This window comes from Arthrobacter sp. K4-10C (assembly GCF_059090085.1).
Genome location: NZ_JBNHFI010000006.1, coordinates 280,151 through 325,291, shown reverse-complemented (window position 1 = coordinate 325,291; position 45,141 = coordinate 280,151). Strand labels below are relative to the sequence as shown.

38 protein-coding genes and 2 pseudogenes (1 of these 40 running past the window's edge) are annotated in these 45,141 nt (G+C 66.0%); 17 read left to right on the top strand and 23 right to left on the bottom strand.

What is annotated here, in order from left to right:
- Both AC5RUU_RS10865 and AC5RUU_RS10860 read left to right on the top strand, forming a co-directional pair.
- Positions 1–323: pseudogene (locus AC5RUU_RS10865) on the top strand (lipoyl synthase); the annotation flags it as partial.
- A 61-nt stretch (positions 324–384) separates the two neighbouring features.
- Positions 385–1,695: an MFS transporter gene (locus tag AC5RUU_RS10860; RefSeq protein ID WP_493975206.1), complete on the top strand. Its 1,311-nt coding sequence runs from the start codon at positions 385–387 to the stop codon at positions 1,693–1,695.
- A 131-nt stretch (positions 1,696–1,826) separates the two neighbouring features.
- On the opposite strand, the gene AC5RUU_RS10855 is transcribed toward AC5RUU_RS10860, so the two are convergent.
- The 3 genes from AC5RUU_RS10855 to AC5RUU_RS10845 all read right to left on the bottom strand — a co-directional run bounded on the left by AC5RUU_RS10855 (position 1,827) and on the right by AC5RUU_RS10845 (position 5,954).
- Entirely contained in the window at positions 1,827–4,448 is a 2,622-nt protein-coding gene (locus tag AC5RUU_RS10855) for a GH32 C-terminal domain-containing protein (RefSeq protein ID WP_493975205.1), read from the bottom strand.
- A 162-nt stretch (positions 4,449–4,610) separates the two neighbouring features.
- Positions 4,611–4,904 carry a putative quinol monooxygenase gene (locus AC5RUU_RS10850; RefSeq protein WP_493975224.1) on the bottom strand — a complete coding sequence of 98 codons (294 nt, stop codon included), beginning with the start codon at positions 4,902–4,904 and terminating at the stop codon, positions 4,611–4,613.
- Positions 4,905–4,940: 36 nt separating this feature from the next.
- Positions 4,941–5,954, bottom strand: coding sequence for a LacI family DNA-binding transcriptional regulator (locus AC5RUU_RS10845; protein WP_493975223.1), 1,014 nt, complete (start codon positions 5,952–5,954; stop codon positions 4,941–4,943).
- 166 nt (positions 5,955–6,120) lie between these two features.
- On the opposite strand from AC5RUU_RS10845, the gene AC5RUU_RS10840 reads away from it, so the two are divergent.
- The 4 genes from AC5RUU_RS10840 to AC5RUU_RS10825 all read left to right on the top strand — a co-directional run bounded on the left by AC5RUU_RS10840 (position 6,121) and on the right by AC5RUU_RS10825 (position 10,240).
- Positions 6,121–7,239, top strand: a complete 1,119-nt coding sequence (locus AC5RUU_RS10840; protein ID WP_493975204.1) for a substrate-binding domain-containing protein — start codon at positions 6,121–6,123, stop codon at positions 7,237–7,239.
- Between the two features lie 107 nt (positions 7,240–7,346).
- Entirely contained in the window at positions 7,347–8,393 is a 1,047-nt protein-coding gene (locus AC5RUU_RS10835; RefSeq protein ID WP_493975203.1) for an ABC transporter permease, read from the top strand.
- The gene (locus AC5RUU_RS10830; RefSeq protein WP_493975202.1) at positions 8,390–9,184 is read left to right on the top strand and encodes an ATP-binding cassette domain-containing protein; all 795 of its coding nucleotides are present in this window, start codon (positions 8,390–8,392) and stop codon (positions 9,182–9,184) included. The genes AC5RUU_RS10835 and AC5RUU_RS10830 overlap by 4 nt, the downstream gene beginning before the upstream one ends.
- Positions 9,185–9,280: 96 nt before the next feature.
- Entirely contained in the window at positions 9,281–10,240 is a 960-nt protein-coding gene (locus AC5RUU_RS10825; RefSeq protein ID WP_493975201.1) for a carbohydrate kinase family protein, read from the top strand.
- A gap of 100 nt (positions 10,241–10,340) precedes the next feature.
- On the opposite strand, the gene AC5RUU_RS10820 is transcribed toward AC5RUU_RS10825, so the two are convergent.
- The 3 genes from AC5RUU_RS10820 to AC5RUU_RS10810 all read right to left on the bottom strand — a co-directional run bounded on the left by AC5RUU_RS10820 (position 10,341) and on the right by AC5RUU_RS10810 (position 14,588).
- Positions 10,341–12,686, bottom strand: coding sequence for a glycoside hydrolase family 65 protein (locus tag AC5RUU_RS10820; protein ID WP_493975200.1), 2,346 nt, complete (start codon positions 12,684–12,686; stop codon positions 10,341–10,343).
- Positions 12,687–12,807: 121 nt separating this feature from the next.
- Positions 12,808–13,545, bottom strand: coding sequence for an HAD family hydrolase (locus tag AC5RUU_RS10815; protein WP_493975199.1), 738 nt, complete (start codon positions 13,543–13,545; stop codon positions 12,808–12,810).
- A 425-nt stretch (positions 13,546–13,970) separates the two neighbouring features.
- Positions 13,971–14,588, bottom strand: a complete 618-nt coding sequence (locus tag AC5RUU_RS10810; protein ID WP_493975198.1) for an alpha/beta hydrolase — start codon at positions 14,586–14,588, stop codon at positions 13,971–13,973.
- Between the two features lie 229 nt (positions 14,589–14,817).
- On the opposite strand from AC5RUU_RS10810, the gene AC5RUU_RS10805 reads away from it, so the two are divergent.
- The 5 genes from AC5RUU_RS10805 to AC5RUU_RS10785 all read left to right on the top strand — a co-directional run bounded on the left by AC5RUU_RS10805 (position 14,818) and on the right by AC5RUU_RS10785 (position 19,581).
- Entirely contained in the window at positions 14,818–15,075 is a 258-nt protein-coding gene (locus tag AC5RUU_RS10805; RefSeq protein ID WP_493975197.1) for a DUF6458 family protein, read from the top strand.
- Between the two features lie 312 nt (positions 15,076–15,387).
- Complete coding sequence (locus AC5RUU_RS10800) at positions 15,388–16,194, top strand: DeoR/GlpR family DNA-binding transcription regulator (protein ID WP_493975196.1); 807 nt, start codon at positions 15,388–15,390, stop codon at positions 16,192–16,194.
- Positions 16,191–17,171, top strand: coding sequence for a 1-phosphofructokinase family hexose kinase (locus tag AC5RUU_RS10795; RefSeq protein WP_493975195.1), 981 nt, complete (start codon positions 16,191–16,193; stop codon positions 17,169–17,171). The genes AC5RUU_RS10800 and AC5RUU_RS10795 overlap by 4 nt, the downstream gene beginning before the upstream one ends.
- 2 nt (positions 17,172–17,173) lie before the next feature.
- Positions 17,174–19,249, top strand: a complete 2,076-nt coding sequence (locus tag AC5RUU_RS10790) for a PTS fructose transporter subunit IIABC (RefSeq protein ID WP_493975194.1) — start codon at positions 17,174–17,176, stop codon at positions 19,247–19,249.
- Between the two features lie 53 nt (positions 19,250–19,302).
- Entirely contained in the window at positions 19,303–19,581 is a 279-nt protein-coding gene (locus AC5RUU_RS10785) for an HPr family phosphocarrier protein (protein WP_493975193.1), read from the top strand.
- A 171-nt stretch (positions 19,582–19,752) separates the two neighbouring features.
- Here the strand turns inward: AC5RUU_RS10785 and AC5RUU_RS10780 are convergent, their stop codons facing one another.
- Both AC5RUU_RS10780 and ku read right to left on the bottom strand, forming a co-directional pair.
- Complete coding sequence (locus AC5RUU_RS10780; RefSeq protein WP_493975192.1) at positions 19,753–20,598, bottom strand: class I SAM-dependent methyltransferase; 846 nt, start codon at positions 20,596–20,598, stop codon at positions 19,753–19,755.
- A 118-nt stretch (positions 20,599–20,716) separates the two neighbouring features.
- Positions 20,717–21,868, bottom strand: a complete 1,152-nt coding sequence (gene ku, locus AC5RUU_RS10775; protein WP_493975191.1) for a non-homologous end joining protein Ku — start codon at positions 21,866–21,868, stop codon at positions 20,717–20,719.
- Positions 21,869–21,908: 40 nt separating this feature from the next.
- On the opposite strand from ku, the gene AC5RUU_RS10770 reads away from it, so the two are divergent.
- Positions 21,909–24,446, top strand: a complete 2,538-nt coding sequence (locus tag AC5RUU_RS10770) for an ATP-dependent DNA ligase (RefSeq protein WP_493975190.1) — start codon at positions 21,909–21,911, stop codon at positions 24,444–24,446.
- Positions 24,447–24,566: 120 nt separating this feature from the next.
- Here AC5RUU_RS10770 and AC5RUU_RS10765 read toward each other — a convergent pair whose 3' ends face one another.
- Positions 24,567–24,821 (bottom strand): hypothetical protein, encoded by a 255-nt coding sequence (locus tag AC5RUU_RS10765; RefSeq protein WP_493975189.1) that lies wholly within the window; start codon positions 24,819–24,821, stop codon positions 24,567–24,569.
- A gap of 608 nt (positions 24,822–25,429) precedes the next feature.
- Between AC5RUU_RS10765 and AC5RUU_RS10760 the strand changes: the two genes are divergently transcribed.
- Together AC5RUU_RS10760 and AC5RUU_RS10755 are read left to right on the top strand one after the other, a co-directional pair.
- Positions 25,430–27,049 (top strand): MFS transporter, encoded by a 1,620-nt coding sequence (locus AC5RUU_RS10760; RefSeq protein ID WP_493975188.1) that lies wholly within the window; start codon positions 25,430–25,432, stop codon positions 27,047–27,049.
- 228 nt (positions 27,050–27,277) lie between these two features.
- Positions 27,278–28,399, top strand: a complete 1,122-nt coding sequence (locus AC5RUU_RS10755; RefSeq protein WP_493975187.1) for an FUSC family protein — start codon at positions 27,278–27,280, stop codon at positions 28,397–28,399.
- Here AC5RUU_RS10755 and AC5RUU_RS10750 read toward each other — a convergent pair.
- The 5 genes from AC5RUU_RS10750 to AC5RUU_RS10730 are packed head-to-tail and all read right to left on the bottom strand — an operon-like array spanning position 28,367 to position 34,615.
- Positions 28,367–29,140, bottom strand: coding sequence for an SDR family NAD(P)-dependent oxidoreductase (locus AC5RUU_RS10750; RefSeq protein ID WP_493975186.1), 774 nt, complete (start codon positions 29,138–29,140; stop codon positions 28,367–28,369). The two genes, AC5RUU_RS10755 and AC5RUU_RS10750, sit on opposite strands and share 33 nt — an antisense overlap.
- A 39-nt stretch (positions 29,141–29,179) precedes the next feature.
- Entirely contained in the window at positions 29,180–30,982 is a 1,803-nt protein-coding gene (locus AC5RUU_RS10745; RefSeq protein WP_493975222.1) for an IucA/IucC family protein, read from the bottom strand.
- A 59-nt stretch (positions 30,983–31,041) separates the two neighbouring features.
- Entirely contained in the window at positions 31,042–31,629 is a 588-nt protein-coding gene (locus AC5RUU_RS10740) for a GNAT family N-acetyltransferase (protein WP_493975185.1), read from the bottom strand.
- Positions 31,626–33,017, bottom strand: a complete 1,392-nt coding sequence (locus AC5RUU_RS10735; protein ID WP_493975184.1) for a lysine N(6)-hydroxylase/L-ornithine N(5)-oxygenase family protein — start codon at positions 33,015–33,017, stop codon at positions 31,626–31,628. The genes AC5RUU_RS10740 and AC5RUU_RS10735 overlap by 4 nt, the downstream gene beginning before the upstream one ends.
- Positions 33,014–34,615: a pyridoxal phosphate-dependent decarboxylase family protein gene (locus AC5RUU_RS10730; protein WP_493975221.1), complete on the bottom strand. Its 1,602-nt coding sequence runs from the start codon at positions 34,613–34,615 to the stop codon at positions 33,014–33,016. The genes AC5RUU_RS10735 and AC5RUU_RS10730 overlap by 4 nt, the downstream gene beginning before the upstream one ends.
- Before the next feature lie 317 nt (positions 34,616–34,932).
- Between AC5RUU_RS10730 and AC5RUU_RS10725 the strand changes: the two genes are divergently transcribed.
- Positions 34,933–35,265 carry a hypothetical protein gene (locus tag AC5RUU_RS10725; protein ID WP_493975183.1) on the top strand — a complete coding sequence of 111 codons (333 nt, stop codon included), beginning with the start codon at positions 34,933–34,935 and terminating at the stop codon, positions 35,263–35,265.
- A gap of 172 nt (positions 35,266–35,437) precedes the next feature.
- On the top strand, positions 35,438–35,761 hold the full coding sequence (locus AC5RUU_RS10720) for a hypothetical protein (protein WP_493975182.1): 324 nt from the start codon (positions 35,438–35,440) through the stop codon (positions 35,759–35,761).
- A 24-nt stretch (positions 35,762–35,785) separates the two neighbouring features.
- Here AC5RUU_RS10720 and AC5RUU_RS10715 read toward each other — a convergent pair whose 3' ends face one another.
- From AC5RUU_RS10715 to AC5RUU_RS10680, 8 genes and pseudogenes are all read right to left on the bottom strand, one after another.
- Entirely contained in the window at positions 35,786–36,748 is a 963-nt protein-coding gene (locus tag AC5RUU_RS10715; RefSeq protein WP_493975181.1) for an NAD(P)/FAD-dependent oxidoreductase, read from the bottom strand.
- A 104-nt stretch (positions 36,749–36,852) separates the two neighbouring features.
- A complete protein-coding gene (locus AC5RUU_RS10710; protein ID WP_493975180.1) occupies positions 36,853–37,182 on the bottom strand; it encodes a GNAT family N-acetyltransferase in 330 nt (109 codons plus the stop codon).
- Positions 37,151–38,470: an acyltransferase family protein gene (locus tag AC5RUU_RS10705; RefSeq protein ID WP_493975179.1), complete on the bottom strand. Its 1,320-nt coding sequence runs from the start codon at positions 38,468–38,470 to the stop codon at positions 37,151–37,153. The genes AC5RUU_RS10710 and AC5RUU_RS10705 overlap by 32 nt, the downstream gene beginning before the upstream one ends.
- 107 nt (positions 38,471–38,577) lie before the next feature.
- Positions 38,578–38,853, bottom strand: a pseudogene (locus AC5RUU_RS10700) (DUF1304 family protein); the annotation flags it as partial.
- Between the two features lie 12 nt (positions 38,854–38,865).
- Complete coding sequence (locus tag AC5RUU_RS10695) at positions 38,866–39,717, bottom strand: class II fructose-bisphosphate aldolase (protein WP_493975178.1); 852 nt, start codon at positions 39,715–39,717, stop codon at positions 38,866–38,868.
- Positions 39,717–41,135, bottom strand: a complete 1,419-nt coding sequence (locus AC5RUU_RS10690; RefSeq protein ID WP_493975177.1) for a GntP family transporter — start codon at positions 41,133–41,135, stop codon at positions 39,717–39,719. The genes AC5RUU_RS10695 and AC5RUU_RS10690 overlap by 1 nt, the downstream gene beginning before the upstream one ends.
- Positions 41,136–41,240: 105 nt before the next feature.
- On the bottom strand, positions 41,241–42,140 hold the full coding sequence (locus tag AC5RUU_RS10685) for an NAD(P)-dependent oxidoreductase (RefSeq protein WP_493975176.1): 900 nt from the start codon (positions 42,138–42,140) through the stop codon (positions 41,241–41,243).
- 80 nt (positions 42,141–42,220) lie between these two features.
- On the bottom strand, positions 42,221–43,762 hold the full coding sequence (locus tag AC5RUU_RS10680) for a four-carbon acid sugar kinase family protein (protein WP_493975175.1): 1,542 nt from the start codon (positions 43,760–43,762) through the stop codon (positions 42,221–42,223).
- Positions 43,763–43,933: 171 nt separating this feature from the next.
- On the opposite strand from AC5RUU_RS10680, the gene AC5RUU_RS10675 reads away from it, so the two are divergent.
- The gene (locus AC5RUU_RS10675) at positions 43,934–44,638 is read left to right on the top strand and encodes a FadR/GntR family transcriptional regulator (RefSeq protein ID WP_493975174.1); all 705 of its coding nucleotides are present in this window, start codon (positions 43,934–43,936) and stop codon (positions 44,636–44,638) included.
- 33 nt (positions 44,639–44,671) lie between these two features.
- Here AC5RUU_RS10675 and AC5RUU_RS10670 read toward each other — a convergent pair whose 3' ends face one another.
- Positions 44,672–45,141, bottom strand: the final stretch of a protein-coding gene (locus AC5RUU_RS10670) for a LacI family DNA-binding transcriptional regulator (protein WP_493975173.1). Its footprint extends 547 nt past the window's final position; the window shows 470 of its 1,017 coding nt (coding positions 548–1,017); its start codon lies beyond the right edge, outside the window — the gene reads right to left on this strand; the stop codon is at positions 44,672–44,674.

The following is a 45,141-nucleotide window of genomic DNA, read 5'->3' as shown; positions in this document are numbered from 1 at the left end:
AGGAAATCTCCGAAGCCCTCCGCGACCTCCACGACGCAGGCTGCGACCTGGTCACCATCACCCAGTACCTGCGCCCGTCCGAACGGCACCTGCCCGTAGACCGCTGGGTCAAACCCCAGGAATTCGTGGACCTCCAGCACGAAGCCGAGGAAATCGGCTTCCTCGGCGTCATGTCCGGGCCGCTGGTCCGCTCCTCCTACCGCGCCGGCCGGCTCTGGGCCACCGCCATGCGCAAAAAAGGCTGGGACATCCCCGCCGAACTCGCCCACATCGAATCCTCCGGAACCACCCGCCAGGAAGCCAGCACCCTCCTCGCAGGATAAGCGTCTGCCTGGTACAGATTGGGGGCATCAGGCAGGCAACGGCGGGCATAAACTGGGGCTTATGCCCGCCCCCAAAGCCTTGCGCCCCTTTGCCCACCGCGAGTACCGGGTATTGATCGCGGCGCTGGCCATCTCCATCTTTGGGTCCGGAATGTGGGCCGTTGCCATGGTCTACCAGGTGATCCAGCTGGGCGGAGGCCCGCTCGAACTTTCCCTGGTGGCGACCGCCGGCAGCGTTGGCCTGGTGGCGTTCGTCCTGGCCGGCGGCATCGCGGCCGACCGGATCCCGCAGCGTCAGCTGATCATCGCCGTCGAGGGCGCCAACCTGGCGGTCATCGCTACCATCAGCGGGCTGGCGATGGCAGGGTGGCTGCAGCTCTGGCATGTGGCGGCGGGCGCATTCGTGCTCGGCGTCGGCGCTGCCTTCTTCTTTCCCGCCTACTCAGCCATCCTGCCGCGCATCCTTCCGGCCGAGGACCTCCTGGCGGCCAACGGCATGGAAGGCACCATGCGCCCGGTCCTCCAGCAGGCGGCGGGGCCAGCCGTGGCGGGAATCCTGGTTGCGGCCCTTTCGCCGTCGCACGCCGTGACGGGCGTGGCCGTGTGCCACCTGCTGGCGTTCATCGTCCTGAACTTCCTGGGCCAGCACGCCCTGGCGGCGCCGGATAACGGGGCCGGGCAGGAACGGGCCCCTGGAGAGCATCGGAAATCGTCCTTCTTCCAGGACCTGCGCGAGGGCGTCAGCTACACCTTACGCACGCCATGGCTGCTGTGGACCCTGCTCTGGGCGTGCATTTCCGTGCTCTTCCTGATCGGCCCCATCGAGGTCCTGCTGCCATTCGTGGTGCGCGACCAGCTGGGCGGCGATTCCAGCATGTTCGGTTTCCTGCTGGCCATCATGGGAGTGGGCGCGGCACTGGGCTCCCTGGTCACCGCGTCGCTTCGGCTGCCCCGGCGCTACCTCACCGTGATGATGGTGTCCTGGGGAATTGGCAGCATGCCGCTGGCCGCCGTCGGACTCATGGACAACTTCTGGGTCATCGCCGCCGCCCTGTTCATCTGGGGCGTGACCGGGAGCGTGGGAATGGTCATTTGGGGAACCCTGCTCCAGCGGCGTGTTCCACCGCACCTGCTGGGCCGGATCTCCAGCCTCGATTTCTTCGTGTCGCTGGCACTGATGCCAGTGTCCATGGCCCTTGCCGGCCCGGCGGCAGAGGTCCTGCCCATCTGGCTGATCTTCCTGGTGGCCGGCGGCGTGTGCCCCGTCATGGCGGTCATAGCCATGGCCGTCGCAAGGATGCCCGACGACGAGCTCGCCCACCCCCTTGACTGGTCGCCCGCGGTGGAACGGACGCCGGCGGCAGGAGACTAAGGCGGGCAGCCAGTGAAGCCCATCGCGATTTCCCGCCTGGGAGGAAAGCTGAAGGGACTGACCCCGGTGCAATGCCGGACTCAGTCCCTTCAGCCCCAGCCCGCTGGGAGCCGGTCAGATGGTGGTTAGGTTTACTTCTTTTCGGGGAGGAACATTGCCTTTCCCAGCGGTGTAACACTGAGTGATTTGAGCTGGGCGGTCCCGCCTTCAGCGAAGAGGGCCATCTTGTCAGCACCGGGGTTGGGGAACACCTGGTCGGTGACGGTCCTCAGCCCGCTCTGGGCGAACACTTCCACCGAAGAGCGGTCGAGGTAGATCCGCATGGTTATGTTGCCATTCTTGTCCAGGGTGACGGGGGCCGAGTCCACAGAGGTGAACAGGGGATGGAATCCGGTGTTTCCGGAGTTGCTCCGGTCCACATAGAGCTCACCGGTTGACGCGTCGTAGCCGATGACCGTGGAGGCGTTTGCGTCGCCCAGGACAGTGATGCCGGACTTTTGGGCCGTGCCGGGGGCGAACGTGATGTCCACCCGCTGTACCTGGCCTGCGGCAGATGCCGGGAGCGGAGTGGTTCCTTCCGGGATCTGGGTGCCCGTCTTGGTCGAATAGCTTGGCTTTTGTGCAAGCGTGTCCACCTGCTTTACGGCGCTTTGAGTGAGGCGGGGACCGTCAGGGGTCTGGGTAAGTTTCACTTCCCGGGGGAGAGCCATGGCGCTGCGCCATGGTGCGGTGGGGATGGTGTTGGCGTAGTCCCAGTTGTTCATCCAGCCGAGCATTACGCGCTTGTCCTCGGGCATGTTGCCGAAGGAGACCGCAGCGTAGTAGTCCCGGCCGTAGTCCAGCCAGTCGTAGGAGTTGATCCTTGGCTTCGCCGGCTCGGAGGAGGCGATGAATTCGTCCGCCAGGATGTGGCCCCAGCCGAAGCGGTTGTTGTCAACGATCCTGATCTGCGCCTGGCGTCCCTTGAACTCGGACACGTTCCAGTTGGCCCAGTCCAGGACCTCGCTGTTGGCGCCTGTCGTGGAGCGGACCACTTGTCCGTCCACCACGAGGTTCACGGTGGTCTCGTCTGAGCGCGGCACAGCTGCCTGGTCCGTGAGCATGACGTGGTCGAGGGTGAGGTGACCCCAGCCGCCGGTGGCCTGGTCAACGATCCTCAGCTGCGCCTGCTTGCCGGCAAACTCCGTAACGTCCCAGCCCTTCCAGTTGAGCTGGCCGGCTTCATCCCCTGCCAGTGTCCGCACAACGTTGCCGTCCACGAGTAATTGGGCCTCCAGCACCTGGCCCGTCTCCGGGCTGCGGTGGCCACCGCCAACCAGCAGGCTGATGAAGTTCCGGCTGAGCGTGAATTCGGGGGAAGTGAGAGTGCCCTGCCGGTCGTCGCCCGGGGTGCTTCCGGTTTCCCAGGTGTTGATGCGCTTGGCGCCAATGTAGTAATCGCCGCCGGCGGTGGCGGGCTGGAACGACGGTGCGAGGTCGCCGGTGCCGGTCCATCCGGCGTCCGCCAGCGTGCTGCCGTCCGGGACCTCAAATCCGTTGAACAGCAACTCGCCGGGGGGAGGTGTGTTGTCAAGCTTGTCGGAGACACGGGGATGCTGGCCGCCGCCCACCAGGAAATTGATGTAGTCGCTGTCCACCGTGAAATCGGGGGAAGACATTGAACCCAGCGGCCAGTCGCCGTCGTTGAAAGAATTCACCAGTCCCGCACCGGCAAAGCCGGTGACAGCGTTTTGACCTTGAAGCGTGCCTGCCGCGGGCGCGTCAGCGAAGGGCCCGTTTTTCCAGTTGCCCGGCTCGTTGTTTATCGTCCAGCCGTTGTATGTGCCGTCATTGAAGCCGGCAATCGGGGTGCCGGGCGGCAAGGACTCACTTGGCTTGGTGCTTTCGGAGGTGAAGGTTGTGCCATCAAAGCTGCCGACGAAGTACTGTCCGGCCGAACCGCCTGCAACGCCGCCTGGGTTTATGTTGACCACCATGACCCATTTGATATTGTTCGGGTCGCCGTCCACGGCCAGCGGGAAAAGATCGGGGCATTCCCAGAGCCCGCCTGTGGCGTTGGCCGGGCCGAATTCGCTGAGGGCGGTCCATTCCTTGAGGTTGGTGGATTTGTAGAGCAGCACTTTGTGGTCCGTTGCTTCGACGGCGGCCATCACCCAGTAGCCGCCGCCGGCGGGCGGGCTGTACCAGAAGACCTTCGGGTCGCGGAAGTTGGCCGAATTGCGGTTCAGGACAGGATTCCCGGAGTACTTCGTCCAAGTCTGGCCGTCATCGAGGCTGTAGGCCAGTGACTGTGCCTGCAGGCCGCGGTGAGGGGAGGCTTCCTTGTATGCGCTGGTGTAAATGGCAATTAGTGGCGGGTTCTCCGCAGTGCCGAGTCCGGACGTGTTGTCCTTGTCGACGACGACGCTGCCGGAGAAGACGTCTTCCTGCGTATCGGTGGAGATAGCTAGCGGTTGCTCCACCCAGTGGACGAGGTCCTTGGACGTGGCGTGGCCCCAGGACATGTTCCCCCAGGTGTTACCAGAGGGATTGTGCTGGTAGTACATGTGGTAGACGCCCTTGTGGAAAACGAGCCCATTGGGATCGTTCATCCAGTTCTTCTCCGGCGTGTAATGGATGGCCGGCCGGTACTGCTCATCCCCAAGCGGGGCAGCGGAGGCCGGCAGGGAACCGGCCAGTGCTGCGGCCAGCGAAAGACCGGCCAATGTCATGGCAGAGACGCCCCGCGTCCTCCGTATCGTGGATTTTTTCATCAAGCTTTGCTGCCCTTCATTGCGCGCGTGCCCTCCCCCGTAGACAACGTTGTCAGTAGCTGGACCCTAAGAGATGTCCAGTGGACAAGTCAACGTTTTGCAGACGAATGCGTGAGGCACTGGAACCGGGACGCCGCTCCCGTGAACCGGGGCCGGTGCAAGCTATTCCACCGGCAGGAGCCAGGTCAGCTGCGAGGCATCACCCTCGATGTGACTGGCCAGTTCCGCGTTGAACCTGGCGCCGTAGTCGGCCCCGATGTGTTCCTGGAATGCCGCTTCGTCACGGTAGACCTCGAAAACAAAGTACTCCCGGGGATTCTCTTCCCGGGTGTACGGAAGGAACAGCTCGTTGCCCGGTTCCTGGCGGACGTGCCGCGTCAGTTCAACCATCATCTCCGCAACGCGGGCTTCGCTGCCGGGTTTGACGGTGAACTCTGCATACAGGGTCTTGGTCATCATGGTCCCTTTCAGGTCAATGGGTTCGGCGGATTATCAGGGAGTGCCTGCGTCAGGGTCGGGAGGAAGCTCACCGGAGCCCCGCGGTATCAGCTCAGACGGGACAACATAAGTCTGCGGAGGCTGCTCATCGCCATCAATTCTGGCCAGCAGGCGCTCCGCCGCCAGCTTCCCGATGCGCTCCGGGTGCTGGGCGATCACGGTCACACCCGGATCCATCATGTCGGCGAGCGTGAAGTCATCGAACCCTATCAGGGCCACCCGCTTGTTTAGCCCGAGCTCTTTCAAGGCACGCATGGCGCCGAAGGTGACCAGGTTCTGACTGGAGAAGATCGCAGTGGGCGGGTTCCCAGCTGTGAGAAGTTCCAACGCGGCCAGCCTCGCCGATTCTTCATCGTGAAGGTTTTCACGGACAGGAACCGTTGAGGTCGGGATTCCCCGCCGGCCGATCTCCTCCATAAACCCGCGCCGGCGTTCCCGTGCGGTCTGGATGTCTGTGCGGTCTCCCAGATAGGCGAGCCTCGTGTGGCCGTGGCTCATCAGATGGGCCGCCGCCCTCGCGGAGCCTGCCGCATTGTCGGTCACGACGGTGTCAGCTTCTATTCCTACCGGTTCGCGGTCAATGAAGACCAAGGGCAGGTCACGGGAATGCTCGGGGATTACATAAGCCTGGCTCTTGGCGATCGGCGTGAGAACGAGTCCATCGACCCGCCTGCCAAGAAACGCTGCAACGATGGACTGCTCCCTCTGGGGGTCATCGTCGAGGCTTGCCGCAAAAACCGCGATTCCCCTGGCACCCAGCGCGTCTTCCATTGCCCGGTTGATTTCGCCGCTGAACGGGTTGGAGACGCTCGGCAGCAAGAGCCCGACGGAGAGCGTCCTCCTGCCTGCGCGGCGGAGGCTGCCGGCCGTCACGTCCAGCTGGTAGTTGAGTTGCCGGGAAGCACTGAGCACCTTGTTGCGAGTGGCTTCCGAGACACCGGCTTCGTCATTGATCACCCGGGAGACTGTCTTGATTCCGACGCCGGCCAGCGCGGCCACGTGGCGCATGGTCGGGCGGCTGGCCGGCAAGGGCGGTTGGCTACGATTAGACATCGTTGTCAAAAAAATCGCTCCTTAGGATTACTTCTATTGACTCTCAGATGTGATGCTGCTTACATCGTAGCTGACATCGTTGTCGAGGTCCTGCAGGGGGCCTCTCACACCAGGAGATTCAATGTTGAGTTCCAAAGCACCCCGTTCAACGGCCACCCGCCTCTTTGCTGCGGGAGCAGTCCTGACCCTGGGAGCACTTAGCCTGTCGGCCTGCGGGGGCAGTTCCAGCGGCCCGTCCGCCAGTGGCGAGGCCTCCGGTGAAAAGGTGGGAGTCTCCCTGATCGTCAAGACCACCACCAACCCGTTCTTCGTTTCCATGCAGGACGGGGCGAAGGAGGCTGCTGCGGCCGAGAACGTGGACCTGAAGCTCGCGGCAGGCAAGGCCGACGGCGATGAGGACACGCAGATCCAGGCGATCGAAAACGCCATTTCCAAAGGCGACAAGGGCATCCTGATCACCCCGAACGGCCCGTCCGTGGTGGATGCCCTGAAGAAGGCCAGGGACGCCGGGTTGTTTGTTATCGCCCTGGATACCCCGCCGGACCCGGCAGATGCCGTGGACATCACCTTCGCCACGGACAACTTCGCCGCCGGCGAGCTGATCGGCAAGTGGACCGCTGCCCAGTTGGACGGCAAGAAGGCCACCATCGCCCTGCTGGATCTCTTTGACGACAAGGTGGTCTCGGTTGATTACAACCGTGACCAGGGCTTCCTGACCGGGTTGGGCATTGACACCGCCGATGCCAAGAAGAACGGCGACGAGGCCAAGACCGGCAAGTACACCGGCGGCAAGGGCGGCGACTATGAGATTGTCGGCAACCAGGCCACTCAGGGCGCCGAAGACGGCGGCCGGACCGCCATGGAAACCCTCCTGTCCAAGAACCCCAACATTAACGTGATCTACACAATCAACGAGCCCGCGGCGGCAGGCGCCTTCGAGGCACTGAAGTCAGCCGGCAAGGACAAGGACGTGCTGGTCGTCTCCGTTGACGGCGGCTGCACCGGTGTGAACAACGTCAAATCCGGCGTTATCGGCGCCACGGCCCAGCAGTACCCGGTCAAGATGGCCGAACTGGGAGTGAAGGCAATTGTGGACCTGGCCAAGACCGGAAACAAGCCGGCCAACTCCGAAGGCCTGGACTTCTACAACACCGGCGTCGAGCTCGTCACCGACAAGCCCGCCGACGGCCTGAAGAGCATCACCACCACCGAAGCTACCGATATCTGCTGGGGAAAGTAGCCACCCGGCGTCGCGCGGGGAGGCTGAAGCCCGCTATCAGCCTCCCCGCACCTCTTCTACCGAGCTAGCTCCGCTCTAGCAACCATCACTGAAGATCAGGACCCATCGTGACCCAGCAACAGACCGCCGGCCCGCCCAGCGCCGGGCATGCCGACCTGGCGGAGGAATTCCTTGACCGCCAGACACCGCTCAGCCGGATACGCAACATCCTCCACCGCTACCCCGCCGTAAGCCCCGCCCTCGTCCTCCTCATCGCGGTGGTCGTGTTCGGCCTGCTCAATGACAGGTTCCTGCGGGTTGAAAACCTCTCCCTGATCACCCAGCAGGTCTCAGTCGTCGGCACCCTGGCCATCGCCCAGACCCTGATCATCCTCACGGCCGGCATCGACCTTTCGGTCGGGGCCGTCATGATTCTCTCCTCCATGGTCGTGGCCCAGCTCGCCGTTCACAACGGCCTGCCGGGACCTGTTGCACTGCTCGCGGGCCTGATCGTCGGACTCGCCGCCGGAGCCGTAAACGGATTCCTGGTCACCAGGTTCCGGCTCCCACCCTTCATCGTCACCCTGGGCACACTGAACATCTTCATCGCGCTGACACTGCTCTACTCCAACGGAGCGACAGTGCGCGGCTCGGCAATGCCGGACCTGCTGACCTGGACGGGAAGCACCTTCCCGGTGGGCGCTGTCAGGATCTCTACCGGCGTCGTCGTGATGCTCCTGCTCTACATCGCCATCGCGTTCATCCTCGGCAAAACGGCCTGGGGCCGGCACGTCTACGCGGTGGGCGATGACAAGGAAGCCGCCCGCCTGGCCGGCATCGCCGTCAACAAAGTCCTCATGAGCGTCTACCTCGCCGCCGGCGCTGTCCTGGCCATCGGCGCCTGGATCCAGATCGGCCGGACCAACGCCGCGAGCCCCAACGCCGGCGTAGACCTGAACCTGGACTCCATCACCGCCGTGGTCATCGGCGGAACCAGCCTTTTCGGTGGCCGCGGCTCCGTGTGGGGAACGCTCCTGGGCGCGCTGATTGTTGGCGTCTTCCGCAATGGGCTCTCCCTCGCCGGTCTGGACGTGCTCTATCAGACCCTCGCCGTGGGCGTCCTCATCATCCTCGCTGTGTCCATCGACCAGTGGATCCGAAAGGTGAAATCATGACAGCCACCCACGTGGAGCCCTCCGGCACTTCGGTCCGCCAACCCATCCTGCAGGCCCGGAACCTCGTCAAGACCTTCGGCCGCGTCGTTGGCCTGGACGGTGTCAGCCTGGACCTCTACCCCGGCGAAGTCCTGGCCATCATTGGCGACAACGGCGCAGGAAAATCAACCCTGATCAAGTGCCTGACCGGAGCAGAAGTCCCGGACTCCGGCGAACTCTTTGTCTCAGGACAGCCGGTGCACTTCAAAAGGCCCCAGGACGCCCGCGCCCACGGCATCGAAACCGTGTACCAGAACCTTGCGGTGTCGCCGGCACTTGATGTCGCTTCAAACCTGTTCCTCGGGCGCGAAGAGAGAGTCCCGGGTCCGCTGGGAAAGCTCTTCCGGGTCCTTGATACCAAAGGCATGCGCCGCAAGGCAAAGGAAGAACTCACCCGGCTCGGCATCTCCACGCTCCAGGACGTCACCGTACCGGTGGAGAACCTCTCCGGCGGACAGCGCCAGGCCGTCGCCGTCGCCCGCGCCGCCGCCTTTGGCTCCAAGGTCGTCGTACTGGATGAGCCAACAGCCGCCCTCGGCGTCAGGGAATCCAACCAGGTACTGCAACTGGTCAGGGACCTCCGCGACCGCGGCCTGCCCGTCATCCTGATCAGCCACAACATGCCCCACGTGTTCGACGTAGCAGACAGGATCCACATCCAGCGCCTGGGCAAATGCGCAGCCACCATCACCCCCCAATCACACAGCATGACCGACGCCGTCGCCATCATGACCGGCGCAGCCACCGCCTGAACCGCTGCTGCCCCACATCAGTCCGCGGACCGGTCAACGGTCCGCGGACTGATGTGCTAACACCCCGCGATTGCCTTCCCACGAGAGACACAGACCATGGATTACCTCAAAACAACCCGTCACGACGCCCACCAGCCGCTCGACGTCATGGTCGTAGGCGAAGCGCTGATCGACGTAGTCACAACGCCGGAACACAAAGTGGAACACCCAGGCGGCTCGCCGGCCAATGTCGCCTACGGTCTTGGCCGCCTCGGCGTAACCACTGGCCTGCTCACAGCCATCGGCGCGGACGCCCGCGGCGCCTCCATTGAAAACCATCTCCGCAGCGCGGGAGTCATACTTCTTCCCGGATCAAAATCCCTCAACCGGACAGCATCGGCAACAGCAACCCTTCAACCGGACGGCTCCGCCAAGTACGACTTCGACATCTCCTGGGAGCTTGCACCGACAGCCCCGGCCTACTTTCCCAAAATACTGCACACCGGATCCATCGCCACCTTCCTGAGTCCCGGTGCGGGCGCCGTGAAATCCCTGCTCGAACAGGCACACAGGCACTGCATGATCACCTACGACCCGAACATCAGGCCCGCCCTGCTCGGCAGCCATGCCGAAGCGAAAGCCATCTTCGAAGAGCTGGTGCCCCTGGCCGACGTCGTCAAACTCAGCGACGAGGACGCCCGGTGGCTGTACCCCCAAAAAGGCCTGGACGAAAGCGCAGCCCACATCCTCGGCCTCGGCGCAGGGCTCGCCGTAATCACCAAGGGGTCCGAAGGATCACAATTCGCCACCTCGGCCGCCAGCATCAACATTCCTGCGGTGAAATCCGAGGTCGCAGACACCATCGGCGCCGGGGACTCCTACATGGCCGCGCTGATCCTGGGCTTTCTCACGCGGGGAACCGAGGGATTCGCCCCAGCTGTCTTGGAGCAGCTGGGACACACCGCAGCTGCAGCCGCGGCTATCACCGTGCGGCGCCCGGGGGCGAATCCCCCGACCCTGGAAGAACTCAACTTAGCCATCGAGGGGAAAACGGCCGCCCAGTATGCGGGTTCCTGAAGGACCAACCGCCTGCCCGTCGAGTTGAAGCCCGCACACTTGCGGCTCCAACTTTCGGGGTGCACTTCACCAGCCGCCGGCTCCCCGGCGTCGGGCGCCCTTAGCTGTGGCCGCGCACCACCGGAATGCTCGCCGTCGGGAGTCCGCTCGGGAAGACGGTGGGTTCCGGCTCGGTGACGGGCTCCAGCGCCACGCGGACGGGGTCGGCGACGACGGTCTGGAGCTGCCCGCGGACGTTGACCTGCAGCGGTTCGCCTTCCTGGACCGTGAGCGTGATGGAGCCCGCATCGAGCTGAACCAGCAACAGCCGGCCCCGGATCTTGAGGTGGAAGGTCAGCCCGTCCCACTCGGCCGGCAGCCGCGGATCGAAGTACGGCGCCGGGCCCTGGTCGCGAAGGCCGGCAAAGCCGCACACCAGCGAGCTCCACACGCCGCCCGTGGAGGCGATGTGGACGCCGTCAATGGTGTTGCCGTGGGTGTCGTCCAGGTCAATGAACACGGCATTGGTAAAGTGCTCCAGAGCCTCCCTGGAGTAGCCAACCTCGGCTGCCATGATGCCCTGCACGCAAGCGGACAGGGTGGAATCACCGGTGGTAATCGGATCGTAGAAATCGAACGCGCGCTGCTTTTCCTCAGCGCTGAAGTCCTGCCACTGGAGGAACATGGCCAGGACGGTGTCCGCCTGCTTGAGGACCTGGTGGCGGTAGATCACCAGCGGGTGGAAGTGCAGCAGCAGGGGGTACTTTGATCGGGGCGTGGTCCAGTCCCAGGCTTCAAGGGTCATGAAGTCGTTGTCCTGGGAGTGCACCTGCATCCGGTCGTCGAATGGCAGCTGCATCAGGTTGGCGGCTGCTTCCCAGAGCTGGCGCTCCTCCTGGGTGATGCCGGCATGCTCCAGGGCGGCAGCGGCCCGAAGGTTAAAGCGGGCCATGACGTTGGTGTAAAGGTTGTCGTTAACCACCGCGGTGTACTCGTCCGGGCCGGTGACGCCGTGGATGTGGAAGAGACCGTCCTTGCCGAAGAAGCCCAGCGAGATCCACATACGGGCGGTTTCAATCAGCAGTTCAGCGCCCATGCCGTCGCGGAACGACGTGTCCCCGGTGGCCCACAGGTAGCGGTTGGTGGCAAAGGCGATGGCGGCGGCGATGTGGAACTGCGCGGTGCCCGCGGCGTAGTAGGCGCTGGCCTCCAGCCCGTTAATGGTGCGCCAGGGGAAAAGCGCCCCGTCGACGCTGAGTTCCTTGGCCCGGATCTTTGCCTCGGGAAGCATGCCGTGCCGGAATTCCAGGACCTGCCGGGCGCCTACCGGGTTGGTGTACGTCAGGTAGGGCAGGAGGTAGACCTCCTGGTCCCAGAAGTAGTGTCCCTCGTAACCGGAACCGGTCACGCCCTTTGCCGGAATGCCGGCCACGCCGGCCCGTGCGGTTGCCTGGGCCAGCTGGAAAAGGTTCCAGCGGATGGCCTGCTGCAGCTCCGGGTTACCGCCGTCAACCACAATGTCCGAGGTATCCCAGTAGTCCCGGTAGTGGGCTTCGCTTTCGGCGAAGATGTCCTGGACCGGCCGCAGCCCCGCTTCTGCCACCTCTGCCGGGTCGGCAGCGGGGTCCTGGACCGACGCACCCGCAGCGTAGCTGACGCTTTTCTCCAGCGTGAACGGCTGGTCCGCGCTTACCGCGAGAACGTACCGTACGGTGCTGTCGTCCTGGTCGACGGAGGTCTCGAAGGGCTGATACCCGGCGGAGGTCCAGTGGTCAACGGCAATTCCCACACGCTGTTTGGATTCCGAAGCCTCCCAGGCCAGCCGGAGCGAGCCGTCGCCGCCGTCGAGCCGCAGCGGCAGCAGCACGCGCCCCGCGTGGCGGCCCGCGCGGCGGGGATCGTGCACGGAGTGGTCCTCCACCGGCTGGTCCTGGCGGTTGATGACCGAGGAGGTGACGTCCAGCGAAACGTCGCGGTCGGTGGCAACCGACAGCGAGATGCCCAGGCTTCCGCGGGAGGCGAATCCCACAGCCCGGCGTTCGGTGGTGGTCACCACGGCTCCGGAGCGGCACTGCCAGGTGATCCGGCACTCGTAGACGCCGGTGTAGAAGTCGACCGACCGCCGGTAGTCCAGCACCTCGGATTCGGCAAGGGTCAGGGCCTCGCCGTCAACCACCACGGTGAAGTTGTTGGCGTCCGGGATGTACAGGATGCGCTGGCCAGTCCTGGCGAAGCCGAACGCATTCTCGGCGTGCTTGATGTCCCAGATCTCGTGCAGCCCGTTGATGAAGCTGCCCGGCAGCTCGGAGTCAGCGGCGGCCCAGTGCGCGCCCCGGATACCCAGGTGGCCGTTGCCGAGGGCGAAAAGCGTCTCCAGGGTTCCGGCGTCGTCCGGCTGATGTCGTGTCTCCACGAGCTGCCAGGGGATGTTCGGGAACCGTCCACGGTCCGAGGTGATGAGTGCCATGGTGTTGGGGTCCTTTTGGCGTCTACTGTGCTGCCGGCTGAGCCGGCAGGTGTTATTCGAGGGGGATGCGATATTTGGATGGCTGCTGCCGGGGGAAGCAACATCCCGTCCGGGAGGATGGCTAGGGAATCAGTTCCTGCAGGTCGTTGACCACCAGCGTTGCCCCGGCGTCGAGGAGTGTTTGCCGCCCGGCACCGCGGTCCACACCGATGACGGAGTAGAACGAACCGGCCTGGCCTGCCTGGACACCGGACACGGCGTCCTCCACCACCACACACTCCGCGCTGGGAAGCCCCAGCAGTTGGGCGGCGTAGTGGTACGTGGCCGGGCTCGGCTTTCCGGGCAGGCCTTCCTTCGCGGCCAGCACGCCGTCCACCACGACGGGGAAGTGGTGGCTGAGTCCGGCAGCTTCCAGGACCGCCGGCGCATTGCGGGAGGAAGAGACGACGGCGACCTTCAGTCCGCGTTCGAGCGCTGCCTGCAGGAAACGCACCGATCCCTCGAACGGTTCTACGCCGCCGCTGACAATGTCGTTGAAAATCCGGTTCTTCCGGTTGCCCAGGCCCTGGACAGTGGAGTTTGCCGGATCGTCGTCGAGGGGCCCTTCCGGGAGCACGATTCCCCGGGAGGCCAAAAAGTCACGGACTCCGTCAAAGCGCGGCTTTCCGTCGATGTGGTCGAAGTAGTCACTTTCCCGGTAGCCATCCACGTCGGGCTGCGAGGCAAGGTAGCCTTCGAACAGTTCCTGCCAGGCCTGCTCGTGCACGGTGGCCGTGGGAGTCAGCACACCGTCCAGGTCGAACAGGATGGCGGAAGCGCCGGTCCAGGCGGCGGTCTCTGTTGCAGGCAATGCAGTCATCGGCAGTATGTCCTTTCAGACGGCGGGCAGCCGCGAAGACGGGATTTTGGGGAGGTGGCTTCGGTGCCCGGGTAACCAGCACGCGCGGCTGCCGGCGAAAGATGCTACGGCGCGCGGGGGCCTGCTGGTTTTAGATACGTCTTCCATCATCTGCCTGTTGCCGTTGAAGGACAACTCGGCGGCCGGGTAAATCGGCGGGACGCCATGCGTCGGGGAGTGCGCACGGACTCGGCCGGCGCCAAATTCTTGCCGCAGCATTCGGTCTGCATTTCCCTGGCCTCCTTATCCGCCCAGCTCGAGGCCGCATTTCCGGCCGAAGATGAGTGTAAGCGCTTACAAATTTGACTGGCAACTGTTTTTTTACAGCTGTGGACAACAGCCCGTATGTGACGAAGTTCGCAGCCCCGGCTGGCGGGGCTTCGCGCTCACCGGAGGACGTAGTGGCGGAGAAAAGCGCTGACGTCCACCATCTCGGCTTTGGACATGGCATGCCCCATGCCGGGGTAGGTCCGGCTGGTCAGGAGGGTGTTTTTCTCGAGCCAGTCGGCTGTGTAGGCAACAGCGTCCTCGTTGATGACCAGGTCCGCCTTGTCGCGTCCCCAGAAGAACGGCGGCTTGGTCTCGAAGGAGTCGGTGAGGGCCAGCAGCTCGTTGTTCAGGACGAAGCCGGACAGTCCGACCACCGCCTCATAGGCCTGCGGGTGCAGCCGCAGGAGTGTGCTCGCCATGGCCATGCCTTGCGAATACCCCAAGAGGCTAACGCTTGTATGTTGCCCACGGACGGAATTGACCCATCCGTGCACTGCGTTGCTGGCCGAGATGACGTCGGCGAAGTCGTTGACCAGGAAGTAGTCCAGCAGGAACCAGCCGTAGTGGTCACCGATGGGCATCGGCGCCCTAAGGGCAGCGAGGGTGAATTCGGCCGGAAGATAGTCGAAGAGCCGGACCATGCGGGACTCGTCCGTGCCGTAGCCGTGCATCATCACCAGCAAAGGAGTGCCTGCGCGCTGGTCCTCGGGCTTGGACCACACAACTGTTTCCATCGGACCAGCCTAGCGACGGCTGCAAGGACCGAGGCAAAGCTCCTGAACCACCCGCTTCCCATTGGCCACAGGGGCGGTCCTGCGGAGCCATGCTCGCGGGTGATTGAATCCGGCAACAACGGGCGGTAGCGTGACGCCTATAGGCAGCATGCTTAGCAGTGGATATGTACGCAATACCGTTCGCCAGGCCTACCAGCGCCGCCAGCCGCGGCCGAACAAGGAGCACGTCATGAGAATCGGTTCATCAATCTTCCTGATCGCCTTGGGCGCCATCCTCGCCTGGGCAGTAGCTCCCGGCCTCATTCCCTTCGTCGACCAGGCGCTGGTGGGCTACATCCTGATGGCCGTCGGCGTCATCGGACTGATCGCCTCGCTCATCCTTGCCTCTCCCGGCCGGAGCCGGCGCATCAGCGAAACCCGCTCCGTTGTGGATCCGAACACGGGTGAGCGCATAACCCGCAACGAAAGCCGGGACGGCGGGATCTAGCCGGCGCCGGACGCGCCGGGACCAAGAACAGCGGGAGAACAAGAAATAGATGACCGGGCACCAGGTGCCCACTTTCCCGGAAAGCCGGGCTGGACCACAGCGGTCCGGCCCGGCTTTCGCTGTCCGGCAGCCACCGGCAGAGGTCCCAGCGCCACGAAATCTGTCGGGCCTCGCACTTTGCTTCATGTGGGTTTCCGTTGACAAACCAACAGAAGCAAAGATAAAGTCAAGTAACCCAACATCATGTGATGCCAGTCACGCCCACCAGCGGCCAGGCATCCCACCATCAGCAACCTACGCAACGGAGGGTATGTGTTCGCCGAGGAGCGCCAGCAGAAGATTGCCGAGCTTGTTGCCGGCAGCGGCCGGGTCAGCGTGACCCACCTGGCCGAGCGCTTCCGCATCACCACCGAAACCATCCGCCGGGACCTTGCCACCCTTGAAAGCGCCGGCACCGTCCGCCGCGTCCACGGCGGTGCCGTGGCGGCTGACCGCTTCAGCACCACCGAGGAAAGCATCAACGAGCGCGCCATCCAGCGGCCCGACCAGAAAATCCGGATCGCCGAAGCCGCCCTCGCCCTTATCCCCCGGAACAAGCCCGCCAGCGTCCTGTTCGACGGGGGCACCACCACGGAAGTCCTAGCGGACCTGCTCTCCCGCCGCGCCGCCGTCGAACCTTCCGATGCAACCGAACCCCGGCCCGAACTCGTCGCCATCACCCATGCCGTGCCCATCGCCAGCAAGCTCTCCAATGTTCCCGGCATTGCCCTGCAGATCCTGGGCGGCCGCGTCCGTGGAATCACGCAGGTTGCAGTGGGCCAGGCGACCGTCGACGCCGCGGCCAGAATCCGTCCCGACATTGCCTTCGTGGGAACCAACGGTATCCACGCTGGCTTCGGCCTCAGTACGCCCGATCCTGAAGAAGCCGCCGTCAAGGCAGCCTTCGTCCATTCGGCACGCCGCATTGTGGTGCTGGCCGATTCCTCCAAGCTGGACACGGAAACCCTGGTCCAGTTCGCCTCACTGAAAGATCTGGACACCTTGATAACAGACAGCGAACCCGGACCTGAACTCTCAGCCGCGCTGGAAGAAGCCGGCGTGGACGTGGTGATCGCATGATCGTCACCTTCACCGCCAACCCGAGCCTGGACCGTACTGTCGCCCTGCCCGGGCCCCTGGAACGTGGCGAAGTGCAGCGCGCCGTCTCCGTCAGCCAGGAACCCGGCGGCAAGGGCGTCAACGTCTCCCGCGCCCTGGTGGCTTCCGGCCTGGACTCCGTGGCCGTGCTTCCGGGGGCGGATAGTGATCCCGTCCTGGCCGGCCTGCGCGACATCGCGGTCCCGTTCGTCTCGCTGCCCATCTCCGAGCCGCTGCGCACCAACGTTGCCCTCACCGAACCTGGCGGCGTGACCACCAAGATCAACGAACCGGGACCCGCGCTGGATGAGAACCAGCAGGAAGCCCTCATCAAGCTGCTGCTGGAGAGTTCCCGCGGCGCCAGCTGGGTGGTCCTGGCCGGCTCGCTGCCGCCAGGGTTCCCGGCAGACTTCTACGCCACGGCGTCCCAGCGCCTGCGTTTGTCCGCCGACGGCGCCGCCCCCCGGATCGCCGTCGACTCGTCCGGCCAGCCGCTCGCCGCATCCCTCACCGGGGGCGCCGACGGCATGCCGGACCTCCTCAAGCCCAACGCCGAAGAACTGGCAGAGCTGGCCGCCGCGGCCGGCTTTCCCCCGGTCACCGCGGACGAACTGGAAGCGGACCCGGCGGCCGCAGCGGCAGCGGCTGCCGCCGTCGTTCGTACGGGTGTGGGTGCTGTGCTGGCAACTCTCGGATCCAAGGGAGCTGTCCTGGTAACGGCCGACGGCGCGTGGCTGGCCACGCATCCGCCGGTCGCCGCGGTCAGTACGGTGGGCGCGGGCGACTCCGCGCTGGCCGGGTATCTGCTCGCCCACGGCCAGGGCGCCGCCCCGGCCGATTGCCTCCGTCAGGCCGTGGCCCACGGTGCCGCCGCCGCCTCCCTGCCGGGTTCCACCGTCCCGGCAGTCCACCAAACAACCCCGGACGCCGTAACCATCACGGCCCTTCGAAAGGATTGACAGTGACCCAGCTCATCACCACGGAACTGGTCGAGCTCGACCAGAACCTGGGCAACGCGCCCGAAGCGGTGATCCAGCACCTGGCAAGCAAGGTAGCTGCCGCCGGACGCGCAACCGAGGTTGAAGGCCTCTTCGCCGATGCCTACGCCCGGGAGCAGAAGACTGCAACCGGCATCCCCGGCGGCATCGCCATTCCGCACTGCCGTTCAGCGGCAGTCACGGAGCCCACCCTGGCGATGGCCCGGCTCAACCCGAAGGTGGACTTCGGCGCGAAGGACGGCCCGGCTGACCTGATCTTCTTCATCGCAGCGCCGGACGGAGCAGACCAGGCACACCTGAAGCTGCTCTCCAAGCTGGCCCGCTCCCTCATCAAGAAGGACTTCACCGCAGCCCTGCGCAACGCTTCCTCACGTGAGGAAATCGTGGACCTGGTGGACGGTGCCCTCGCTGACAAGCCCGCCGCCCACGCTGCCGCAGCCCCGGCAGATGGAACTCCGGGAACCCTGAACACTTCCGGGCAGTCCGGCGCTTCCGCAGTGTCAGGTACGGGCGCAGGTACAGCGGCGGGTTCCTCCGGCCCTAAGCGCCTCGTGGCTGTCACCGCGTGCCCCACCGGCATCGCCCACACCTACATGGCGGCAGACTCCCTGGTCGCCGCCGCACAGGAAGCCGGCGTGGACCTGCAGGTGGAAACGCAGGGTTCCTCCGGCGCCAAGCCGCTGGACCCGGCAGTCATCGCTGCCGCCGACGCCGTGATCTTCGCTGTGGACGTCGATGTGCGCGGCAAGGAGCGTTTTGCCGGCAAGCCGGTCATCAACGCCCCCGTCAAACGCGGTATCGATGAGCCCGCCAAAATGGTGCAGGAAGCACTCGCCGCGGCTGACAACCCGAACGCACGCCGCGTTCCGCATTTCGGCGCTGAGGAGCAGGCTGAAAACGCGGATAGGGAAAAGGGCGAGCATATCGGCCAGAAGCTGAAGAGGGCCCTGCTCACCGGTGTCAGCTACATGATTCCATTCGTTGCCGGCGGCGGCCTGTTGATTGCCCTCGGCTTCCTGCTCGCAGGATTCGACATTGCACTGGGCACGAAAGCCGACGACATTTTGGCGGCCAACACCCTCTTCAACCTTCCCGAGGGCAACCTGGCGCTTTACCTGGGCACCGTGCTGTTCAAGATCGGCGCCCTGTCCATGGGCTTCCTGGTACCCGCACTGGCAGGCTACATTGCCTACGCCATCGCGGACCGACCCGGCATCGCCCCCGGCTTCGTCGCCGGAGCCGTTGCCGGATTCATGGGTGCAGGCTTCCTCGGCGGCATCGTGGGTGGTTTGCTGGCCGGATACATCGCCCACGTGATTGGGACCTGGGCCGTCCCGCGCTGGTTGCGCGGCCTGATGCCCGTCGTCATCATTCCGCTGCTTGCCTCCATCGTCGCTTCCGGTGCCATGTTCCTGTTCCTGGGCGGCCCGATCGCAGGTATCACCGCAGGCCTGAACGGCTGGCTGTCCGGCATGACCGGCGCCTCTGCTGTTGTCCTGGGAATCATCCTGGGCCTCATGATGTGCTTCGACCTCGGCGGCCCGGTCAACAAGGTGGCTTACGCATTCGCTGTCGCAGGCCTGAGCGCGGGCAGCGCAACCAACCAGGCGCCGTGGCAGATCATGGCCACCGTCATGGCCGCGGGCATGGTCCCGCCGCTCGCGATGGCCCTGGCCACCGTCCTGGACAAGAAGCTCTTCTCCCTTGCCGAACGCGAAAACGGCAAGGCCGCGTGGCTGCTTGGCGCGTCCTTCATCTCCGAAGGCGCCATCCCGTTCGCCGCGGCCGACCCGCTGCGCGTCATCCCCGCCAGCATGGTAGGCGGCGCACTGACCGGCGCGCTGTGCATGGCCTTCAACGTCACGTCACAGGCACCCCACGGCGGCATCTTCGTGTTCTTCGCTATCGGCAACCTGCTGATGTTCGTTCTGTCCATCATCGCCGGAACCATCGTCAGCGCGCTGGCAGTGGTGGCGCTGAAGCGCTGGGCAGCCAAGAAGACGGTTGATACGGTGGAGACCGTTCCCGCAACGGTCTGACCCGCCTTACCCCACTAGCTATCCGGAACCGCCGGAAGACATAAGGAGCAACAATGCCAGAACGCACCGCAACCGTCGCCAGCCGCGTGGGCCTGCACGCCCGCCCCGCCGCCATCTTTGCCGAGGCAGCAGGCGAGTTCGACCTGGACATCACCATCGCCCGCGAGGGTGAGCCCGCCGACGAGGCCATGGACGCTGCCAGCATCCTTTCCCTCATGAGCCTGGGCGCCTCGCATGGTGACGTGGTGGTCCTCCGCGCCGAGGGCGACGGTGCCGACGATGCGCTGGAACGCCTGGTCCAGATCCTGGAAACAGATCACGACGCCGAGTAGCAGCAACGCTGCCTACCGGAAGCGCCGCTTTACCCGGCACAGTTCCGGCCTACAGGCACAGTGCCGGCAGCCGTCGTCGGGCCTTCCCTCCCCGGGATGCGCCCGACGGCGGCTGCCGGGCTTTAAGGCGCGTCGATGGCAACGGACGAGCCTGCCAGATGGCCCCGGCCCTCACTTCACCTTTTTGGCCGTGAACAGGAGGTACTCCCATTCCATCTGGAATGGCGTGTCACCGTGGGCGTCGCCGAAGGAATCAGCCAGTTCCGTGAGCGCCGTGTCCAGGGCCTTTACCTTGTCAGGGTCGTCGCCGATGAACTTGTAGACCGAGATCGTGGGGCCGTAGTGGGACTTGAAGTAGCGCACAAAGTCGGCGGGCTGGTGGAAGCTCCGCACCGCAAGTGTCTGCTTGCGCGCCTTGGCGTCAGTGATGCTGTCCCCCAGCAGTTCCCGGACGTGGTCCTCGCTCCCCCATAGCGGGGCAGGTTGCGCACCGGGCGGTGGCGGCGGCGCGAAGGGCTTCATAGTGGCAAACATCCGGCCGATAAACCCTTCCGGTGTCCAGCTCAGCAGCCCGATGGTTCCGCCCGGTTTGCACACGCGGACCAGTTCGCCGGCGGCCGTCTGGTGGTGCGGTGCGAACATCGCACCCAGGCAGGACATCACCACATCGAACTCGCCCTCGCCGAACGGCAGTGCCTCAGCATCGGCCTCCTGCCAGTCGAGGCTGACTCCGCGGTTCGCTGCCTCCCGTCGTCCCGCCTCGAAAAGCTCCGGAGTGAGGTCGCTGGCCACCACCCTGGCGCCCATCATCGCGGCAGGAATGGCCGCGTTCCCGGAACCGGCTGCAACATCCAGCACACGGTGGCGGGAGGTGACCCCACAGGCTTCCACCAGGATGGCGCCCAGCTCCAGCAGGATTTCGTCCGCAAGGGCCGGATAATCCCCGGACGCCCACATGGCCCGGTGCTTCTGCTTCAGCGCCCGGTCCGCCTCCACCGTGTCCGCATGGTCGTTCATGTCCGCGCCCCTCTACCGTGTCTGTTCGGGATGAGTGACAGCACGCTGCTTGCACAGCGGAGGCTGTGATGCGACCCATTGTGGACGTGCCGGAACGGGCTGTAAAGGGCGTGCGGGATTATGCGGGCTTGCGGGCCCTGGTGGAGGCCGGCTTCGCAGCCGTGCCCTTGCCCTCCGCCGTCTTGCTGGCTGTGCCCTTTGTCCCCGCGGTCTTTGCGGCGGTGGTCTTCGAGGCCGTGGTCTTCGAGGCTGTGGACTTGGTGCCTGTCGCCTTCGTGCCCGCCGATTTAGAAGCCGTGGACTTCGTGGCGGATTTTGCCGTGGTGGACTTGGCAGCAGTCGAGTTGGCAGCAGTCCCTGCCGGCTTGGCCCCTCCCGATGACGCCGAGGTCCGCCCTGACGCCCTGCGGGCCGGCTTGGCCGGTTCTTCGCTGTCAGCCTCTTCCTCGTCCGAGTCGTCGGCGGAGGCAGCGGCCTGCGACCCGCCGCGCTTCTTGTCCAGGCTCCGCTTCAGCGCCTCCATGAGGTCGATGACTTCGCCCTTGCCGCCTTCGCCTGCCTCCACGCCGAACGTCTCTTCCGTGTCCAGGGACTCGCCCTGCTCCAGCTTGGCTTCGATGAGTGTGCGCAACTGGACCTGGTAATCGTCCGTGAAGGCCTCGGGGTCGAAGTCGGCCGCCATGGATTCCACCAGCGCGGCGGACATCTCCCGCTCCTGCGGGGAAATCTTGATGGAGGCGTCCAGCGCGGGGAAGTTGGCCTCCCGCACCTCGTCCGGCCACAGCAGGGACTGCAGCACCAGGACGTCGTCCTTGATGCGCAGGGCACCAAGCCGCGTTTTCTCCCGGAGCGCAAACTGCACAATAGCCACCCGGTCCGTGTCCTCCAGTGCCCGCCGCAGCAGCACATACGCCTTGGGCGACTTGGAGTCCGGCTCCAGGTAGTAGCTCTTCTCGAACATCATGGGTTCAAGCTGTTCGGACGGGACGAACTGCACCACGTCGATCTCGTGGCTGTTTTCCGCCGGGATGGACTTGAGCTCATCCTTGGAGAGGATCACCGTCCGGCCATCTTCCTCGTAGGCCTTCTCAATGTCCGAGTAGTCGATGACCTCGCTGCACACCTCGCACCGGCGCTGGTAGCGGATCCGGCCACCGTCAGCGTTGTGAACCTGGTGCAGACTGATGTCATGATCCTCTGTGGCGCTGTAGACCTTGACGGGCACGTTGACCAGCCCGAACGCGATGGCACCCTTCCAGATGGCTCTCATTCATACAGTCAACATCAGTCCGGGCCGGAGGTGAAGCCCCATGGCCGGCAGTAGGGAGCGTGTCCGGGTTGCGGGGCGCGAACTGACGCTCACAAACCTGGACAAAATCATCTATCCGCAGACCGGCACCACCAAGGCGGACGTGCTGGCCTACTACGCTGCGGTGGCGCACGTCCTGGTCCCGGCAGCCGCCAGCCGGCCAGCCACCCGCAAGCGCTGGGTCAACGGCGTGGGCACGGATGAGAAGCCCGGGGAGGTGTTTTTCCAGAAGAACCTGGACGACTCCGCTCCCGGCTGGCTGCCACGGGCCGCGATCACCCACAAGGACCGGACCATCTACTACCCCCTGGTCAATGATGCCGCCACGCTGACCTGGTTCGGCCAGATCAATTCGCTGGAAGTCCATGTGCCGCAGTGGCGCGTCGATGCCCACGGCAACCAGCTGAACCCGGACCGGCTGGTCCTGGACCTTGACCCGGGTGAGGGCGCCGGCCTGCCCGAATGCCGGGAGGTTGCCCTCCTGGCCCGTGCCATCCTGCAGGACGTTGGGCTCGACCCGGTCCCGGTGACCAGCGGCAGCAAGGGCATCCACCTGTACGCAGCACTGGACGGGACGCAGAGCTCGGACCAGATCTCCGCGTTCGCCCGCGAACTGGCCCGCGCCCTCGAGGCCGACCATCCGGACCTTGCCGTCAGCGATATGAAGAAAACGCTCCGCAAGGGCAAGGTGCTGGTGGACTGGAGCCAGAACAACGCCGCCAAAACCACCATCGTGCCTTACTCACTGCGGGGGCGGCCGACGCCGATGGTGGCGGCCCCGCGGACGTGGCGCGAGATCAGCTCTCCGCGCCTCAAGCACCTGGACTACCACGAGGTCCTGCGCCGGGTACAGGACGGAAAGGACCCTTTCGCCGCCGTCGTCAGTGCGTCCGGACACCTGCCGCAGGCCAGTTCAACACACGCCGGGGCACCTCAGGGCGGACCTGCACACGGCCCGGACGGGCACGACGCAAATCCCCGCCTTGCGAAGTACCGTGCAATGCGCGATCCGCAAGCCACACCCGAACCCTTCAGCGGTGCGGCCGGAAGCGGGGACGCGTTTGTCATCCAGGAGCACCACGCAAGCCGGCTCCACTTCGATCTCCGCCTGGAGCACGAGGGCGTCCTGGTGTCCTGGGCGCTGCCCAAAGGTGTCCCGGAGTCCGGCGGCAAGAACCATCTGGCCGTCCAGACCGAGGACCACCCGATGGACTACCTCACCTTCGAGGGGGTCATCCCCAAAGGGGAGTACGGGGCGGGCGAGATGACCATCTGGGACACCGGCACCTATGAGCTGCACAAGTGGATCAACGGCCGGGAGGTCATCGTCACCCTTAACGGTTCCGAGGGCGGCGGACTGGGCGGGAGCAGGAAATACGCGCTGATCCACACCGGCCGGGGGCAGGGCAAGGATTCCGAGGGGCAGTGGCTCATCCACCTCATGGACAAGGAGCACCGGGGCGGACGACGGCGGCAAGCGGCACCCCCGGCCGAGCCCGAGGACAGTGCCGGGGAACCAGCCGAACAAACCGCGCCGCCCCAGGGCGGTACCGCAAACAGTGAGGCCGATTCAGCCGTCTCCCCCGGCGACTTCGGCCCGATGATGGCTACCGCCGGTGACGCCGCGGACCTCCAAGGCAGCGACTGGCAGTTCGAGCTTAAGTGGGACGGGGTGCGGGCCATCCTCGTGGCCGATGAGCAACAGATCCGCATTTTCAGCCGCAACGGCAACGACGTCTCGCGGACCTATCCGGAACTGACGGAGCGCTCCTGCTGGCCGGCGAAGCCGTTCGTGGCCGACGGCGAGATTGTCGCCGTTGCCGCGGACGGCAGGCCAGACTTCGGGCTGCTCCAGGGCCGCATGAAACTCACCCGGCCGGCCGATGTCGCAAGGGCCCGCAAGGCCATACCGGTCCGGCTGGTCCTCTTCGATCTGTTGTTCGACGGCGGAACGGACCTCCGCCGGCTTCCGCTCAGCAAGCGGCGCGAGCGGCTGGAGCACTTCTACCGCCCTTCCAACTGTCCCGTGGACCTGTCGCTGGTGCTTGATGACCAAGTTGGGGACATCCTGGAGAGCGCGCGCGAGCTGGGTCTGGAGGGCGTCATGGCCAAGCGGACGGACAGCCGCTATGTGAGCGGGCAGCGGACCCGCACCTGGATCAAGCTCAAGATCGAACAGACCCAGGAAGTGGTGGTAGGCGGCTGGCGGCCTGGCAAGGGTGGCCGCCAGGACACGGTGGGCTCACTCCTGGTAGGCATCCCGGACGGCGACAAGCTGCAGTACGTGGGCCGGGTTGGCAGCGGGTTCAGCATGCGGGAACTTGGCGAACTGCGGCAGACTGTGGAACGGCTCGCCAGGAAAACGTCCCCCTTCCACGACGTCCCCCGTCCGGATTCGGCAGATGCGCACTGGGTGGCGCCGCAGCTGGTGGGCGAGGTTACCTACAGCGAGTGGACGGGCCCGGGACGGCTGCGGCATCCGCGATGGCGCGGCTGGCGGCTGGACAAGGATCCGTCCGAGGTGGTGCGCGAGGCCTGACGCGCATGATCCCCGGCGATGCGCAAATTACCTGGCGACCACCGAATAATGGGGTCGCCAGGTAATTTGCGTGTCGCTTGATATTTTCGGGTTCGCCAGCCAGACGGCGGCGTGGCCAGTCTAGGACGAATGCGGCATTTGCGGCCTGCTGGTGCGGTGCACGGCCGTCACTGCAGCTTCGTGGCCCATCCGGCCTTGTCCGGAACCGCGTTCCTTCGGGTGCCGCCGCTTCCCGTTGCCGTCCGGCCACAGGTTCTGCTTGGGCACGCCGGCCGCACCGGCTATTGCCGGCCCAGGCAGGTCCGGAGTGTTCATTGCCGCCGCAAGATGGTCCGCCAGCTCGGGCTTGATGTGGGTTTCACGGTTGTCAGCCATGTGATCTTCCTTTCCGCAGATGAAGTGTTGCCCCTGGCGGCATGGAGGCCCCGGGGTACCGCTGGACGTGCCAGCGGATGGAGTTGCGCAGCCGGCCTGCCGATTGGGACGTTGCACGGCTCGGGTGCGCAGGTATGAAAGGAACGACGGGGTGCCGGCCGGAGGCCGCCACACGTGCCCGCCTGCTCAAGAAGAAGGTGTTTCCATTGCTCAACCATAGGCACCGCGCAGGCGCCTGTGAACCCCCCGGCTGCAGGAACGCCGGAAGGCCGACGGCGACGCACCGGCGGGAGGGAAAAAGACCTATCACCACGCAACCGGCTGCGTGGGGCGTGTCACATTCAGATGCGGATCCCGGTGCAGAGGGGCGCAATAGAGGCTTGACCGGCAAAAGATTTGGTAACGATGGCCACACCGCGCCTATCCCGTGTCATGACGCGGGATACGCGGCAAACGACACCATAAAAGATCCGCTGGAACGGCCCCAAAAGGGTGGATCCTACGGCACTCCGGGGCCGGGCGCCACAGAATTCCCGTAAAATTGATTGCCTGCCCGGAGCGGGGCAGCTACAAGTCGCAAGCAAATGACCTCCACAGGAGTTGCCCAAATGCCCACAGACCGAAGCATGACCGACTCTTCAGCAGGCGCCAGGAACGCCAGCCGAACAGAACCGGCAGCCCCCAGGGCCGCCAAGAAACCACTGCGGCTGCCACGCCGCCGGCTCAAGGAATCCGACGTCAACGTGGTGAACCAGCCGATGCTCAAGAAGGCACTCGGCGGAACCATCGTGGGCAACACCATGGAGTGGTACGACGTAGGCGTCTTCGGCTACCTCATCACCACCATGGGTCCGGTCTTCCTGCCGGAATCCGACCCCACCACGCAGACCCTGTTCCTGCTCGGAACCTTTGCGGCCACCTTCATCGCCCGTCCCCTGGGCGGCGTGATCTTCGGCTGGATGGGCGACAAGATGGGCCGGCAGAAAATCCTCGCCGCCACCCTCATGCTGATGGCCGCGAGCACGTTCGCCATCGGTCTCCTGCCCGGCTACGCCCAGATCGGGCTGTGGGCCGCCGGCCTGCTGGTCCTGCTGAAAATCATCCAGGGCTTCTCCACCGGCGGCGAGTACGCCGGCGCCACCACCTTCGTCAGTGAATACGCCCCGGACAAGCGCCGCGGGTTCTTCGCCAGCTTCCTGGACATGGGCAGCTACCTCGGCTTCGCCCTCGGTGCCGCCCTGGTGTCGGCCCTGCAGCTTGGGCTGGGACAGGACGCCATGGAGGAATGGGGCTGGCGGATCCCGTTCCTGGTAGCCGGCCCGCTGGGCCTGATCGCCATTTACTTCCGCAGCAAGATCGAGGAGTCCCCGCAGTTCCAGGCCACCCTGGATGCCCAGGAGGACATCGCCAAGAACGCTGCCGCCTCCGATGAAGCGGCGGCCAAGGGACCAGTCGGAATCGTCAAGGCCTACTGGCGCTCCATCATCGTCGCGATGATCCTGGTGGCCGCGGCCAACACCGCCGGCTACGCCCTCACCTCCTACATGCCCACGTACCTCACCGAGTCCAAGGGTTACGACGAAGTGCACGGCACCCTGCTGACCATCCCGGTCCTGGTGGTCATGAGCCTGTGCATTCCATTGACGGGCAAGCTCTCCGACCGGATCGGCCGCCGCCCGGTGCTGTGGATCGGCGCGCTGAGCACGGTCATCCTGGCCACCCCGGCCTTCATGCTCATCGGCATCGGCGAAGTCTGGTCCACCCTTGCCGGCCTCGCCCTGATCGCCTTCCCGGTGGCGTTCTACGTGGCCAACCTGGCCTCGGCGCTCCCGGCGCAATTCCCCACGTCCAGCCGCTACGGTGCCATGGGTATCGCCTACAACTTTTCGGTGGCCATCTTCGGCGGAACCACTCCGTTCATCGTGGCGGCCCTGATCAGCGCAACGGGCAACGACATGATGCCCGCCTACTACCTGATGGGCACCTCCCTGGTGGGCGCCGTGGCCATCTACTTCCTGAAGGAATCGGCCCAGCGTCCGCTGCCGGGCTCAATGCCCAGCGTGGACACCCAGGCAGAGGCCAGGGAACTGGTGGCAACCCAGGACGAGAACCCGCTGATCGACCTGGACGAACTGCCGTTCGAAACCCAGGACATCCAGGACTCGTTTGCCGCCGGCAGGACTTCCACGGAAGACTCCCCGGCCGAGAAGGTTCCCGCCAAGGTCTAGCCCCGCTTGCAGCCCGCGCTTCCAGGGCCCGTCCGGCGCGCTTCCCCTAAGAAGCGTGCAGGGCGGGCCTTCGCCGTGCCCCGGTTCGCAGTACCCCGGCTCCGGACGGCGGGACATGGATGTCCTTGTGTGACCTTCTGCTGCCGGAGGATATGACTGCCTGGCCACGGCCCGGAAACAATTGAGGGGATCCAGCCGGACCCCGGCAAAAGACAGGCAGGGATGGACATGAGGCGCGTAATGGAACAGGTGCGCGCACTCCACCGGCTGGAACCTGCCAACAATGACCACCTCGCCGCCCTGCGGGTGGCAGCCAGCGTCGCAATCCCTTCGCTGCTCCTCCTGGCCGCGGGCCGGACGGACCTCATCATCTATGCCGTGTTCGGGGCACTGACCGGCATGTACGGCCGCGCCGAACCGCACCAGCTGCGGCTCCGGCATCAGGCCCAGGCCGCCCTGGTGCTCCTGGGCGGAGTAACAGTGGGCGTTGTCCTGTCCATCAACCACCTGCACTCGTGGTGGCTGGTGGCGGTCGAAGCCGCGCTGGCCGGAATGGGGTCCATCTACTCGGACCGGGTGCGGCTCAAACCCAACGGCCCGTTCTTCGGCATCCTGGCCCTGGGCGCCTGCGCGTCCGTTCCCACGGTGGTCCCCTGGTACGCCGCGCTGCTGATCGCGGCGGGCTCCGCCGCCTTTTCCATGGCCATCGGCTTCAGCGGCTGGATGCGGTGCCGTACCTGGGAGCGCGGTGCCGTGCGGAACCGCCAGTCCCCGCCAACGCACCGGGAGATACTGATCCACGCGGCGCGGTACGTGCTGGCAGTGGGGGCGGCGGGAACAGTCGGTGTCCTCAGCGGCAGCGGCCACCCGCACTGGGCCATGGCGGCGGCTGCGGTACCGCTGGCCGGCGCCGACCTCCCCAGCAGCGTCCGCCGCGGCATCCACCGCATCGTGGGGACGTTCGTTGGGTTGGCGGTCACTGCCGTCGTAATTCTCCCGGGACCCTGGACCCTGGCCGGACTGTTCCCCGGGCAGCAGGCCGTGCTGCTGGCGCTCCTGGTGATCCTGTTCCAGTTCACCACCGAGCTGTTCATGACCCGCCATTACGGCCTGGCCATGGTGTCCTTCACGCCCGTCATCCTGCTGATGACGCAACTCGCGGCCCCCACCGACCCCGCCCTCCTGATACTGGAGCGCGGCGTGGAAACGCTGGTGGGTGCCCTCGTGGGAATCCTGGTGGTGGTTGCCGTGCGCCGAACCGGAACGCGGACTTTCGCCGGGCTGCTTGGGCTCGGGCCGATTTTCCGGTTCCCTGCCCTATTTCGGCCTTCGCGGAGGACCCGCCACTAGCTTCGCCGGCGCAACCCGCGCCACCGCGGCCACCAGTTTGTACCGTTTGGACGGGATGGACACTGCCCGGCCGCGTTCGTTGTCCGCCAGGCCTTCGCGCACCACACGCTCCGCGTGCAGCCAGGCCCAGGAGGGGGCCACCGACTTGTCCATTCCCATCCGGTCGTGGAATTCGGTATGCGTGAAGCCGGGGCAGACGGCGGTGACTTTGATGCCCTGCTTTCGGTAGGCGAGGTTGGCCCAGCGGCTGAAGCTCACCAGCCACGCCTTCGCCGCCGAGTAGGTGCCGCGGGGCAGGAACGCGGCGATGCTGGCCACGTTGATGATCCTGCCGGCACGGCGTTCCAGCATGCCCTTGAGCGCCGCATGCGTGAGCACCATGGCCGTTTCGCCGTGCAGTTTCAGGTGCTTTTTCTCCTCGGAAATGCGGTTGTCCTCGAAGTTGTGCAGCAGCCCGATCCCGGCGTTGTTCACCAGGATGCCCACCGGCCGTTGCGGATCGGACAGGCGTCCGACGACGGCGGCCACCCCGGCATCGTCCGTCAGGTCGGCGGGAAGCACCTCAGCCGTGATCCCGTAGCGCCGTTCCAGGCCCGCCGCCGTTTCTTCGAGGCGGGCCCGGTTCCGCGCCACCAGCACCAGGTTGGCGCCCTGGGCGGCGAGCTGGCGTGCGAACTCGGCGCCCAGGCCCGCGCTGGCCCCGGTAATAAGTGCAGTTGTTCCGGAGGAGTTTGGCGTCATCCTGCAAGCCTAGCCATCCGCCGGTGTCTTTCCCGGGTCTTACCGGCCGGCGAACCTGGCCAGCGGGTTGGCCAGGCGTCCGGCCATCTGCAGCCCGCCGGACGGGTCCGCCAGGTCCAGCATCTGCTGGTTGTTGCGAAGCTGGAGCCGGTTCAGGCAGGAAAGCTCAAAGTCCGCCGCGAAGAGGTCATGCCGGGCGAACTGGTCCGCCAGGTCCGGATGCTGCTCCTGGTAGTCCTTGACAGCGGCGGCCGTGGTCCGCCAGAACTCTTCCTGGCCCAGGGTCCCGTCCTCCTCCAGCAGCGCTGCCAGGAAGCGGAAGATGCAGTCGAAGATGTCCGTAAAGATGGCCAGCACCTTTTCGCCGTCCGGGATGGCGGCCTTGATCCGGGACACCTCCTCCGGAAGATCCAGCCGGTCCCCCATCACCACGATTTCCTCGGCGATGTCTTTCATGATGGCCCGCACCGGCACCCCGTCCTGGAGGACGAGGATGACGTTTTCGCCGTGCGGCATGAACGCCAGCTCGTACTGGTACAAACAGTGCACCAGCGGAACCAGGTACGCCTCGAAGTAGCGGCGCAGCCAGTCGGCTGGAGCCAGCCCGGAGCGTTCGATCAATGCGGACACCATCGGTTTGCCCTGCGCATCAACGTGCAGGAGCGAGGCCATGGTGGCCAGCTGCTGCCCGTCCCGGAGCAGGGGCAGAGGGCTCTCACGCCAGAGTGCCGACAGCATCTTCCGGTAGGGCGACCCGTTGGCTGAGCCTGCCTCGTAGTACCCGTTGTGGTAACCGAGGGCGGCGATCTCGCCGATCATGGTGAAGCCGCGCTGCTGCAGGGCCGGGTCCGCCTCAATCAGGTTACGCAGCCAGTCGTTGATGGCGGGCGTGGCCTTCATATACTGCGGTGACAGCCCGCGCATGAAGCCCATGTTCAGCACCGACATGGCGGTCTTGACGTAGTTCCGGGCCGGCGCGCTGCTGTTGAAGAAAGTCCGGATGGACTGCTGCGCCTGGTACTGGTCCCTTCCCGCCCCCAGGTAGACGATGCGCTGCCGGGCAATTTCGGCCGCGAACGTCACGGTGAGCTTGTTTTCCCACTGCCACGGGTGGACTGGCATGAAGAAGTACTGGGCCGGGTCCAGGCCCAGCAACTGCAGCCCGTTGCTGAAATCCAGCGCCAGCGGGCCGAGCTCGGCGTCCAGGTGGGCCCGGTAGTCCAGCCCGGCACTCGAGGTGAAGACCGCGTGGGTGCGCTGCACGGCAATCCACTCCAGCTGCACCGCGGCGCCGGTTTCGGGGGCGAAGGCGTGGTAGTCGCTAATGCCAAAGCCCAGCCGGCCGTTGTTGGCCACAAAGCAGGGGTGGCCCTCGGTCATGCTGCGTTCGATGGCCTGGAAGTCGGCGGCAACGTCCCGCCCGCCCGTCACGCCGGCCGCGAGTTCCGCGGCGGACGGCTGGCCGGCCCACTGCTTGTAGGCATGGCTGGCCAGGGTGCTGCTGATTTCCTCCAGGTAGACCGGCAGCATTTGGATGTTGATGCCCAGGGCCTGGTGGAACACGGTGATGAATTCCAGCACGTCCAGCGGCGCTTCGGTGCCGTGCCGGAAGTACCGGATGGAACCGGCGTCGATTGACCAGTGCTCCAGCTCCAGCATTCGGGCGTTGAACCGGTACTCGTGGCCGCCGTCGACGCTGCGCACGCGGTAGCTGCCGTTTTCTCCATCCACGTGTTGGGGCGTGAGGATCCGTTCGTGGGAGAACTCGGCGAGCGCCTTGCGGAGCAGGTGCCGGTTTGCCCTGTCCCAGCGCTCCCCGGCCAGGTGCGGAGCAGCGTTCATGGCAGCGGCGGTGGCGGGGTTCCCGCGACGGGCAGGTGCGAAGGTATCCAAGTGGACTGTCACAGTGAGGCTCCCTGCAGGGTGGTACGGGCGGACGGTAGCGCCGTGCGGGCGGACGGTAGCGCCGTGCGGGCGGCCAGGTAGTCGGCGCGGGTACAAAAGCTCAGCAGCGCCTCCTTGTCCGGAAGGGCGGCTATCCCGGCGGGCTGGAATCCCAGCCGTTCATTGAGGGCATGGATTTTGGTGTTCCGCGCATCCGGTTCCACCACCACGCGCTCCACCTCCGGGCGGGCAAACAGCCGGCCGAGGACGGCGTCCATCACCGCGGTGGTGTAGCCGGGTTCGGGGCTTACCGACGGCGGGGCCACCAGCAGGTGCATGCCAACGTCGCCGGGCTGCACGGCATAAACGGCCGCCAGGGGCGACGACGCCGGAAGGTACTCCTCTACCAGGAAGGCGGGAACGCCGCCGTCGAGCCCCAACAGGGCGTGGTGGTGGCCGCTCGACTGGATCTTCGCGTACTCCTCTGCCACGTCCGCCACGCTGGCGGACAGCATTCCCCAGAACGAGGCGTACGGCCGGGTCACCCAGCTGTGCAGGAGCGGTGCGTCGGCGTGCGCGTCAAGGCAGCGGAACGTGAACCTCATGCCGGCACCTCAGCATCAACGCCCTGCATTGTGGCCGCGGCCGCCGGCGGTGCCGGGACCGCCGGGGAGCCGAACTGCTGGAACGCGATGCTGCGCTCCACTGGGTACACCTCGCGGCCGGTGATTTCCCGCAGGATGCAGGAATTGCGGTAGGCGCCCATGCCCAGGTCCGGAGTGACGAACCCGTGCGTGTGGAGTTCGGCGTTCTGGACGAAGATCTCGCCGGGAACCACGCCTGTGCTGTAGTTGCGGTCCACGGCGAACCGGCCGGAGCCGTCGCGGGCGATCCGGTCCTGGACGCCGGCGAGGAATGCCGGCTCCCGGTAGCCGTAGCCGGTGGCGAACACTACCGCTTCACTGTCCAGCGTGTAGGAGGTGCCCTGTTCGTCATGGCGCAAGTGCAGGATGTGCGTACCGGCGGCCGGGTCCCACTGCGCAGCGGCAAGGGTTGAGTGGGTCAGCAGCTGCGTGTCCACCATGCCGGAGAGGCTCTTGGTGTAAAGCAGGTCGTAGATGGCGTCGACCAGGTCGGAGTTGATCCCCTTGTAGAGGTTTTTCTGCGTCTTGTTGAGGTGGTCCCGGCGCTCCTGCGGGAGCCCGTGGAAGTAGTCAACGTACTCGGGCGAGGTCATCTCCAGTGTCAGCTTGGTGTACTCCAGCGGGAAGAACCGGCCGGAGCGGGTCACCCAGTTCAGCTGGTACCCGTGGACGTCGGCTTCCTGCAGGAGCTCGTAATAGATTTCCGCGGCGCTCTGGCCGCTGCCCAGGACGGTGATGCTGCGCTGCTGCTGGAGCTCGGCCTTCCGGGCCAGGTAGTCGGCGTTGTGGAAGGCCACTCCCCCGCGCCCGGCCGCAGCCGCGGCGACGATGCCCGCACCGGCGTCCGGCACGTACGGGGAGGTGCCGGTACCCAGCACCAGGCGCCGGGCGAATAGCACCTCCGGCCCTTCCGGACCTGACACGGACAGGCGGTACACGCCGCCGTCGTACGTCGTATCAAGCACAGCCGTGCCAAAACGGACCGAGGCCAGTTGCCCTGCCACCCACTGGCAGTACTGGTTGTACTCGGCGCGCAGGGGATAGAAGTTTTCGCGGATGTAGAAGCGGTACAGCCGGCCCGTCTGCTTCAGGAAGTTCAGGAACGAATAGGGCGACGTGGGGTCGGCCAGGGTGACCAGGTCGGCCATGAACGGGACCTGGAGGTGGGCGGGTTCCAGCATCATCCCGGGGTGCCAGTCGAAGGACCCGCGCTGTTCCAGGAAGATGCCGTCCACCCCCTCCACGGGCTCGGTGAGTGCGGCGAGGCCCAGGTTGAAGGGGCCGACGCCGATGGCGGCGAAGTCGTGGATCCTGCGGTTGCCTGCCTTTTGGTTATCAGGGGTGCTCATGCGGATACCTCGCTCTGCAGCAGTCCGGCGCCGGTCGTGCGGAGAAGGCCGATGATGTCGGCGATGTCCTCGAGCGTTGCCTCGGCGTTGAGCAGGGTGAATTTCAGGTAGTGCCGGCCGCCCACCCGGGTGCCGGCAACCACGGCCTGGCCGGACGCGAAGACGGCTGCCCGGATGGCGGGATTGATGGTGTCAGCGGTGTCCTCGGACAGGCGTCCGCCGTCTGCCAGGACAGGCCGGTAGCGGAAAACCAGGGTGCTGAGCTGGGGTGCAGCGGCCAGCTCGAAGTCGTCGTCGGCTTCGAGCAGCGAACCCACCCGGGCGGCCAGGTCGATGGCCTCGTCGAACAATGCCCCGATGGCGTCAGCTCCCATGATCCGCAGGGTGAGCCACAGCTTGAGCGCATCAAACCGCCGGGTGGTCTGGAGGCTCTTGTCCACCTGGTTGGGGATGTCGGCCAGGGCTGCGCTCTCCGGATTAAGGTAGTCCGCGTAGTAGGTGATGTGGCGCAGCATGGCGGACTCGCGAACCAGCAGCGCGCTGGAACTGACCGGCTGGAAGAAGGTCTTGTGGAAGTCGACGGTGACAGAATCCGCAAGACGGGTGCCGTCCAGCAGGTGGCGGTACCGTCCGGAGACCATCAGGCCGCCGCCGTACGCGGCATCGACGTGGAACCAGGCGCCGTAGGCGCTGGCAAGGGCGGCGAGCTCTGCGAGCGGATCCACCGCACCGAAGTCCGTGGTCCCGGCGGTGGCCACCACCGCCATCGCGGTCAGGCCGGCGTCGTGAGCCTCCGCCATCGCTTCGGCGAGGGCTGTGGGGTCCATTCGATGGTCGGCGGTGCAGGGGATACTGATGACGGCGTCGAAGCCGAGACCCAGCATGGACGCGGACTTCTGGATGCTGAAGTGGCTGTCCGCCGACGTGAAGATCCGCAGGGTGTCCAGCAGCGCCGGAAGCCGCAGGCCGCTGCGGGCGGGATCCTGGCGGAGGCCGGCCACGGCGTGGTTCCGAGCGATGAGAAGGGCCTGGAGGTTGGACTGGCTGCCCCCGGAGGTGAAGATGCCGTCCGCGCTGGCGCCAAGGTTGAGCCGTTCTGCCGCCCAGTCGATGAGGCGGCGTTCGATCATGGTGGCGCCGGCGCTCTGGTCCCAGGTGTCCAGTGAGGAGTTCACGGCGGACAGGATGGCCTCGCCCACCAGGGCGGGAATCACCACCGGGCAGTTGAGGTGGGCGGCGTATTTGGCGTCGTGGAAGTAGATGGCGTCCCGGAGGTACACGGATTCGAGTTCCTGCAGCGCCGCGGCCGTGTCCGGCAGCGGGGAGTCCAGGTCAACGGCGCCCACGCGCGCCTTCATCTCTGAAGGCCCGACGCCGGTAAACGGCGTGGTGGTGCGTTCCAGTTTGGTGGCCACGGCGTTGACGCCCTGCAGGACCTGCGCAACGTAGCGCGGCGAGTTCCGGGCGTTGAAGAGGTGGTTGGTTGCCCCCAGGGCGAGTTCCACCCGGGAGCCGAAGTCCTGTCCCGGCGGCTCAGGTTTCGTGCGTACACCGCTGGCACGGCGGTCATCCACGGGTAACTCGTCAAGGCGGGGCATCAGCGACACTCGTCTTCCTTCGGTCAGGAGATTGGGAATACAGAAGGTAAGCCTTACTTAGGCAACCCTTTTAATCAAACTTTTGTGCTCTATTTCTCCCGCCCCTCGGAATTACGAGGCTTAACCTGCTCTCCACAGCGTCATTGACTGGCGGAGTTGCCCTGCGCTGCTGCAGAATGTCCCACCGCGATTGCACCGCCGGCACAGGCGGCGGACTTCGGCAAGCACAGGAGCGCCACCCGAGCGCGAGCCCGCACGGGCGGCTAGGGTGGGCGTACCGCCGGCTGTTCGGCCGGGCAGGGCCACAAGGGGGAGATATGGAAAAGCAGGTAAGCGCAGTGGGATTCCGGGAAGTGGACCAGGACGGCAATTCCGTACCGGAGGACGCGGGGCAAGACCCTTCCGGGGAAAGCGCTCCGGGTACGGCAAATCCCTTCATCGTTGCCCTCTGGCTGCTGGCGGCCCTGCTGGTCGGCGGTGGCTTCGCGGCCATCTTCCTTGCGGCAGCGAACACAATGCCGGTCAACGGCCAGATGCCGGTTTCCTACCTGGTCCTGACGTTCGCGCCCTACCTGATCGTGACCGGAGTAGCGGCCGCCGTGGGGCTGCTGTTCTGGCACGCGTACCACTGGCAGCGCCGGCGCGCATAACGTGCTCCAGCCCCCGCTGCAAGCCTCCGCGACCAGCGGTTCCGGGGATGGCCCGATTTGGAACCTCATTAGTAAGCATGCTTTGCTTGTGGGGTAAATGAACCTCCGCAAGCAGTTCGCGGCGGGGCAGCCAGCGCCGGCAGCCTCGTGAAGAAGCCCAAGGATGAACAAAATGGCCACCGCTACCGTAGACCAGTTGACGGCGTTGGGGGAACGCATCCCGGGAGAGATTGCTCCCTTGGAACCCGCTCCGCCAGTGGATCTGGGACTGATGGCCACCCTGAACTCGCGCATGCATTGCCGCATGCCCATGCAGCGCGTCGATCCGGCGGAACTTCCCGTCCGTCAGCCCGTCTACGTGGACGGCACCGGGGTTGTCCCCATCCCCACCGCAGCCGTCCCCGGGAGCGTGGTGACGTACCGCTGTGCCTGCGGCTTCACCATCGACGACCCCGGCCTCAGCGCAACAGTAAGCGGGCAGGCCCTCGCCAGCTAGGTGCTGACGCCCATTGCCCCAGGGTCAGGAAGGGGCGTGAGCGCGGGCCGCTTCGACGGCCTGCCGCGTATCTGCCAGCACCAGGTCCGCATTGATGGCCGAAGCGGCCCGCAGCCCGGCAGCCGCCGCCGTCATCACCTGCGCTGAAACGTCCGTGGCGTTACCTGCAGCCCACACGCCGGGGCACGAGGTCAGCCCGGAGTCGTCCGCCTGCAGCCAACTGCCCTCCCCTTCTTCCAAGGCGCTGGGTTCCAAGCCAAGGCGCTGGAGCATGTTGGCCTTGCTGACGGTTGCCGGGCTGACGGCCAGCGCGTCAAGCGGCAGGACCCTTCCGTCGTCGAGAGCGAGCCCGGCCAGCTTGTCATCGCAGACTTCCAGTCCGAGGACTCTGCCATCAACAACTCTGACGGATCGGGCCTGTAACTGTTCCTTCTCCTCAGGGCTGAGCGTGACCGCACCGTTCAGGAAGAGGGTGACGTCCTGGCTCCATTGCCGGAAGGTCAGCGCCTCGGGGACAGAATTGGAGTCCGCCGCCAGGATGCCAATCCGCTGATCCCGGATTTCCCAGCCGTGGCAGTAGGGGCAATACAGGACATCCCGTCCCCACCGTTCGGCCAGTCCTGGAAGCACTGGCAACTCATCGGTGATTCCGGAGGCGATCAGGAGCCGGCGGGCAGTGAGGGTTGAGCCGTCCTTGAGCGAGAGGACAAAATTTCCGCCCTCACGGCGTGCCGACGCTACGAACCCCCGCCGGGCGGTCCCGCCGAACCGTGCCAATTCTTCCCGGCCCGCAGACACCAGGTCCTGCGGGCTCATGCCTTCGCGGCTCAGGAAACCGTGCACCCCGGATGCCCTCAGGTTCCGCTGTTCACCGGCGTCGATCACAACCACGGACCGCAAGGCCCTGGCGAGGGCAACCCCGGCGCTCAACCCGGCCGGTCCCCCGCCAATGACTGCAACATCGAACAATGCTTCCGGATGAGCCATGGTGTCCTTCCGCCCTGCTTCACGCCTCTGCTACCGGTCCCGTACCCGGTGCAGTGGAAGCGTAACGGCGTGGGCGGAGGGCACTTCAGGATGGAGCCCTGCGGCTACGCCTCCGGCCAGTCAACGAACTGTTCGTACCCCTCGTGCTGGCGCAGGTAGCCGGAGATGAACGGGCAGTGCGGAATGATGCGTTTGCCGGTGGCCACGACGTCGTCCAGGGCAAAGTGGGCCAGCACCTTGCCCAGGCCACGGCCCTCGAAGTCCTGGCTGGTTTCGGTGTGGGTGAAGTCGATGTGGCCGGGCAGGTCCCGGAAAAACGACTGGACGGCCAGTTTGCCGCCCACCAGCAGTTCGTACCGGTGCTGCGCATCGTTGCGCCGCAGGGTGACGTCGGGAGTGAACCTATCCTCGGTGGACATCGTGTTCTCGGTCATGGTTCGACACTGGCACTACTTCATCCCGCTGGCAATGCCAGAGCAGCAGCATTAGGGCAGCGGCGAAGCAGGACGCCCCGGCTCCCAGCAGTCCCAGCGTCACGCCGCCGAGTGCCGCGGCCGCCACCGGAAGGAAGACCACGACGACGGCGCCCGCCACCCTGGCGGGCCGGCAGCGGGTGCCGGGGACCGTCGTCGGGCGTTCCTCCAGGCGGCCAAAGGCCGCCACGGCGGCCAGCAGCAGGAGGACCAGCGCAACGAGCACCAGCGGCCGCGCCCACCACCACTCCGCGGTGCCCGACGCCGGTTTGGGGAACGGGGTGAGCAGGAGCAGGCCGGACATCCCCACGAGCAGGGGAAGGTGCCACAGGTACACGGTCAGCGAGCGGCTTCCTGCCACCCGCATCACCGTATCGACCCACCGCACCGAACACACCGGGACCAGCGCGGGCCGTGCCAGCTCCAGCAGGGCCGCTTGAGCGATGCCGAGTAGGAGCAGGCACAGGTTGGGCGGGTTGAGGTTCACCAGCATGTTGCCCGGATACAGCCCCAGGCCCGTCACGGTGCCCAGAACCAGGTGTGCGCCCAGGGCAATGGCCAGCAGCCCGGACCGTGAAACTTTGGACCAGTATCCGTCGGCCAGCAGGAAACCCACCTGCTGCACCGCGCACCAAAGAAACACCAGGTTGATGTGCGCCAACCCCGGCAGCGCCCCCCGGAGACAGTCAACGGCCACCACCAGGGCAATCAGCACGGCAAAGGTGGGCCAGGCTGCGCGGGCGTGCAGGGCGGCCAACAGCGGAATGTTCAGCTGCGCCGCAAGGTATGCCGCCAGGAACCACAGGGGCATCCCGGCGCCGGCCGCCATGAGCTGGACCACCTGCGGATGCACACCCAGCACCGCGGCCATTCCCAGGCCCATGAACATCACAGCCAACAGGGCGCAGGCCGGGCGGACCAGGCGCAGGAGCCTCGACCGGACAAATGCGGACGCCGTTCCACCGCGCGCTTTCAGCCGCCGCCACGACTGCAGTCCGGTCGCGCCGCCGGTGACGAAAAACAGCGGCATGACCATGAAGATCCAGATGACGGGAACGAACCAGCCTTGCTCGGCGAGGGTGTTCTGGGTAGTAACGGTCCCGTCGGGATGAAGGACGGGGCTGACCATCATGCAGTGGGCCACCACCACCAGGGCCAGGCAGATGAAGCGCACCAGGTCGATGACGGCGTCGCGGCCCACCGCCGCAACCGGCCGCGGTTTTCTCTCCTGCCCGTCGGCACCGCCCACCGCGGACCCTACGGCATCCTGGCACTGGTCACAGCACCATTCTGCTCCCGTTGCCTGTGGTGTAGAAGGGGCGGATGGGCAAGCCGGGCACGGCCAGGTTGGCGCGGCTAGGTCGCCAGTTCGACGAGGCCGAGGACGACGGCGAGGAACGGCGTGGTCCCCTGGGTCATGGCGGGCCGGAGGTACTTTTTCCCGGTCAGCGCGAGGACAATGGCAGCCAGCGCCATGGACCCGCAGCAGCTGAATATCAGCGTCCAGCCCACCACGGACTGCGCGGAGCCCTCGGACCCCAGCGCGACGCAGGCTATGCCAATCAAAGTGCCCATCGCCAGGAACAGGTTGTAAAAGCCTTGGTTGAAGGCAAGCGGTTTGGTGGTCTCGGCGAGTGGTTGCTGCTAGCGGCTGAGTGTGGCCAGTGTTCCGGTGGCGAAGTCCTTGGCCGTCCCGTTCCAGTGGCCCAGCAATGACTGCAGGTTTTCGCCGTCGGCACGGTGCCCCGGCAGCTCCGCCTGCAGCGTGGCCAGCACGCCGGTGCGAAGCTCGGTGTTGAAGTTGACCTTGCCCACGTTCATGGACGCCGCCTTCACCAGCTCTTCCGCCGGAATGCCCGACGCACCGTGCAGGACCAGCGGGATGTGCGTCCTGACGGCGATGTCCTGCAGGACGTCCCAGCGCAGCTGCGGCTCGCCCTTGTACTTGCCGTGGATGTTGCCCACCGCTACAGCCAGCAGCTGGGCCCCCGTGCGGGACACGAAGTCCTCCACCTGTCCGGAGTCGGTGAGGCCCGCCACTGAGGCGCCGGATTCGCCGGCACCGAAGGCGCGGTCCTCGTCGCCGGCGAGGCCGCCAAGTTCCGCCTCAAGGACGACGTCGGCGCCCAGCAAGGCGCGGGCGGCGACCACCAGCGCGATGTTGTCCTTGTAAGGAAGGGATGAACCGTCGGCGAGGACGCAATCCGCCCCGGCCGTGACGGCGTCGGACATCACTTTCAAGTCCGTGGCGTGGTCAAGCTGCACGGCGACGGGCACGGACGCGGCGTCCGCCAGGCCGCGCAGCGCAGAGATCAACCGGAGGCCGTTGGAGGTGGCTGCGGTCTTGGGCGCCACCAGCAGGATGACGCCGCGGCCGGAATCCTCCGCTGCGCCCACCACCGCCAGGGCGGTGGTGAAGTCGTAGCAGGTGAACGCGGGGACGGCCGAACCCTGCTGCAGGGCTGACGTGACCAGCTGGTCCAGACGGGTGCGCATCAGACGCCCAGGCCTCCCACCAGGATCCAGGCGACGAAGGTCAGAGCGAAGCCGGCCAGGCCCAGGATGGTGGTCAGGACGGTCCAGGTGCGCAGGCCGTCAGCCACCGAGAGCCCCAGGTACCGGGTCACGATCCAGAATCCGGAGTCGTTGACGTGGCTGAGGCCGAAGGCGCCGAAGCCGATCGCGATGAGGATGAGTGCAGTTTGGATGGGCGAGAAGCCGCCGTCGGCCACTGACGCCGCCAGCAGGCCAGAGGTGGTGATGATTGCCACGGTGGCGGAGCCCTGGGAAGCGCGCAGGATGGCCGCGAGGATGAAGGCCATCAGGATGACCGGCAGGCCCGCGGTCTGCAGCCCATCAGCGAGGGCCTTGCCGATCCCGGAGACGGTGAGGACCTTGCCGAAGACACCGCCGGCCCCGGTCACCAGGATGACGATGGCGGTGGGGGCCAGCGCCGAATCCATCACTTCGCCGGTGTGCTGGGAAGACCAGCCGCGGCGGATGCCCAGGAAGTAGTAGGCCAGGCCCAGGGCAGTCAGCAGGGCGATAAGCGGGGCGCCGACGAATGCAGCCAGTTGGGCGGGGAAGGATTCCTTGGGCAGGATGACGGCGCCCACGGTGCCCACCATAATCATGAGGATGGGCAGGACGATCAGGGTAATGATCATGGCAGGGCTGGGGGCCGTCCTGACCTGGTTCTTGACAGCGACGGCAGAGGTCCCGTGCGCGGCTTCCTGCTCAACCTGGGAGTTTCCGGTTCCGAACAGGCGGAACTGCTCTGCGGTGGCCGGAAGCATGGCGAAGTCGCGCTTGTTCAACTTTCGGGCAACAAAGTAGCCCAGGACACCCACCGGGATACACATCACCAGGCCGATGATGGTGGTCCAGCCGATGTCCGCGCCGAGGATGCCGGCGCCGCCCACCACGCCGGGATGCGGCGGAACAACTACGTGGATGGCCAGCATGATGGCACCAACGGGCAGGCCGATCTTGACCGGGTTGACGCCGGCGGCCTTGGCGAAGCCGTAGATGATGGGGATCAGGATGATGAATCCGACGTCGAAGAAGACGGGGATGGCCAGCAGGAATGCGGCAGCGGTCAGGGCTGCGATGACCCTGCGGGGACCAAGCAACTGGGTGAACTTTCCGGCCAGCGACTGCGCGCCGCCGGAAATTTCGATCATCTTGCCCAGCATGGCGCCGAGGCCCACCAGGATTGCCACCGAACCGAGCGTTCCGCCCATGCCTTCGGTCACGGTCTTGATGACATCCGGCAGCGGAATGCCTGCCACCAGCGCTACGGAGACGCTGACCACAAGCAGGGCGAGGAAGGCGGGGATTTTGAACTTGATAACGGCCACGAGGAGCAGGGCGACGCCCGCCACTGCTATGGCCAGAAGAGCTAATGCGCTCATCGTGTGTCTCCTTTGACATCGCTAGCTAAGGCTAGCGAGCTGGGCGGGTACGACGACAGCGGTGGAGGCACCGCCGTCGTCGTACGTTTTGAGGGGAAGTGCTTGCTACTTGGTGCGCTTTGCGGGGGCTACTACCTTGATGACGGCTGAGTCATCGGCGGCCGCGAGGCCCTGGGCCTGGCCCAGCAGGTAGAGCTGCTCGGCGGCCGCGGCAACCGGGGCCGCGAGTCCGGCGGCGCGGGTGGCTTTGCCCACGATGCCCATGTCCTTGACGAAGATGTCCAGGCGGCTCAACACCTCGGCGCCCTCCTCGGTGTAGGCCTCGAGGATGCGGGGGCCGCGGTTGGACAGCATGAAGGACCCGGCCGCGCCGGCTTCCAAGGCGGCGAGGGTCTTGGCCTGGTCCAGGCCCAGGGCGTCGGCGAGGGCCATGGCTTCGGCGGCGGCGGCGATGTGGACGCCGCAGAGGAGCTGGTTGACGGTCTTGAGGGCCTGGCCGTCACCGGGCTTGTCGCCCACCACGGTGAGGGTGGAAGCAAGCAGTTCCAGGGCGGGTGCGGCCTTTTGGCGGGCTTCGGGGGACGCGCCGACGACGATCAGCAGGTCGCCTTCGCCGGCACGCTTGGGGCCGCCGGACAGCGGCGCATCCACGAGTTCCACGCCGTATTCGGCCAGCTTCTCCACGGTGCCTTGGATGGCATCGGTTCCCACGGTGCTGCCGAGGATGACCACGGCGCCCGGCTCCAGCACGGAGGCCACGCCGTTCCCGCCGAAGAGGACGTCGTTGAGCTGCTCACCGTTGCGGACGGCCAGCAGGACGGCGTTGGCGCCTTTCGCGGCTTCGCGGGCAGTGGCGAACGTGGCGATGCCGGCTTCTTCGGCAAGCTTCAGCCGGGGTTCGGCGATGTCGAAGCCTTGGACGGTCAGCTGGGAGGCGAGCCGGGTGGCCATGGGCAGGCCCATGGCGCCAAGGCCCAGGACGGTGACGGTGTAGTTGCTGGTCATGATGTTCTCCTTTGAGGTGGCCGGGCCCACGCCGGCGAGGGCCCCCGCCCGAGCTTGCGAGGGTTGGGAGCCGGTGGGGACTAGAAGGTGTTGCTGAGTTTGCGGGTGACGTCGGCGAGGGACTGGTCGTTGCCCACGTTGCCGGCGAAGACGATGTACGGGATGCCCTTGGCGGGGCCGTCCACCGGTTCCCACAGGCTCACGATCCCGGGGAGCATGGGTCCGCGGACGATTGCGTGGCGGATCTCCAGGCCGTGGGCGGCGACGTCCGAGGACGTGATGCCGCCCTTGGCGATGACGAACCGCGGCGGGAAGGTCTTCAGCGTCCGGTTGACCACTGCCACGACGGCGGCGGACACCGTGCGGGCGATCCGCAGGCTTTCGGCGGGGTCGTCTGCCTTGATCAGCAGGCGGCTGGTGTGGACGATGACGTCACCCCCCTGCAAGGCTTCAACCACCGTCGTCACGATCTGGTCCAGGTGGGCGGCGGCCCCTGCCTCGTTGCCCAGGAGCTTTTCGACGTCGATCTCGACGATGCGGGCGGCGCTGTGCTGTTCGGTCAGCGCCTTGAGCTGGCGGGTGGTGACCCCCACGTGCGAGCCGACCACGATCAGGCCGCCGGCCTTGGACGGGGTGTTGCCGGCGTAGGCTTCGGCCGCGGTGAGCTCGGTGCGGATTTCCTGGCCGATCCGGGCACGGCCAAAAGGCGGGCCCACCCGGTAGAGGAGCTTCTTGCCCCTGCGCTCCGCTTCTTCCAGGCCAAGGGCCAGGGCCCGGAGGTCGTTCTCCGAGACAACGTCGGCCACGATCGGCGTGCTGTTGGTGGCGGCTTCCATGGCGTCCGCGATGGCCCTGGCTGAAATGGCCGGGTCCCCGGTTGCGGCGCCCGCCCGGATGATGTTGAGGTCCAGGACGATCACGGAGTCCGCTGCGAACCGGCCCTGCGACTTTTCTTCCACGTACTTGGCCAGGACGGACGTAGTGAAGCCGAAGGTGGCGTCCTTGGCGAACTCGGTCCCGGATACGGGGATCAACGTACCCGCGGACCCGCCGGTGCCGCGCATGTAGTGGACACCACCGATGGTGACCCGGCCGGCGTCGGGGAAGGCCGGCACCAGGACCACACCGTCGGTACTCTCACCGCTCACGTCAGCAACGGTGGCGGCGATGACGTCAGGTTCAAGCGGGTAGTGGCCGCGGAGGGTGGAGTCGCTGCGGCTGACGAATCCCACCCGCAGGTTGGAGTTAACAGTGGCACCGGCACTGGCGTTGGACGAACCAGCAGCGGCGAGGGCGTTCCGGACCACTTCCTCGTTGCGGGCGGCTGCCTCGGCGGGGTCCAGGCTGCGGGTGTTGGTCAGGACGTAAACAGCAGGCTCGGCTGCGCTCTGGGCGATATGCGCGAAGGCCCACCTGAAGTCCTCCACCTCCCAGCTGGTGAGTACGGGCAGGTCCGCCACGGACTGCGTTCCGGTGGGGTCGTCGTCGAGCACTACAAGCACCCGGGGAGCCTGCGCGTTGGACGCGGCCACCGTACCTGCAACGAGGCTGGCGGGAATCTGCAATTCCACGGGATAGGCGGCGAGAAGGTCTGCTTCAAGCAATGCAGTCTCAAGCGTCACAGTGCACTCCGTTGTGTAGTAATCCGGGCGGCGGATCGTCTTATTGGTATAGCTGTAAGATGTCTGACATCTTGCATTTCAGTGTCAGTGTGGCACACCACATAACCAGGCGCAAGTAGACTTGTCGGACATATCCGCCGGGCACATGCAACGGCAGGGATCGGGGGCAGGATGGCAAGGAAGTCGCTGGTCGGCGTCGTGGCTGACGAGCTGCTGGACCGTATTATCGAGGGTGAATTCCCGCCCGGGGCCACGGTTCCCGGCGAGCATGAACTTAGCGCGCGGCACGAAGTCAGCCGAATGACTGTGCGCGAAGCCATGAAGACCCTCCAGGCCCAGCACATCCTCAGCGTGGAACGCGGCCGGGGCACCTTTGTCAACCCGCTGAGCCGCTGGACTTCGCTGGAAGCCGTCCTGCGGGCAGCGTCCGAGGGCAAGAACGAAGCTGAAGCGTCCGTCCAGCTCATCGAGCTCCGCCGCATGCTCGAAACCGGCGCGTGCGAACTGGCGGCCGGGCGCATTTCAGAAGCTGAGACCGAATCGCTCTTTGCCTACGTCTCAGCGATGAAGGCCGCCCACGGCATCAATGACGTCGACGCTTTCGTCGAGGCCGACCTCGCGTTCCATGACGTGATCCTGCGCGCCTCCGGAAATGTCTTTGTGTCCGTGCTGTTCGAGCCGCTGCACCGGGTCCTGGAGAAGCGCCGGGCGGAAACGTCGGCCGTGCCGGAAATCCAGGTGCACGCCATCGGGCACCACCGGAACATCGCTGAGGCACTGCAATCCCGTGACGCCGTGCAGGCACGCCAGGCCATGGACGCGCATATGCAGCAGACGCTGGACGACCTGAAGAGCCTGGTCCTGGGCAGCAAGTAACCGGGCGCCCGGGGTCAGGCCGGCACTCGGGGTTTAGCGGGCGGGCGGGGCCGTGGTTCCACGGACCACCAGCTCGGTGGCCACCTCGAGGGCAGTAGGCGCCAGGGCGCCCTGCTGATCCTGCTGTTCCGCCAGCATGCCCACCGCCATGGAGGCCAGCTGCGCCAGCGGCTGCCGGACCGTGGTGAGGGGCGGCGACGTCAGCGCAGCCTGGGCGATGTCATCGAAACCCACAATGCTGAGGTCCTCCGGTACGTGGAGGGAGCGCTGCCCCGCCGCGTTCATCACGCCCAGGGCCTGCAGGTCACTGCCGGTGAAAATCGCGGTAGGCGGCTCGGGCAGGTCCAGCAGGTCCGCGCCAAGCCGCATCCCGGACTCGATGCTGAAGTCGCCGTCCCGAACCAGCTCCGGCAGGACCGGCAGGCCCGCCTCATGCAGCCCCGCGGCATAGGCGGCGTACCGGGCGCGGCCGTGTCCGGGACTGTGCTTCCGGCCCGTGATGA

Bases quoted from the DNA above. Each gene is read 5' to 3' on its own strand.
- AC5RUU_RS10755 (WP_493975187.1), top strand. From the start codon at position 27,278: ATGAGGCGCGTAATGGAACAGGTGCGCGCACTCCACCGGCTGGAACCT.
- AC5RUU_RS10855 (WP_493975205.1), bottom strand. From the start codon at position 4,448: ATGAAAAAATCCACGATACGGAGGACGCGGGGCGTCTCTGCCATGACA.
- AC5RUU_RS10825 (WP_493975201.1), top strand. From the start codon at position 9,281: ATGGATTACCTCAAAACAACCCGTCACGACGCCCACCAGCCGCTCGAC.
- AC5RUU_RS10815 (WP_493975199.1), bottom strand. From the start codon at position 13,545: ATGACTGCATTGCCTGCAACAGAGACCGCCGCCTGGACCGGCGCTTCC.
- AC5RUU_RS10685 (WP_493975176.1), bottom strand. From the start codon at position 42,140: ATGACCAGCAACTACACCGTCACCGTCCTGGGCCTTGGCGCCATGGGC.
- AC5RUU_RS10760 (WP_493975188.1), top strand. From the start codon at position 25,430: ATGCCCACAGACCGAAGCATGACCGACTCTTCAGCAGGCGCCAGGAAC.
- AC5RUU_RS10780 (WP_493975192.1), bottom strand. From the start codon at position 20,598: ATGAACGACCATGCGGACACGGTGGAGGCGGACCGGGCGCTGAAGCAG.
- AC5RUU_RS10810 (WP_493975198.1), bottom strand. From the start codon at position 14,588: ATGGAAACAGTTGTGTGGTCCAAGCCCGAGGACCAGCGCGCAGGCACT.
- AC5RUU_RS10750 (WP_493975186.1), bottom strand. From the start codon at position 29,140: ATGACGCCAAACTCCTCCGGAACAACTGCACTTATTACCGGGGCCAGC.
- AC5RUU_RS10840 (WP_493975204.1), top strand. From the start codon at position 6,121: ATGTTGAGTTCCAAAGCACCCCGTTCAACGGCCACCCGCCTCTTTGCT.
- AC5RUU_RS10720 (WP_493975182.1), top strand. From the start codon at position 35,438: ATGGCCACCGCTACCGTAGACCAGTTGACGGCGTTGGGGGAACGCATC.
- AC5RUU_RS10710 (WP_493975180.1), bottom strand. From the start codon at position 37,182: ATGACCGAGAACACGATGTCCACCGAGGATAGGTTCACTCCCGACGTC.
- AC5RUU_RS10765 (WP_493975189.1), bottom strand. From the start codon at position 24,821: ATGGCTGACAACCGTGAAACCCACATCAAGCCCGAGCTGGCGGACCAT.
- AC5RUU_RS10785 (WP_493975193.1), top strand. From the start codon at position 19,303: ATGCCAGAACGCACCGCAACCGTCGCCAGCCGCGTGGGCCTGCACGCC.
- AC5RUU_RS10675 (WP_493975174.1), top strand. From the start codon at position 43,934: ATGGCAAGGAAGTCGCTGGTCGGCGTCGTGGCTGACGAGCTGCTGGAC.
- AC5RUU_RS10795 (WP_493975195.1), top strand. From the start codon at position 16,191: ATGATCGTCACCTTCACCGCCAACCCGAGCCTGGACCGTACTGTCGCC.
- AC5RUU_RS10690 (WP_493975177.1), bottom strand. From the start codon at position 41,135: ATGAGCGCATTAGCTCTTCTGGCCATAGCAGTGGCGGGCGTCGCCCTG.
- ku (WP_493975191.1), bottom strand. From the start codon at position 21,868: ATGAGAGCCATCTGGAAGGGTGCCATCGCGTTCGGGCTGGTCAACGTG.
- AC5RUU_RS10845 (WP_493975223.1), bottom strand. From the start codon at position 5,954: ATGCGCCACGTGGCCGCGCTGGCCGGCGTCGGAATCAAGACAGTCTCC.
- AC5RUU_RS10770 (WP_493975190.1), top strand. From the start codon at position 21,909: ATGGCCGGCAGTAGGGAGCGTGTCCGGGTTGCGGGGCGCGAACTGACG.
- AC5RUU_RS10740 (WP_493975185.1), bottom strand. From the start codon at position 31,629: ATGAGGTTCACGTTCCGCTGCCTTGACGCGCACGCCGACGCACCGCTC.
- AC5RUU_RS10805 (WP_493975197.1), top strand. From the start codon at position 14,818: ATGAGAATCGGTTCATCAATCTTCCTGATCGCCTTGGGCGCCATCCTC.
- AC5RUU_RS10830 (WP_493975202.1), top strand. From the start codon at position 8,390: ATGACAGCCACCCACGTGGAGCCCTCCGGCACTTCGGTCCGCCAACCC.
- AC5RUU_RS10730 (WP_493975221.1), bottom strand. From the start codon at position 34,615: ATGCCCCGCCTTGACGAGTTACCCGTGGATGACCGCCGTGCCAGCGGT.
- AC5RUU_RS10715 (WP_493975181.1), bottom strand. From the start codon at position 36,748: ATGGCTCATCCGGAAGCATTGTTCGATGTTGCAGTCATTGGCGGGGGA.
- AC5RUU_RS10695 (WP_493975178.1), bottom strand. From the start codon at position 39,717: ATGCGCACCCGTCTGGACCAGCTGGTCACGTCAGCCCTGCAGCAGGGT.
- AC5RUU_RS10745 (WP_493975222.1), bottom strand. From the start codon at position 30,982: ATGAACGCTGCTCCGCACCTGGCCGGGGAGCGCTGGGACAGGGCAAAC.
- AC5RUU_RS10725 (WP_493975183.1), top strand. From the start codon at position 34,933: ATGGAAAAGCAGGTAAGCGCAGTGGGATTCCGGGAAGTGGACCAGGAC.
- AC5RUU_RS10860 (WP_493975206.1), top strand. From the start codon at position 385: ATGCCCGCCCCCAAAGCCTTGCGCCCCTTTGCCCACCGCGAGTACCGG.
- AC5RUU_RS10850 (WP_493975224.1), bottom strand. From the start codon at position 4,904: ATGACCAAGACCCTGTATGCAGAGTTCACCGTCAAACCCGGCAGCGAA.
- AC5RUU_RS10820 (WP_493975200.1), bottom strand. From the start codon at position 12,686: ATGGCACTCATCACCTCGGACCGTGGACGGTTCCCGAACATCCCCTGG.
- AC5RUU_RS10735 (WP_493975184.1), bottom strand. From the start codon at position 33,017: ATGAGCACCCCTGATAACCAAAAGGCAGGCAACCGCAGGATCCACGAC.